We start from the raw sequence: 55,621 nt of genomic DNA, 5'->3' as shown, positions 1-55,621 counted from the left end.
GGCGGTGGCGTGGGTGTCCTGGAAGCCCTGGGGACCCGTGCAGGCGTTGGCGCCGCCGGAGTTCAGGACGACGGCCGAGACCTGGCCACTCTTGAGGACCTGCTCCGACCACAGCACCGGGGCGGCCTTCACCCGGTTGGCGGTGAAGACACCCGCGGCGGCACGACGGGGGCCGTCGTTGACCACGAGGGCCAGGTCGGGATTGCCGTTCTGCTTGATCCCGGCGGCGACCCCCGCCGCCCGGAATCCCTTGGCTGCCGTGACACTCACTGCGTCTCCTTGTTCGCTTCTCCGCCCGTGCAGCGCAGAGGTGCGGCCTTCGCCGTCGTCTGCGGCCCGGCGGCTGCACGTGCGTCGCTCACGGAGCGACTCCGATCATGGAAAGCCCGGTGGCCTCATCGAGCCCGAGGGCGAGGTTCATGCTCTGGACGGCACCGCCCGCGGTGCCCTTGGTCAGGTTGTCGATGGCGCTGATCGCGATGATGCGGCCGGCCGCCTCGTCGTACGCGACCTGCACCTGAACGGCGTTGGAACCGTAGACGGACGCCGTGGCGGGCCACTGGCCCTCGGGGAGCAGATGGACGAAGGGCTCGTCGGCGTAGGCCTTCTCGTACGCGGCGCGGACGGACTCGGCGGTGACGCCGTCCTTCGCCTTCGCGCTGCACGTGGCGAGGATGCCGCGGGGCATCGGCGCGAGGGTCGGCGTGAAGGAGACGGAGATCCGCTCCCCCGCGACCCCGCTGAGGTTCTGGATCATCTCGGGCGTGTGCCGGTGGCCGCCGCCGACGCCGTAGGGCGACATGGAGCCCATGACCTCGCTGCCCAGCAGGTTCGGCTTGGGCGCCTTGCCCGCGCCGGAGGTGCCGGAGGCGGCGACGATCACGGCCTCGGACTCGGCCAGGCCCGCCGTGTACGCCGGGAAGAGGGCGAGGGTGACGGCGGTGGGGTAGCAACCGGGCACCGCGATGCGCTTGGACCCCTCCAGCGCGGCGCGGGCGCCCGGAAGTTCGGGAAGGCCGTAGGGCCAGGTGCCGGCGTGCGGGGAGCCGTAGAACCGCTCCCAGTCGGCCGGGTCCTTGAGCCGGAAGTCGGCGCCCATGTCGATGACGAGGACGTCCGGGCCGAGTTGCTCGGCGACGGCGGCGGACTGCCCGTGCGGCAGCGCCAGGAAGACGACATCGTGCCCCGCCAGCGCCTCGGCCGTCGTCTCGGCCAGCACGCGGTCGGCCAGCGGCAGCAGGTGGGGCTGCAGCGCGCCGAGCCGCTGACCGGCGTTGGAGTTGCCGGTCAGGGTCCCGATCTCGACCTCGGGGTGCGCGAGGAGCAGGCGCAGGACCTCACCGCCCGCGTACCCGCTCGCTCCGGCCACTGCCGCTCGTACCGCCATGTCCACCCTCCTTCAGGATGGCATGACTATACGTAGTCATGCACGTTTATGCAACGGTCTCCCTCTGGGGAAGCTCCCTGCCGGGGAGCATGATCCGGCGTGAGACGACGAACGTGACCGGGATCGCCGCCGCCGAGGCGAGAAGGGGGGCGAAGCGGCTTCCGGCGTGCAGGACGTCGACGATCACATAGACCCCGGCGGTGGTGATCAGGAAATTGGTGACGTTGGTCAGCGGGAACAGCAGGAATTTCCGCCAGGTCGGACGCGTCCGGTAGGTGAAACGCGCGTTCAGGAAAAAGGACCCGATCATGCTGAGCAGGAATGCCAGAATATGCGCAGCGAGATACGGAAGCCAAGTGAGCAACAGCAGATAGAGGCCGTAGTAGGTCGCCGTGTTGACGACGCCGACCACGGCGAAGGTGACCATCTGTCTCGACATCAGGGGATGAGGTCTTTCGTCCGTTCCACGTTGGTCGCCTGCACCAGGAAGTGCGGACGCCCCTTCACCTCGTAATAGATGCGGCCGGTGTACTCCCCGATGACTCCCAGCATCACCATCTGCACGCCGGCGAGTGCGGTGACCGCGGTGATGATGGTGACATACCCCGGCGTCTGCACTCCGTTGACCATCGCGGCGCCCACGATCCACGCGGTGTACAGGCCCGCGCACAGCAGCAGGGCCATGCCGAGCCAGAGGGCGGCGCGCAGCGGCCGGTTGTTGAAGGAGAGCAGGCCGTCGAGGCCGTAGTTGAGCAGGCTCCGGAAGGACCAGGAGCTGCGGCCGGCCTCGCGGACTGCGTTCTCGTACTCGAAGGTCGTGCTGGGGAAGCCGACCCAGGCGAACAGGCCCTTGGAGAAGCGGTTGTACTCGGTGAGGTTCAGGACCGCGTCCACCACCCGGCGCGACAGCAGGCGGAAGTCGCCCACGCCGTCGACGAGTTCGATGTCGACCATGCGGTTGATGAGCCGGTAGTACAGGCGGGCGGTGAGGGTGCGGGCGAAGCGGTCGCCGGTGCGGGTGCGCCTGGCGATGACCTGGTCGTAGCCCTGGGTGCGCAGCTCGACCATCCGCTTGATCAGCTCCGGCGGGTGCTGGAGGTCGGCGTCCATGACGATCACGGCGTCGCCCGAGGCGTTCCTCAGGCCCGCGAGGAGGGCCGCCTCCTTGCCGAAGTTGCGGCTGAAGGACACGTACCGCACCCGTGCGTCGGTGTCGGCCAGGCGCTGGAGGATGGGGAGCGTGCGGTCGCGGCTGCCGTCGTCGACGTAGACGAACTCCATGTCGTGGCCGAGCGGCAGCAGCTCCTCGGCGACCTTCTGGATCTCCTCGTGGAAGCGGTCGAGGACGTCTTCCTCGTTGTAGCAGGGCGCGACGATCGATATCAGCATGGTGGGTTCTCCCAGGACGCGGTCAGAGTGCGGTGGTCACGCGCTCGCGCGCTGGTGTGGTCGTGGACGGGGACGGGGTGCGCCGGCGGCGCAGGGCGGTGAGGAGGCCGAGCAGGGCGAGCGCCAGCAGCGAGGCGCCGCCGACGGCCGTGCCCAGCCGCAGCCCGGGCGGGTGGAAAGTGCAGGTGAGGGCGGTCGAGCCGCCGTCGAGGGGTACGGCGATCAGCCCGTGGAACTCCCCGGCGGGGCGGGCCGGGCCGTCGCCGGTGGCGCACCGCCAGCCGGCGATGCGGGGGGCCGCGACGACGGCGGTCCCCCTGCTGCCGGCGGGCAGTTCGGCGCGGAGGGTGCCGTCGGAGACGGTCACCTCGGTGGCGCCGGTGGCCTTCAGACCGGCGGCGGCGGTGTGCAGCCGGGCGGTGTCGAGGCAGCCGACCGCGCCGACCGGGATGCGGCCGGGACGCTCCGGGGTCAGCTCGACGCGCAGCAGTCCGGACGCCGGGGCCGAGCCGAGCGGCTCCATCGCGGCGCGGTTGCGCGGGAACTCGAACCGGAACCGGGCGGCGGCCGGGGCGCCGGCGAGCCGCGCGGTGCCGGAGAAGTTCGGGGCCCACAGGAACACCTGGCGGCCGGCCGGGCAGCGGGCCGTGACGGTCGCCGCCTTCGTCGTGCTGCCGGACCCGACCCGGCCGTCCGGGACCGGCCGTCCGTCGGCGCCGAGGACGGTGACGCGGGGCACGGTGTAGACGCGGGTGCCGAGCAGCAGCTCCTGGTTGCGGTACGGCGACGGGCCGAACGCGGCCCGGTCGGGCGTGGGCCGGACGGTCACGAGGGGCGGTACGTCCTGCTGCCGGGACACGGTGGCCCGCCCGCCGTCCCTGGGCAGCCACTTCTGGTGCTGGTCCGGCGGGGAGTGCACCCGGGCGCCGACCGAGAACACGACGTCGGTGACGGGGTTGTCCAGGCTCTGCACGCTCCGGCCGCGCGAGGTCCAGCCGCCGCCCAGCGCGGTGAGCGTACGGCTGAGGACGTCCGAGGTCAGGCTGCTGTAGTACTGGGCGCCCTGGCCGCCGACCAGCATCGGGTCGTTGGCGACGGTCTGCTCGCGGCCGGGCTCGGTGCGGTACCGGGGCCAGCCGTCGGCCTCGGCGATGAGCGCCGCCTGCCGCTCCTGCCGCTCACCCCAGGGCGCGTAGTCGTCCAGGTGCCCGAGCCGCAGCCGGGTGGCCGCGGCGGAGGTGGCGGCGCTCTCGCCGAGCTGCGCCCCGATCAGCAGGACGACGGCCAGCACGGCCAGCCGGGAGCGCTCTCCGGCGCGGGCGAGCCGCAGCAGGGCCAGTCCGCCGAGCGCGCCGCCGACGGCGAGCAGCAGCACCGGCCACGTGTACGGCCGTACGAGTGCGCTGCGGCTCGCGACGGCGGTGATCAGGGCGAGCAGGGCGGCCGCGGCGCCGAGCGCGCGCCAGTCCGGCGGGCCGTACGACAGCGCGTGCCAGCCGGCGATCACCAGCAGCCCGCACAGCACGAAGGCCTGGCGGTAGGGGCTGCCCTGCGGGGTGGCGAAGGCGTGCCAGACGAGATGGGTGGGCGCCCACTGCAGCGACAGGGTCACCGCCAGCACGAGCACCGTCCAGCCCGCGCGCACCCGCCCGGGCACAGCCCGGTGGAAGGGCAGGGCGAGGGCGAGCAGCAGGGCGGTGATGCCCACGTAGAGGGCGGGCGAGCCGAAGCCGTACGTCGTCGGCAGCAGCCGGGCCAGCAGGTCCTGCTCGGGCACCGGGGCGAACTGCCGGACGCGGCCCGGGTAGGCGTGCTTGGTGCCGAAGTAGATGACCGTCACGAGCGGGGCGGCCAGACCCACGCCGAGGGCGACGGTGAGGACGCCGCGACCGGCCGCGGCGAGCGCCTGCCTGCGCGACAGCCCGGCCAGCAGCAGGCGGAGCAGCAGGACCAGGGCGGCGCCGAGCGTGGCCATGTAGGCGGTGTAGAAGTTGGCGGCCCAGGCGAGCGCGACGATCAGGACACCGAGGAAGCGGCGGCGCCCGGCGAGGGTCCATTCGCCGACCAGGCAGAGCAGCGGCAGGGCGATGAGGCCGTCGAGCCACATCGGGTTGTAGGAGGCGTCGGCGACGCTCCAGCCGCACAGCGCGTAGGAGGCGCCGAGCAGGCCCGCCACCCACCAGCGGCCGGGGCGCAGGGCGAGCAGCAGACAGGCCATGGCGGCCGCGGCGGAGGCGGTCTTCAGGATGGTGACGACATACACCGCGAGGTCGATCTCGTCCCGCGGGAAGAGGCCCACCAGGAGCGCGAAGGGGCTGCCGAGATAGGTGCCGAGATCGGGCAGAAAGCTGGAGCCGTACCCGGACTGCCAGTTGACGAGCAGTCCGCCGTCGGCCCTGCCGTGCAGCAGGTCCCACAGGTGCGCGTGGAAGGGCACGTACTGGTTGCCGAGGTCGTTGACACTGCGGGTGCGGGGGCCGAACGGGTAGCTGCGCGCGAGCAGGTCGGCGGCGCAGAAAGCGGTTGCGGCCACGACTGCGGCGAGCAGCGCGGCGGCACGCCCGGCCGTGCGGGGCACACCGGGCGGGGTTGAGCGGTTCATTTGTGGGCAGGCCCCCAGCGAATTCATTTCAACGATTCGCAGAGTCAGACGGAGCGACTTTGGGAATGGTTGTACTCCCATCGAAAAATAAACCCACCGATTCCAAATAAGGGAAACGGATAATGAATTTTTGGTCCGTTCAGGAAACGGTGGATTTCCAGAAGGTGATTTCAAGGTGAATCGGCCCGCCATCGGCTCCGCGTAAGCTCGGGACCATGGACGCGGTGACGGGTGCCGGGGCGGGCGAGTGCCGGCCGGTGGCGGACGTACTGGCCTATCTGTCCGGACGGTGGCTGGTGACCCGCGAGGTGCGGGACCTGGCGGGCGGCGACGAGGGGCGCTTCGAGGGCGTGACCGTCTTCGGCCCGCTTCCGGGCGGCGGGCTGCTGCACGAGGAGTCCGGCACGTTCACCTGGCAGGGCGTGGCGCGGCCCGCGACCCGGACGCTGCGGTTCCTGCCGGGGCGGGCGCCGGGCACGGCGGACGTGCGGTTCATGGACGGGCGGCCCTTCCACGACCTGGACCTGACCACGGGGCGGTACGTCGCCGGACATCCCTGCGCGGCCGACTTCTACCGCGGCGAGTTCACGGTCCGGGACGCCGACCACTGGCGTACGGTCTGGCGGGTCGGCGGACCGGCGAAGGACCTCGTGCTCACCACGGAGTACGTGCGCGAGGGCTGACGGCCGCGCGCTGCGGGCGCCGGGGTCTACGCGCGCGAGGGCTGGGTGGACACCCCGTCGAGGCGGAGGTTCCAGCGGCCCGAGCGACCCGTCACGGTGGTCGTCGACAACGGGCGCACGTCGATGTTCCAGTAGCTGCCGGGCGGCGCCTTCAGGGCGTACACCAGGGCGGCGCGGATCACGGAGGGCTCGGCGACGGCGACGATCCGGCCGCCGTCGTCCGCGGGCCGGGTGTCGAGCCAGCCGCCGACCCGGGAGATGAAGGACAGCAGGGACTCGCCGCCGTGCGGGGTGGAGCGCGGGTCGGCGAGCCAGGCGTCCACCGCGTCCGGCTCCCGGGCCATGGCCTCGCCCAGCGTCAGCCCGCGCCAGCGGCCCATGTCGCAGTCGCGCAGGGCGAGCTGGACCAGCGGGGCGTAGCCGAGGGCGTCACCGGTGGCGCGACTGCGCGGCGTGGGCGAGCAGTAGCGCAGGTCGGCGGCCGCCAGCGGCAGCAGGAATCCGGCCAGGCGCTGCACCTCGTCCCAGCCCTCCTGGTCCAGCGGCCGGTCGTCCTGGAAGCGCTCCGCGAGCAGCGGGGAACTGCGTGCGGCGGCGACGAACGTCACCCGAAGTGGCATGCGGTGATGGTGTGCCTCGGATGTACGCAGGTCAAGAGCTGTTGGCTGTGAGCTACCCGGGGTGAACAACCGCTTACTCGAAAGGGTGCACCATCCACTGATCGGGTCGGTCCAGCGGGCGGAAGCCCAGCCTCTCGTACACCCCGTGGGCGTCGTCCGTGGCCAGCAGGATGCGCCGCAGCCCGTAGGGCCGCAGGTGGTCGCGGATCCGGCCGACGAACGCGGTGCCGACGCCCTTGCCGCGCACCGAAGGGTCCACGTACACATCGGCGAGCCAGGCGAACAGCGCCCGGTCGGTCACCACGCGCGCGTACGCCACCTGCTCCCCCGAGGCCCTGTCGTAGACCCCGAAGTTGATCGAGGACTCCATCGCGCGTTCGTGCTTCTCCCGGGGCCGGTCCCTCGCCCAGTACGCGTCGGTCGACAGCCAGCGGTGGACGCGGTCGACGTCGACGCGGGCGGTGTCGGCGGAGAACTCGTAACCGTCGGGGAGGGCGGGTGCATCGCTCATGGCGGGATCCTCGCAGGACGGGGAGGCGACGGTCGACCCGATTCCGCTCCGAGCGCGGGTGTTGCGGGGCACGGGCGTTGCCGGTGCCGGTGTCAGTGCCGGCAACACCATGCGGCAGCCGGCTAGAGCACCTCGTCGCAGGCCACCCGCAGCCGCCGTACCCCCTCCGCGATCTCCCCCGTGCCGGCGACCGCCGCGAAGCTCAGCCGCAGGTGGGCCGCGGGGGGTTCGGCGCTGAAGTACGGGCGGCCGGGGGTGAGGGCGACGCCCGCGCGCAGGGCGGCCGCGGTCAGGGCCGACTCGTCGGTGCCGTCGGGGAGCCGGAGCCAGAGGTGGTAGCCGCCGGCCGGGACGTGGGGCAGGGCGAGCTCGGGCAAGTAGAGGGCGAGCGCGCCGGTCATGGCGTCGCGGCGGGCCTTCAGCTCGGTGGACAGCGCCCGCAGATGGCGGGGCCAGGCCGGGGAGCCGACGAGTTCGAGGGCGGCCTCCTGCAGCGGCCGGGAGACGAAGAAGCTGTCCACGACCTGGATGGCGCGCAGGCGCTCCAGCACCGGTCCGCGCGCGGCGAGCGCGCTCACCCGGAAGCTGGGCGAGGTCGCCTTGGTCAGCGAGCCGACGTGGACGACCACGCCGTCCGGGTCGTCGGCGGCCAGCGGGCGGGGCAGCGGGCCCGAGTCCGCGTGCACGAGTCGGCGGACGAAGTCGTCCTCGATCACGAACGCGCCCGAGGCCCGGGCGATGCGCAGCACCTCGGCGCGGCGCCCGGGGGCCAGCACGGCGCCGGTCGGGTTCTGGAACAGAGGCTGGCAGACGAACACCCGGGCGCCGCTGGCCCGGAAGGCGTCGGCGAGCAGGTCGGGGCGTACGCCGTCGGGGTCGACCGGCACCGGGACGGGGCGCAGTCCGGCCGCGCGGGCGAGGGCCAGCATGCCCGGGTAGGTGGGCGACTCGACCAGGACCGGCGCTCCGGGCTGGGCGAGCGCCCGCAGGGCGGTGGCGAGCGCGGACTGGCCGCCGGCCGCGACCAGCACCTCGGCCGCCGTGACGGCCCCGCCGATGCCGCGCGCGAACCACTCCCGCAGCTCGGGCACCCCCTCCAGCGGTGGCCTGCCCCAGGCTCCGGGCCGCCGCCCGCCGCGGGCGAGGGCCGCGGCCATGGCCCGCTCGGGCTGCAGGGAAGGGTGCAGATAGCCGCCGTTGAACTCGACCACGCCCGGGGGCGGCGTGGTGAGCGAGACGGTGACTCCGGAGGCGTCCACGGTGCGCGGTACGAGGTCGGAGGCGCCGTCGGCGCTCAGGGCGACCTCCTGCCAGGAGGTGTCCCCGGAGGGCGCGTCGGCGGTGTGCGGCCGTGCGCGGAAGGCACCGGCACCGGGCCGCGTGACCACCAGCCCTTCGGCGGCCAGCTGGCCCAGGGCCCGGGAGACGGTCACCGGGCTCACCCGGAACCGCTCGACGAGGGCCCTGCTCGACGGGAGCTTTCCACCGGGTGAGTAGCGGTCTAGTTCCCGTCGGAGCTGTTCTGCCAGTTCGCCGACACTGCTACGCTCATGCATGAGAACACAGAGTAGCGCTACTACCGCGACGGCGATAGCGGTCTCCGCTCCCCGGGAGCACCGGGGTCTCGGCACCGGGCTGGCCGCCCTCGGCGTGACCGCCTTCTCCCTCACCTTCCCGTCGACCGCGTGGGGCCTGCAGAGCTTCGGCCCCTGGTCCCTGGTGGCCCTGCGCAGCGTCCTCGCCGCGCTCGTCGCCGGCGGGTGTCTGCTGGTTCTCCGTGTTCCGCTGCCGGAGCGCCGGCATCTGCCCGGGCTGGCCGTCGTCGCGGCCGGGGTGGTGCTCGGATTCCCGCTGCTGACCACGCTCGCGCTGCAGACCTCCACCACCGCGCACGCCGCCGTCGTGGTGGGCCTGCTTCCACTGACCACCGCCGTCCTGTCCGCGCTGCGCATGGGCAACCGGCCCTCCCGCCGGTTCTGGCTGGCGGCGCTGGCGGGCGCGGCGGCCGTGCTCGCCTTCACCGTCGGCCAGAGCGGCGGCGCCCTCACCGCCGCCGACGGCTATCTGTTCGGCGCCCTGCTGGTGTGCGCGGCCGGATACACCGAGGGCGGCAGGCTGGCCCGGATCATGCCGGGCTGGCAGGTGATCGGCTGGGCGCTGGTGCTGTGTCTGCCGCTGAGCGTGCCGGCCGCCGCACTGGCGCTGGCGTACGAGCCGGTGCATCTCACCTGGCACGGGGTGACGGGCCTGGTGTGGGTCGCGCTGGTCTCGCAGTTCTTCGGGCTGGTCGTCTGGTACCGGGGCATGGCGGCCATCGGCATCCCGAAGGCCAGCCAGTTGCAGTTGGCTCAGCCGCTGCTCACACTGGTGTGGTCGGCACTGCTATTGGGCGAGCACCTCACGGCGGCCGCTCCGTTGACCGCCGTTGCCGTGCTCGTGTGCATCGCCGTCACCCAGAGGTCGTGACCGTGAGGAGGGCCTTGCAGATGCGCGCGTCCAAGGGCGACAAGTTTGTCCAGCACGGCCGGGTGGTCGGACAGCACGACAAGATCGGCGAGATCGTCGAAGTGATGGGCCAGGAAGGCAACCCGCCGTTCCGCGTCCGCTTCGAGGACGGGCACGAGGGCATCTGCTCCCCCGGCCCGGACACCGAGATCCGGCACAAGGAAACCCGTTCGTCGTAGCCGTCGTGGCCGTCGTAGCCGTCGTGGCTCAGAGCGGTGGCTTCGCCGGCCGCCGGTAGTGGTCCACCACCACCCGCCGCATCGCCCGGATGGGATCGCTCGCCACATCCCGGGAGGCGAAGAACACATGCCCGCGCACCTGCGGGTAGCGGGCGGCGAGCGTGAGGTGCCGGGACAGCTCGGCCGGGTCCCGCCAGGCCGACGGCTGCCCGGCAGCCCCCGCTTTCAGCGCCTCGCCGACTCGGATGCACTCCGGATCCGCTCCGTCACGGATCGTACCGCGCCGTGCAATACCCCACCCCGACGATCGATCATCGATTTTTGGCGGTAACGTGCACGATCGGAGCAGGAGCCGAAACCCGGACGTCCTGCCGGAGCCGGAGAACACCAGCGAAGGGAACGATGTGACCGACATCGAGCGCGTCGGAGTCGTGGGCTGCGGCCAGATGGGTGCGGGCATCGCCGAGGTGTGCGCCCGCGCGGGACTGGACGTGAAGGTCGCCGAGACCACCGGCGAGGCCCTGGAGATCGGCCGCACCCGGCTGTTCAACTCCCTGGCCAAGGCCGCCGAGCGCGGCAAGATCACCGAGGAGGAGCGCGACGCCACGCTGGCGCGCCTCAGCTTCACCACCGACCTCGGCGAGTTCGCCGACCGCGACCTGGTGATCGAGGCCGTCGTGGAGAACGAGCAGGTGAAGACCGAGATCTTCCAGGTGCTCGACCAGGTGGTGACCCGCGCGGACGCGATCCTGGCCTCCAACACCTCCTCCATCCCGCTGGTGAAGCTGGCGGTCGCCACCTCCCGCCCGGACCACGTGGTCGGCATCCACTTCTTCAACCCGGCCCCGGTGCAGAAGCTGGTCGAGCTGATCCCGGCGCTCACCACCTCCGAGGGCACACTGAGCCGCGCCCAGGTCTTCGCCGAGAAGCTGCTCGGCAAGCACGCCATCCGCGCCCAGGACCGCTCCGGCTTCGTCGTCAACGCGCTGCTGGTGCCCTACCTGCTGTCCGCGATCCGCATGTTCGAGTCGGGCATCGCGAGCCGCGAGGACATCGACAACGGCATGGAGATGGGCTGCGCCCACCCGATGGGCCCGCTGAAGCTGTCCGACCTGATCGGCCTGGACACCATCGTCTCCATCGCCAACTCGATGTACGCCGAGTACAAGGAGCCGCTCTACGCCGCTCCCCCGCTGCTCCAGCGCATGGTCGAGGCGGGCCGGCTCGGCCGGAAGACCGGCTCGGGGTTCTACACCTACGGCTGATCACGCAGAGCTACGCCTTACGGGCCCGGCACCTACCCCGGTGCCGGGCCCATCTGTTTCACACACTGTGTGCGCGCCAGGCACGCATATGCCCGTCGCGCACGCTACCCAGGCGTCCACCGGGCGAGTTCACTCTTTATGCGCATGCAAGGAATGCGGGGATCCACACGTTCGCCTACGAGAAGGAGTCGACACGTGACCACCGATCGGGAGCACCCCGTGGTCCATGGAGAGCTCGCGGAGTTACGGCGCCGCCTCGACGTGGCCTATGCCCGCGTCGAGGGCGGTCTGGCGCTGCTCAGTCACCGCACCGGGGAGAGCGCCCGGGAACTCGACGAGTTGAACACCCGCTTGACCTCGCTGGAACAGGCACGATGGCCGCTGCCGTCGCTCGCCGCGCTCACCTCACTGGCCGCGCTGTTCGTGACGATCTGGCAGGCCCTGGCCCACTAGCCGTCCGCGGGGCGGAGGTGGTGCAGCAGGAGTAACGCGGCCGCCATGTTGGCGGCCGGAACCTCCCCCCGGGCGATGAGATCGGGGACGACTTTGAGGGGGACCCATTCCCGGCGGTCCGACTCGAAGTCGTCCACAGGGTGCCCGACGTACTCACCCTGGTCGGACCAGTAGATGTGGTGCCGGGCGTCCGTGAGACCGTTGGACGGCTCCACGGTCATGAGGTGGCGCAGGGGCCCCGGCCGCCAGCCGGTCTCCTCCTCGAGTTCCCTGGCGGCCGCGCTCGCGATGTCCTCACCGTCCTCCACGACGCCCGCGGCCAGTTCCCAGCCCCAGCTGTCGGTGATGAAACGGTGCCGCCACAGCAGGAGGACCTCGTTGACCTCGTTGACGACCGTGGCCACGGCCACAGGCCGCAGCCGGATCAGGAAGTGGTCGAGGTGCCTGCCGTCTGGCAGCTCGACATCCGCCAGATTGACGCTGAACCAGCGGTTTTCATACACAGTTTGTTCGCTCTGTTTCGTCCACTGCACGGTTCTGCCACCTTCCGCCGCGTAAGTGGCAATATCGCAGCAGAGACTTGTCCAGGCCTACAGCACGGCCCACGGAGTCCTAAAACGGTACGCGCAGTGCCCCATCGATGAGTTCGGCGGCCTCGGCGGTGCCGGCCGAGCCACAGCGGGCCAGGTGTTCGCGTACCGCGCGGAGTCTGTCGCGCAGCCGTTGGGACTCCATCCCCCGTGCCTGCTCGGCCATCTGCACGGCGGTGGCGACCGCCTTGTCCGCATTGCCCTGACGCAGCTCGATGGTGCTGAGCATGGCGAGCCGGTGGACCCGGCCCCGGTCATGTGCCGGATTGTCCACGGCCGCCGCCGCATGCTCCCGGGCGGCGGCCAGCTCGCCGAGGCTGAGCAGTGCCTCGGCCACCTGCACATTGACCAGGCCCGGCTGAACATAGCCTGTCTCGTCGGGCTCGTACCCACGTCGGATCCGCTCTGCGGCCGCCTCCGCGCGCCGGATGCAGGAGAGGGCGCCCGCGGAGTCGCCGAGGTGGGCGTACGCCTTGGCCTGCATCGCGTACAGGTCCGAGGCGAGCGCCGGGGTGATGTGCTTGCCGGCGGCCCGCAGCGCGGCCTCGGCGAAGGCGACGGCCTGCCGGTGCTCCCGCATGAACAGCGACTGGTTGACCAGCAGGGCTATCACATACGCCCCAAGTCCCCGATCGCCGCTGGCCTTTGCCAGCCTGAGCGCCTGGTGGAAGTAGCGCTGGGCGAGGCCGTGGGCGTCGGAGTCGTACGCGCAGATGCCCGCGACCGCCACCAAACCCCCGGTGGCGCGGTGCAGTTGACGGCCTGTGGTGTCGGTGTAGCTGCCACGCAGCAGCGGCGCGGCCTCGGCGTTGAGGAAGCCGACGATCCGCGTCCGGGTCGCGATACCGCCGGCCTTTCGGTACATCTGCTCGTAGTGCGTCCGGGCCGCGCGCAGCATCTCGATGTCGGCCGCGCCCACCGGGTGCCGGCCGCCGCGCGACACGTCCACGTCCTCCGGCGGGTTCTCCCACTCCCACACCGGGATGACGGCGGGCGTGCCGGTGACCGCGGGGGCGCCGAGCACGTGCGGGCGCTGCTGTTCGTCGGAGCGCCACAGCGCGGTGGCCCGCTCCACGAAGCCGGACAGCGAACCGGCGTGCGGGGTGCTCGGCTCGCCGGGCACCCCGAGGCCGATGTCGTCCAGGGTGACCGGCCGCCGCAGCCGGGCGGCGAGCACCTCGCAGATCAGGTCGGGCACCTGGCCGCGTGGCCGCTGGCCCTTCAACCACCGTGCCACAGCGGTGTGTTCGTACCGGAGCGCGAGGCCCCGTCTCCGGCCCGCCTGGTTGACGTGGGCGGCGAGACCGGCGTGCGAGATCCCCGCCTCGTCCAGGATCGCGTCGAGCAGTGAGTTGGGCTGCATGGGTTGCCCCCCGAGTGGCCTGGTGCCGTCAGCGTAGTGGCTGCCCCTTCACACGGGGTGTGAACGGAGTACGCGCATCCGCACCGTGTGCACGCTGTTGCGGAGAGTGGTGTACCGATTGACTGAAGGTCCTCGCAAGAGACTGGCCAAGCCGCCGGCTCCCCCTCAGAAAGCGGTGGCTTGGCCGGGCGACTCCGGGCCCCGCACCCCTGAGAACGCGAACCCTTTGCGGTCGTTCCGCAGGACCAGCAGCGCCACGTCGTCGGTGGGGCGGCCGGCCGTGTGGTGCAGGAGGGCCGTGAAGATCGTACGGAGGACCGTCTGGGGAGTCACCAGGTGATCGCGTACGGCCGAGTGCAGGACGGCCGGCAGCGAGAAGAAGCGGCCGTGGGCGTCTCTCGCGTCCTCCGCTCCGTCCGTGAACAGGACCAGGGACTCCCCCGGGAGCAGGTGTCCGCACGAGGTGGCCTCCAGTTCGGCGGGGAGGGGGAACGGGCCGAGGGGTGGCAATGGATCGCCCCGGGTGAAGGGCTCCACGCGGGCACCGCTGAGGAGGTACGGCCAGGGGTGACCGCAGTTGAGCGCCCGCACCTCGCCGTCGCGGGCGATCTCCAGGAGCAGGAGGGTGACGAACTCCTCGGCGACCGGGGGTCCGGGATCCTGCCCGTTCGACGGATGGTCGGCGCGGGAGCGCTCGCGCAGGTGCCGGGCGTGGGTCCGCTCCAACCGCCTGAGCACACGGGCGAGTTCGGGCTCGTCGTGGGCGGCCTCGCGGAAGCTGCCGAGGACGGCGGCGACCGTGCCGAGGGCGGCGAGGCCGTGCCCGCGCACGTCGCCCATCACCACACGGACACCGTGCTCGGTGGCGACGGCCTCGTACAGGTCACCGCCGATGCTCGCGCCCCGCTCGGCGGACAGCTGCGCGGCCGCCACGTTCAGCCCCTCCAGCCGAGGCGGCAGGGGCCGCAGCAGCACGCTCTGCGCGGCACCGGCGACCTTGCGGGCCTGCCGGAGTTCACGCAGCAGGGCGCGGCGGATGTGGCACACGAGTCCCGTGCCGACCGCGAAGAACACGGCGCTGGTGACGATGCGCGCGCCGAGCCCGTGCTGCTGGGCGAGCGGACAGCCGAACTTGTAGCCGACCGCCACGGCTCCCCAGAGCATGGGCAGTACGGCTCCCCGCGCGGTGGGTGCCCGTGCCTTGATGCGGATCATGCCTGTGGTCCCCCATCCGGGCCCTGACAGAGCAGACGGACCGGCCCTGAAAGGCCGGTCCGATTCTGTCGACAGGCATGACCGGGTGGGTCAGATCGCCCCCGATTCCCACCCGAACGAGTGAGAACACCCAGGCCAACCCGCATTTATGCAGCAGACGGCATGATCGTCTACCCAGGGGCGCGGGGAACTGCGCGACCAGCCACAGACGACCCGCAGCCGGCCGACGCAGCAACCCCCACGGCGATCAGCCCCGAAGCACCGCACCGGTCCGCTCGCCCGCCAGGGCAACCGCCGCATCCCGAGCAGCCGAAGCCTCGTCCACGGTCAGCGTCCGGTCACCCGCGCGGAAGCGCAACGCGTACGCCAGCGACTTCTTGCCGTCGCCCAGCTGCTCCGCGTTCTCGTAGACGTCGAACAGCCGGATGGACTCCAGCAGCTCACCCGCCCCCTCGCGCAGCGCCGACTCGACCTCCGCGGCCGGGACCGGCCTGTCGACGACGAGGGCGACGTCCTGCGTGGCGACCGGGAACGAGGAGATGCCCGGCGCCTGCGGGACACCGTCGCCCACCGCCTCCAGGGCGTCCAGGTCGAGCTCCATCGCGCAGGTGCGCGCGGGCAGGCTCAGCGCCTTCAGGACACGCGGGTGCAGTTCGCCCGCGTGGCCCACGACCTTCTCGGCACCGTCGGCGACGATCACCAGCTCGGCGCAGCGGCCGGGGTGCCAGGGGCCGTACTGCCCCTTGCGCACGACCAGCTCGGCACCGGCCTCGCTCGCGACGACCCGCGCCGCCTCGACCGCGTCGGCCCAGCCGGCCGGGCGGCCCGCGCCCCACCAGCCGGCCTGCTCGCGGGCGCCCGCGAGGACGACGGCGACGTGGCGCGGCTGCTCGGGCAGCGCGGCGTTCAGCTCGGCGAGCTGCTCGTCGGAGGGACGCCGGTCGACGGGCAGGTGCCCGGCGACACGCCGCTCCTCGCCCGGCTGGAAGACCAGTCCGGTCTCGAACAGGGCCAGGTCGTGCGAGCCACGCCCGTCGTTGCGCCGCAGGGCGCCCAGCAGGCCGGGCAGCAGCGTCGTACGGAGCGCGGGCTCCTCGTCGTTGAGCGGGTTGGTCAGCTTGACGACGCGGCGGGCCGGGTCGTCGGCCTCCAGGCCCAGCTGGTCGAAGACGCCCTCGGCGACGAACGGGTAGTTCGGCGCCTCGACGTAGCCCGCGCCGGCCAGCGCCCGGCCGACCCGGCGGTGCAGCCGCTGGCGGTGGGTGAGGCCGCGGCCCGAGGGCAGCTTGGGCAGCGTGGAGGGCAGGTTCTCGTAGCCCTCCAGGCGGATGACCTCTTCGGCCAGGTCGTTCGCCTCGAGGAGGTCGGGCCGCCACGACGGGACGGTGACGATCAGCTCGTCCTGTCCGTAGACGTCGCAGCCGATCTCCTGCAGGCGGCGGACGACGGTCTCGCGGCCGTAGACCACGCCCGCGACCTTGTCCGGGTGGTTCGCCGGGGCGGTGATCGTGTGCGGGGCGGAGGGCGCGCTGATCTCCGTGACGCCGGCGTCGGCCGTGCCGCCCGCGAGCAGCACCAGCAGGTCCACGGTGCGCTGCGCGGCGGCAGCGGCGGCCTGCGGGTCGACGCCCCGCTCGAAGCGGCGGGAGGCCTCGGACGACAGCTTGTGCCGGCGGGCCGTACGGGCGATCGCGATCTCGTCGAAGTGAGCGGCCTCGATGACCACGTCGGACGTGGCGTTCTCGAGGTCGTCGTGGTCGGCGATCTCCGTGTTGGCGCCGCCCATGACACCGGCGAGGCCGATCGGGCCGCGCTCGTCGGTGATGACGAGGTCCTCGGCGTGCAGCTTGCGCTCGACGCCGTCGAGGGTGACGAGCTTCTCGCCCTCCTCGGCCCGGCGCACGCCGATGGTGCCCTGGACCAGGTTCCGGTCGTAGGCGTGCAGCGGCTGGCCGAGCTCCATCATCACGTAGTTGGTGATGTCGACGGCGAGCGAGATCGGGCGCATGCCGACCTTCTGCAGCCGGCGCTGCAGCCAGATCGGGGAGCGCGCCTCGGGGCTGAGGCCGGTGACCGTGCGGGCGGTGAAGCGGTCGCAGCCGACCGGGTCGGAGACCTGGACGGGGTAGCCGTAGGCGTTCGGGGCCGGCACGTCGATCAGGGCCGGGTCGCGCAGCGGCAGGCCGTAGGCGATGGCGGTCTCGCGGGCGACGCCGCGGATGGACAGGCAGTCGCCGCGGTTGGCGGTGACGGCGATGTCCAGGACCTCGTCGACCAGCTCCAGCAACTCGATGGCGTCCTTGCCGACCTCGGTCTCCGGCGGCAGCACGATGATGCCGTGGTTGCCGTCGTCGCCCATGCCCAGCTCTTCGGTGGAGCAGATCATGCCGTGGGACGTCTTGCCGTACGTCTTGCGGGCGGCGATGGAGAAGCCGCCGGGCAGCGTGGCGCCGGGGAGGACCACGACGACCTTGTCGCCGACCGCGAAGTTGCGGGCGCCGCAGACGATCTCCTGGGGCTCGCCGGTGCCGTTGGCCTGGCCGACGTCGACGGTGCAGAAGCGGATCGGCTTCTTGAAGCCCTCCAGCTCCTCGATGGTCAGCACCTGGCCGACGACCAGCGGACCCTTGAGGTCGGCGCCGAGCTGCTCGACGGTCTCGACCTCCAGACCTGCCGAAATGAGCTTGGCCTGGACGTCACGGCCGGTCTCCGTCGCCGGCAGGTCGACGTACTCCCGCAGCCAAGAAAGCGGGACCCGCATCAGATCTCCATCCCGAACGGCCGGGTGAACCGGACGTCACCCTCGACCATGTCTCGCATGTCTTCGACGTTGTGGCGGAACATCAGCATCCGCTCGATGCCGAACCCGAAGGCGAAGCCGCTGTACTTCTCCGGGTCGACGCCGCAGGCAGCCAGCACCTTGGGGTTGACCATGCCGCAGCCGCCGAGCTCGATCCAGCCCTCGCTGGAGCAGGTGCGGCAGGGCCGGTCGGGGTTGCCGACGGACTCGCCCTTGCAGACGTAGCAGAGCATGTCCATCTCGGCGCTCGGCTCGGTGAAGGGGAAGAAGTTCGGCCGCAGCCGGGTCTTCATGCCCTCGCCGAACAGGGACTGGACCATGTGGTCCAGGGTGCCCTTGAGGTCGGTCATGGTCAGGCCCTCGTCCACGGCGAGCAGCTCGACCTGGTGGAAGACCGGGGTGTGGGTGGCGTCCAGCTCGTCGGTGCGGTACACGCGGCCCGGACAGATCACGTAGACCGGCAGCTCGCGCTCCATCAGGGAGCGGATCTGGACCGGCGAGGTGTGGGTGCGCAGCACGACGCCGGACTCGCTGCCGCCGTCGGGGCCCGCCACGAAGAACGTGTCGGCCTCGCCGCGGGCCGGGTGGTCCGGGCCGATGTTGAGCGCGTCGAAGTTGAACCACTCGGCCTCGACCTGGGGGCCCTCGGCGACCTCGTAGCCCATGGCCACGAAGATGTCCTCGATGCGCTCCGAGAGCGTGGTCAGCGGGTGCCGGGCGCCGGCCGGGACGCGGTCGAACGGCAGCGTGACGTCCACGTCCTCCTCGACCAGCACGCGGGCGTCCCGCTCGGCCTCCAGCTCGGCCTGGCGGGCGGCGAGGCCCTTGTTCACTGCGCCGCGGGCCTGGCCGACGCGCTTGCCGGCCTCGGCCTTGGCGTGCGGGGGCAGGGCGCCGATCTCGCGGTTGGCGAGGGCCAGCGGGGAGGCGGGGCCGGTGTGGGCGACCTTGGCCTCGTGGAGCGCGTCGAGGGAGTCCGCGGCGGCGAAGGCGGCGAGCGCCTCGTCCCGCATGCGCTCGATCTCTTCCGGTTTCAACGCCTCGACCTCTACAGGGTCGTACGACTTATTGGGTGCCGACATCTCTTCCCGTGCTTCCGATTGGCTGGCTGAAGGTCCCCGTCAGCGACTCTTGGGACTCGCTGAGACTCTCCGCGGGCCGCGTGCAGGACACAAAGGTGCCAAAGGCCGAGTCTAACGGGGCGGAGGTAGACGAAGAGCCCGTGGGCCGTCAGGCGAGATACGCCGGGGCCGCCACGGGCAGGGTAAATCGGAACTCGGCGCCGCCGCCGGGGGCGCGGCCGACCGTGATGACGCCGCCGTGCGCCTCGACGATGCCCTTGACGATGTAGAGCCCGAGGCCCGTGCCGCCGCGCTTGCTGCCCCGCCAGAAGCGGGTGAAGACGCGGTTCATGGACTCCTCCGGGATGCCTGGCCCTTCGTCGCTCACCGTGACCGACGTGCCGGTTTCCTCGCCCTCGCGCGGGGACGCCGAGGGCGTGACGTCAATGGTGACGGTTCCCTCGCCGTGCCGCACGGCATTTTCCAGCAGGTTGCTGAGCACCTGGTCGACCTTGTCGGGGTCGGCCCACAGGGCGGGCAGCGGCTGCTCGATGCGCAGCAGGAAGCGGTCGGCGGGCTGCCCGGCGGCCACGTACGCCTGGATGTGCCGGCCGACGGCCGCGCCGATGTCGACGGGCTGGCGGCGCACCTCCAGCCGTCCGCTGTCGATCCGGGAGATGTCGAGCAGCTCGGCGATGAGCCGGGTGACGCGGTCGGCGTCTGCGTCGACGGTCTCGAGCATCAGCCGCTTCTGGTCGTCGGTGAAGCGTTCCCACTTGGCGAGGAGCGTGGCGGTGAAGCCCTTGACGGAGGTCAGCGGCGAGCGCAGCTCGTGGGCGACGGTGGCGATCAGCTCGGCGTGGCTGCGCTCGGTGCGGCGCCGGGCCTCGGTGTCGCGGAGGGTGACGACCACCCGGCTGACCGGTCCGAGGGGTTCGGCGCGCACGTACCGGGCGGCGACCATCACCTCTCGGCCGCCGGGCAGCAGCAGGTTGCGCTCGGGCTGTCGCACCCGGATGGCGAGTCCGCCGTAGGGGTCGGTGAGCTGCCACCAGCGCCGGCCCTCCAGGTCCTCCAGGGGCAGGGCCTTCTCCAGGGGCTCGCCGAGGGCGTCGGCGGCGGGGACGGCGGTGATGCGCGCGGCGGCTGCGTTGAAGCAGACGACCCGGCCGTGCTCGTCGGCGACGACGAGGCCGTCGGGCAGCTGGTCGGTGTCGATGCCGAGGCCGGAACCGGTGGCGTCACCGGGCCGCGGCGCGGGTGTGCGGCGCACGTCCCGCCCGTCCGGCGCAGTGCTCGCGGCGACCACACTCATCCCCGTACCCCACCTCTCAGCCGGCGCAGGGCCCCGAGCTCGTCACCCTACTAGCTCGCGGTGACGGAGCGGCACCCTCCGGAGGCGCGCTGTGCACGGGCCGACGCGTAGAGACATACGGCGGCGGCGGTGGCGAGGTTCAGGCTCTCGGCCTTCCCGTGGATGGGGACGCGTACGACGGCGTCGGCGAGGTCGCGGGTCTCTTCCGGGAGCCCCCAGGCCTCGTTCCCGAAGACCCAGGCGGTCGGCCCGCCCATCGCCCCCTTGTCCAGCTCCTCGTCCAGGTCGCGGTCACCGGCGCCGTCGGCGGCGAGGATGCGCACCCCGGCGTCCTTCAGCCCCTGCACGGCCCGCTCGACGGGCACGCCGACGGCGACCGGCAGATGGAACAGGGAGCCCACGGAGGCGCGTACGGCCTTGGGGTTGTACAGGTCGACGGAGGCGTCGGTGAGGATCACGGCCTCGGCGCCGGCGGCGTCGGCGCAGCGCAGCACGGTGCCGGCGTTGCCGGGGTCGCGGACGTGGGCGAGCACGGCGACCAACTGGGGGCGGGCGGCGAGGATGTCCTCGAACGGCGTGTCCAGGAACCGGCAGACCCCGACCAGCCCCTGCGGGGTCACGGTGGTGGAGATGTCGGCGATGACGTCCTCGGAGGCGAGGTGCACGCGGGCCCCCGCCTGCCGGGCCTCCCCGATGATGTCGGCGTACCGCTCCGCGGCCTCCACGGTCGCGAACAGCTCGACCAGCGTCGCCTGCCCGCCGGCCCGATGCCCGGCGGCCTCCCGCACGGCCTGCGGCCCCTCCGCGAGGAACAGCCGGTCCTTGCCCCGGAAGTTCCGCTTGGCAAGCCGCCGCGCGGCGGCGACACGGGCGGACCGAGGGGAGATCAGCTCGGGGCTGACGGGGGGCATCAGAAGTCACCTCAACTTTGTCCCGTCGCGACGGCGATCAACCACGACGGCGGATTTCGACGGTGCCGGACCAGCCTGCACCACACAACGCAACGGACCCGCAGGCAAACGCCCACGGGTCCGCTCAGTCACGTCGGCCTAAGCCCAGCGCAGCGTCACGCAGCCTTGGGCGCGTTGACGTCCGCCGGCAGCGCCTTCTGCGCGGCCTCGACCAGCGCCGCGAAGGCGCCTGCGTCGTTGACGGCCAGCTCGGCCAGGATCTTGCGGTCGACCTCGATGTTCGCGGCCTTCAGACCCTGGATGAAGCGGTTGTAGGTGATGCCGTTGGCGCGGGCAGCGGCATTGATGCGCTGGATCCACAGCTGACGGAAGTCGCCCTTGCGCTTCTTGCGGTCGTTGTAGTTGTAGACCAGCGAGTGGGTGACCTGCTCCTTGGCCTTGCGGTACAGGCGCGAACGCTGACCGCGGTAGCCGGAGGCCTGCTCGAGGATCGCCCGGCGCTTCTTGTGGGCGTTCACTGCCCGCTTGACGCGTGCCACTTTTTTAACTCCTTGTAGCGGGGCCGCGGAGTGGACTCAGACTCACACGACCCGGAAACGATTGGGTCCCGGTCCAGACGTACGGCGTTCGGTGCGAACGCCGCTCACGTCACTTGCCGAGAAGCTTCTTGATCTTCGCGGCGTCGCCCGGGGCCATCTCGGCGTTGCCGGTGAGGCGGCGCGTCACACGGGACGACTTGTGCTCGAGCAGGTGGCGCTTGCCGGCGCGCTCACGGAGCACCTTGCCGGAGCCGGTGACCTTGAAGCGCTTGCTGGCACCGCTGTGCGACTTGTTCTTCGGCATAGCGCCGTTATCTCCTCGTCGGTGGCGTTCCGGTGCCCGGTCGCGAAACCGGGCACGGTGGAACGTCGCTCTTGTATCGGTTACATCCTCGGGGACTCGCGTCCCCCGGGATCACGCCTCGGCGGAAGCCTCGGCCGGGGTCTCCTCAGGCTGAGCGTCGGCCGCGTTCTGCGAGCGGCCGGGGTTCGCCTTCGCCTCGGCCTTGCGGGCCTCCTGCGCCTGACGGGCCTCGGCCATCGCCTCGGTCTTCTTCTTGTGCGGACCGAGGACCATGATCATGTTGCGGCCGTCCTGCTTCGGGTTCGACTCGACGAAACCGAGGTCCTGGACGTCCTCCGCCAGCCGCTGCAGCAGTCGGTAGCCCAGCTCGGGCCGGGACTGCTCGCGACCACGGAACATGATCGTGATCTTGACCTTGTCGCCCTGCTTGAGGAACCGGACGACGTGACCCTTCTTGGTGTCATAGTCGTGCGGGTCGATCTTCGGCCGGAGCTTCATCTCCTTGATGACCGTGTGCGCCTGGTTCTTGCGCGCCTCACGGGCCTTCATGGCCGACTCGTACTTGAACTTCCCGTAGTCCATGAGCTTGCACACGGGCGGACGGGCGTTCGCCGCGACCTCGACCAGGTCCAGGTCGTACTCCTGCGCAAGCTCCAGTGCCTTGGCCAGGGGGACGATGCCCACCTGCTCGCCACTGGGACCGACAAGTCGCACCTCGGGAACGCGAATCCGGTCGTTGATGCGGGGCTCGGCGCTGATGGATCCTCCTCGGTAGCACCACACGGCGGTCTGGCGGACAGCCGCGTATGTCTCTTTTCGTTAGACCTAACCGCGCCGAAGCACAAAAAATGCCCCGGACGATCACAGGCGGGGCTCCATGACAACCGGAGCACCTTCGCGGTGACCGCGGGGCGCACATCGGCGACTCCATCGTCCGTACGGAACGATGGTGGCCGCCTGACCGGGTGACCCGCCGTCCCGGAGGACGGTCAGGTGGGAGATCGGAGCCTCCACTTGTGGGCTGGGCACAGACATGTCCAGCCGGTCGCCCACCAGATTAGCAGGATCGCTTGACAAGGGCTAATTGAGGCGGGGCGGGGCCGATCGAGGCGGGTGGGGCTGATGAAGGAGCCGGCCCGCCCTCGCCTATCGTGTGGGGCATGAGTGAGACCCCTCCTGAGAACACCGACTTCGACGCGATGACCCGGGACATCGCCGAGGTCCCCGCCGTCGAGGTGATCGTGACGGTCGCCGTCAACCTGATGAGCGCCGCCGCCGTGAAGCTCGGGCTGAGCGAGGAGGGCGAGAAGTACAAGGACCTGGACGAGGCCCGCAAGCTGATCACCGCGCTCGCCGGTCTGCTGGACGCGAGCACGACCGAGATCAGCTCCTTCCACGCGGCGCCGCTGCGCGACGGTCTGAAGTCGCTGCAGCTGGCGTTCCGCGAGGCGTCGATCGTCCCGGACGACCCGGGTCACGGGCCCGGCGAGAAGTACACGGGCCCGGTCTACGGCTAGTTCCTACGGCTCGTTCCGTTTCGACGGCTCGTTCCGTTTCGACGGCTCGTTCATCCGCGAACGTACAAGGGCTCGCCCGGAGGCGTGGTCCCGGCCGGCAGCAGTGCCAGGTCGAGGCCGCGCACCAGGCGGGCCCTGAGTGTTTCGTCGGCGGCCAGGCGCTCGGCGACCGCGCGGGCGGCCTCGGCGGGGGGCGCGGCCGGGTCGAGGACGAGCGCGAGAGTGCCGTCGGCCTGCCCGGGCCCCAGGTGGGCGCGGAGCACGGCCGGCTCGGCGGCCACCGCCGCGCGGACGGCGTCGACGACGGCCGGGTCGGCGAGCGGGTCGGTGCTCGTACGGCCCTCGGCGAGCGCGTACAGCGCCGGACCGGTCAGCTCGAAGGGCACCGGTCCGGCCAGGTCCAGCACCACGGTGTCCGCCTTCTCGTGCGCGGCGGCCTGCAGGGCCTGGTGCAGCGGTACGGCGACGGGCCGGGCCGCCGGGTCCCAGCGGGCCAGGGAGTCGGTGGAGGTGAAGGCGGGCAGGGCGGTGCGGCCGGCTGCCTTCAGCGTGGGTACGGCCATGTCGCTGGTCTTCTCGCGGCGCAGCCCGTTCTCGTCCTCCTCGACCTCGCCGAGCACGGCGACGACGGGGACGAGCAGGCGTGCGCCCTTCAGGGCCTCCAGGACGGGGCCCAGGGCGCTGCGGTCCTCGGCCCAGGCGGCGAGCGCGGCGCTCAACCGGGGGTCGGCGGAGCCGTCGTCGTCGGAGTAGCCGGGGTCGGGAATGTTCTTGTTCGCCACGGTCACCGACCCTATAGGGGGGAAGCTGCTGGGCTTGTGCGGGGCCCGAAACCCGGTCGTCATCACCTTCACGGCAATCTCAGGATTCCCTGACGTGGATCTCACCCGCGCCTAACAGAGCGCACAGTCGCCGCCCCGAGCATCCCGGGCATGGAGTCCTCCAGAGCCAGTCACCGCGTCCGCCGCTCCCGTCGTGCCCGCCGCTCCCGGGGCCGCCCGCTTCTCCTCAGTGCGCTGGCCGTGGTCGCCGTCGGCGGGGTCACGGCGGGCGGCACGGTCTATGTGAAGGCGCGGACGCATTCCGGTGCCGGGGCCGTATCGTCGGCGGGGTCGCCGTCGGCCTCCTCCTCGGCCACGGCGGGCGAGGAGGCGGCATCCGTGGAACCCTCGACCTCGCCTTCGGCTGTCGAGCGGAAGGCTGTCGACCGGAAGGCGTCGCTGGCCAAGGCCATGGCCGCGGTGAGCGTGCCGTCCGGGGCGGAGGTGTCGGTGGCGGTGCAGGGGCTGGAACCGGCCTCCGGGGAGAGTGCCGTGTACGGCGAGGCCGCCTTCGACACGGCGAGCATCGTCAAGGTCGACATCCTGGCCGCGCTGTTGCTCCAGGCGCAGGATGCGGGGCGCCGGCTGACGGCTTCGGACAAGGCATACGCCGCGAAGATGATCGAGAACAGCGACAACGACTCCGCGACGGCCCTGTGGCGGGCGATCGGGCGGGCGGACGGCTTGGACGCGGCCAACCGGCGGTTCGGGCTGACCGGGACCTCGGGCGGTTCGGGTGACCTGTGGGGGCTGACGCAGACCACGGCCGCGGATCAACTGGCCCTGCTCCGGCAGGTGTTCAGGGAGGAGCCGGAGTCGGAGCCGGGGTCGAAGCCGGTGCTGAGTGCGGCGTCTCGGGCGTACGTCCAGGGGCTGATGAAGAGGGTGGAGGCCGATCAGCAGTGGGGGGTCTCGGCTGCCGCCGCCGGGGGGTCCTGGGCGTTGAAGAACGGGTGGCTGCCGCGGAGTACGACCGGGCTGTGGGTGGTGAACAGCATCGGGCGGGTGACCGTGGACGGGGCAGAGTATCTGGTGGCTGTGCTGTCCCGGGGAACGGAGAGCCAGCGGGAGGGCATCGCGCTGGTGGAGGCGGCGGCGAAGGCGGCCGTGTCGTCCTTTTAGGGCGCTGTCCTGCTTTTAGGGCGCTGTCCTGCGGTTTCGCCAGAGGACCGCGGCCGCCACGAGCAGCACGCCGCCGATGCTGCCCGCCAGGGGGCCTGCCCAGTCGGACGTGCTGTCGGCGGCCTTGGGGGTGTCGGGGCCGGAACCGAAGTACTTCTTGGCGTACGACGCCGGGTGGAGGCTCCGGGGCTTGAGCTTGGCCGCCGCCCTGAGGGCCGCCGCCGGGTCGATCATGCCGAAGCCCCGGGAGTCGTCGCGGCCGCCCGCCGGGGCGTCGCGGGCCGTGGATTCGAGGAGCTTCTTGATCTGGGCCGGGGCCAGGCCGGGGTGGGCGGCCTTGATCAGGGCCGCCGCGCCGGAGACGAAGGCGGAGGCGGCCGAGGTGCCCCAGCCCTCGTAGTACTTGTGGTCGGGGTCGGCGATGACGACGTTCACGCCGGGTGCGCTGACCGCGGCGTACCAGCGGCGGGTGGAGAAGGCGGCGCGGGTCCCGAAGCGGTCGACGGCGGTGGCGGCGATGACGCCCGGGTAGGCGGCCGGGTAGGAGACATGGTCGCCCTTGTCGCCGCCGTTGCCCGCGGAGGCGACGACGACCACGCCCTTCTTGAGGGCGTACTGCACGGCCTCGTCCTCACTGGGCTCGGGGTGTGCGGAGTTGGAGTCGTCGCCGAGGGAGAGGTTGATGACGTCGGCGCCGTGGTCGGCGGCCCAGCGGATGCCGTCGGCCAGGGCGTTGCCCCGGCTGGTGCGGGCCTTGGCGCGGGCGGAGTCGCCGTCCTCGAGAATGACCCGGACGGGCAGGATCTTCGCCTCCGGGGCGACGCCCATGATCCCGGCGGTACGGCCCGGTCCGTGGCCGTGCCCGGCGATGATGCCGGCCATGGCGGTGCCGTGCCGGGCCCAGTCGCGGTCGCCGGGCCCGGCGCCGAAGCCGATCATGTCCTTCGCGGGAAGGACGTTGCCGGCCAGGTCCGGGTGGTCGCCCTCGACGCCGGTGTCCAGGACGGCGACGGTGACGCCCTGCCCCTTGGTGGTGCGCCAGGCCTCGTTCAGGTTGAGCGCGCTCAGGCCCCACTGCTGGGCGCGGATGCCGTCGGCGTGGGCGGCGGTGGCGGGCAGCAGGGCGAGGGAGCCGGCGAGGAGGAGGCTCGTCGCCGACCCGGTCACACGCATACGGCGGCGGCCGCTCGTCGGTCGGCTCATGAGGGCTTCTCCCGGTCCGGGCTGACGGTCTCGCGCAGCCGGCGTTCGATGCGGTCCGCCAGTCCCTGGGCCTCGTTGCCGAGGCCGGCCTGGGCGGGTGCCGAGGTGGCGCCGGAGCGGATGGCGTCGGCGGCGGGAAGGGGCGAGTCGACGGTGCGGCCGTCGGCCCAGCCGGAGACGGCGTAGGCGACGACGGGGGCGTCGGTGAGGACGGCGACGGTCCAGCTGGCGCGCTGTCTGTCGCCGAAGGCGGCCGCCGCGGTGCCCTTGGCGGCGTACGGGCGGGGCATGAGGTCGGCGCGGCGGTCCAGGTGCTCGTCCCGGAAGCGGGCGGCGAGGGCGGACATGCCGGCGGCGTCGGCCTTGGTGAACAGCAGGCCGACGGTGGTGACGTAGGTCTGGGTGGCGTCGGTGTAGGTGGCGCGCAGGAGACGCTGGCAGCCGACGGGGGCGAGGGCCTTGCGCAGCAGCGGGTCGAGGGCGTCGGCGCAGCCGCTGTCCGGGGCGACGGCGATCCGGGTCCAGGTGCGGTCGGCTCCGCCGGGTCCGGCGCCGGTGCCCCGCACGGTGGGCGGGAACAGCTGGTCGACGGGGACGCTGTGCCACAGCGAGCCGGCCGCGCTGAACCCCGTTCCGGCCGTGCCGTCCCCGCCGTCCCCGGTGAGCCAACTCCCGGTCACGGCACCGCCGATGAGCCCGAGGCCGAGCACGAGACAGGCGGCGGCAGCGGTGGTACGACTGCGCACCCGCGCCCCCAGCGGCCACGCCCGGCCCCGCTCGTCGTACCCCTCCGGCTCCCCGAACGACACCACGGGCCGGACGGCCGCGTCGGCGCTCCAGGAGAGCGAGGGATCCGGCCCGGCCGACGCGGGTCCGGCGGGCCGGGCAGCCTCGGCCGGACTCCACCCCACCCTCACAGCGGCCGCGGCGCCCCGGGGCGGCGGCAGCAGGCCGGAACCCGCCGCCGGGCCCGCGGACTCAGGTGCCGACGAGACGCTCCGCTCGCCACCGGCATCCCCTGCCCGGGTGCCCTCCTGCGCCTCGGACCCCGACGGGATCGTGCGGAGGCGGGCAGTCGTCTCCGCCGTGGATTCGGCAGGGACACCGGGACGCCGGAACGGCGCCGCCGGCACACCAGACTGCGGCTTGGACATCGACGGAGCCGGCCGCGCCGGAGCCACCGACCCCGACGGGGCATCCGCAGGCACCCCGGGGCGACGGGACGGCATCGCCGGAACACCAGCCCCCGGCTCGGACACAGGCGGGACCGGCCAGGCCTGGCCTGTCGTCTCCGACGTGGCACCGCCAGGGGCACCAGGATGGCGCGACGGCATCGCCGGGACGCCCGGCTGCGGCTTGGGCATCGGCGGCCTCGGCCGAGCCCCGGCCACCGACCCCGACGGGGCATCCGCAGGCACCCCGGGGCGACGGGTCGGCATCGCCGGAACACCAGCCCCCGGCTTGGACGCAGGCGGGAGCGGCCAGGCCTGGGCTGTCGTCTCCGACGTGGCACCGGCAGGGGCGCCAGGGCGACGGGCGGGCGCTGCCGGGACGTTCTCGCGCGGCTCGGACGTCGGCGGGCGCGGGCTGAAGCGGGCCGACGTCTCCGAGGGGGTCTGCGACGGGGCTGCCGGGCCGGGGTTGTCGCGGTGCGGGGTGCGGCCCGCGCTCGGCGGGGTGTCGGGGAAGCGGGCGGAGGCGGGGGGCGGGGGCGGGGTCATGGGAGCCCCGGCGCCGGGGACGGCGGAGGGGCGGGACGCGGTCACGCCGGAGCGGCCCCGTGTCGTCGCGGCCTCGGGGCGCTCGGTCCGGAGCGGTCCGGCTGCCCCGGCTGCCCTGGCTCCCCCGACGCCCCCGGCTCCACCGGCCTGCCCGTTCGTGCCGCGTGGGGTGCGGGGTGCGAAGACGGAGGGCTCGTCGTCGAGATCGGCTTCCCCCTGGACGGGCGCGGTGTGGCCCGGTGGTGGTGTGGAGGGGCGGGGAGGAGTGGTGGGGCGCGGGGGGACCGGGGCGCGGCGCGCTTCCGTGCTCATGCACCCCCCGTTTCCTCGTGCCCGGGCCGTCTCCTCGTACGCGGGCCTTCGCTGCGTCGACCGCGCCCGGTGCGAAAGACTCGGTCCGGGCACGCATACCCGTACGGCTGGACCGGCATCCCGGTTCAGGCGATGCGGCCGGAAGCGTTCCGCGTACGTGCGCGTCACTCTACGGGTTGTCGGGGAGAGAAACAGAACCAGTCCACGGGCCCGGGGCATCTGCCCGGAACGTCCCCCTACCCTGCGGTAATCGCGTCTGGCAGGCTTCCGTCATGACTGCGCGCGCCGCTGACCGGGCCCGTTACGACCGGGCCACCGCCCATCTCGACGCCCCTCTCGCGATCGTGGACCTGGACGCCTTCGACGCCAACGCGGCCGATCTGGTCCGCCGCGCCGCCGGGAAGCCCGTCCGGGTCGCGAGCAAGTCGGTCCGCTGCCGGGCCCTGCTGGAACGCGTCCTGGCCCGGGAGGGCTTCCAGGGGATCATGTCGTTCACCCTGGCCGAGTCGCTGTGGCTCGCGCGCTCCGGGTTCGACGACATCCTGCTCGCCTATCCCTCCGCAGACCGGTCGGGGTTCGCCGAGCTGGCCGCCGATCCGAAGCTCGCCGGTGCCGTCACCGTGATGATCGACGACGCCGCCCAGCTCGACCTCATCGACGCGTCCCGCGACGGCGGGCGCGAACTCGTCCGCGTATGCCTGGAGTTGGACACCTCGCTGAAGCTGCTGGGCGGCCGGGTGCGGGTGGGGGCGCGGCGTTCGCCGCTGCACTCCCCCGCCCAAGTGGCCGACCTGGCACGGGCGGTGGCCCGGCGGCCCGGTTTCCGGCTGGTGGGGATCATGGCGTACGAGGGTCATGTCGCCGGGGTCGGGGACGACCTGGCCGGGCGGCCGCTGCGGTCGCGGGCGATCCGCCTCATGCAGGCCGCCGCCCGCCGCGAACTGGCCGAGCGGCGCGGCGCGGTGGTGCGCGCCGTCCGGGGCGTCGCCCCCGACCTGGAGTTCGTCAACGGCGGCGGCACGGGCAGTGTGCAGCACACCGCCGCCGAGGACGCGGTGACCGAGATCGCGGCCGGCTCGGGGCTGTACGTGCCCCGGCTCTTCGACAACTACACGTCCTTCAGCGGGCGTCCGGCCGCGCTGTTCGCCCAGCCCGTCGTACGGCGGCCCGGCGTGGGTGTGGTGACCGTGCTGGGCGGCGGCTATCCGGCCTCCGGCGCGGCCGGCCGCGACCGGCTGCCGGTGCCGTACCTGCCGAAGGGGCTGTCGTACGACCCCCAGGAGGGGCCCGGCGAGGTGCAGACCCCGCTGCTCGGCTCGCCCGCCGACGACCTGCTGATCGGCGACAAGGTGTGGTTCCGGCACGCCAAGGCGGGCGAACTGTGCGAGCGGTTCGACACGCTGCACCTCATCGAGGGGGACACGGTCACGGCGACCGTGCCCACCTACCGCGGCGAGGGACAGACGTTCCTCTGAACCTCTGAACCTCCCCCTGACCGGCCCGTCTAGAGGGGCGTGACGTACGCGCCCGCGATGCCGCCGTCCACCAGGAAGTCGGTGGCGTTGACGAAGGAGGAGTCGTCGCTGGCCAGGAAGGCGACGGCGGCGGCGATCTCCTCCGCCTCGGCGAACCGGCCGAGCGGGATGTGCACGAGCCGGCGGGCGGCCCGCTCCGGGTCCTTGGCGAACAGCTCCTGCAGCAGCGGGGTGTTGACCGGGCCCGGGCACAGGGCGTTCACGCGGATGCCCTCGCGGGCGAACTGCACGCCCAGCTCACGGGACATGGCGAGCACGCCGCCCTTGGAGGCCGTGTACGAGATCTGGGAGGTGGCCGCGCCCATCCGCGCCACGAAGGACGCCGTGTTGATGATGGAGCCCTTGCCCTGGCGGCGCATGTAGGGGATGGCGGCCTTGCAGCACAGGTAGACGGAGGTGAGGTTGACCTCCTGGACGCGCTTCCAGGCCTCCAGGCCCGTCTCCAGGATGGAGTCGTCGTCGGGCGGGGAGATGCCGGCGTTGTTGAAGGCGATGTCGACGCTGCCGTAGGTGTCGTAGGCCGTCTTGAACAGCGCCTCGACCTGCTCGGGGTCGGTGACGTCGACCTTGACGAAGGTCCCGCCGATCTCGTCGGCGGCGGCCTTGCCGCGGGCTTCGTCGACGTCGCCGCAGACCACCTTGGCGCCCTCGGAGGCGAGCCGGCGGGCGGTGGCGAGGCCGATGCCGCTGCCGGCTCCGGTGACGACGGCGGTACGGCCGACCAGGCGGCGGCAAACGATGGAGTCGGTCACTGTGCGGGGCCCTCCGTGCTGATGAAGACGTTCTTGGTCTCGGTGAAGGCGGTCAGGGCGTCGGGGCCGAGTTCGCGGCCGAGGCCGGACTGCTTGAAGCCGCCGAACGGGGTCCAGTAGCGGACGCTGGAGTGGGAGTTGACGGACAGGTTGCCCGCGCGGACGGCCTGGGAGACGCGCAGGGCGCGGCCGATGTCCCGGGTCCAGATGGAGCCGGAGAGGCCGTAGGGAGTGTCGTTGGCGAGGCGGATCGCGTCCGCCTCGTCGGTGAAGGGGAGGAGGACGGCGACGGGGCCGAAGATCTCCTCGCGGGCCGCCGCGCTGTCGTGCGCCTCCCCGGTGAGGACGGTCGGCGGGAACCAGAAGCCGGGTCCCTCGGGGGCGCTGCCGCGCAGGGCGGGGGCGTCGTCGGGGACGTACGACCGTACGCGGTCCAGCTGCTGACGGGAGATCAGCGGGCCCATCTGGGTCTTCTCGTCGGACGGGTCGCCCACGACCACGGCGGCCAGCGCGTCGGCGAGGACGTCGCGGGCCTCGTCGTACACCGACTCATGGACGAGGATGCGGGTGCGGGCGCAGCAGTCCTGGCCGGAGTTGTCCAGGAAGGAGAACGGGTCGAGGGCGGCCTTGAGGTCGGCGTCGGCGAAGACGATGTTGGGGCTCTTGCCGCCGAGTTCGAGGGTCAGGCGCTTCGTCCGGTCCGCGCAGAGCCCCATGATGCGCTTGCCGACCCGGGTGGAGCCGGTGAACACGATCTTGGAGACGCGTGGGCTCCGGACGAGGGAGTCCCCGGCGATGTCACCACGGCCCGGGAGCACCTGGAACAGGTGCTCGGGCAGGCCCGCCTCCAGGGCGAGTTCGGCGAGCCGCAGGGCGGTGAGCGGTGTGGTCTCGGCGGGCTTCAGCAGGACCGCGTTGCCCGCCGCGAGCGCCGGGGCCGTGCCCCAGGCGGCGATCGGCATCGGGAAGTTCCAGGGGGCGATGACCCCGACCACGCCGAGCGGTTCGAGCAGGGTGACGTCCAGCCCGCCGGCGACCGGGATCTGCCGTCCGGTGAGCCGCTCCACGCCGCCGGCCGCGTAGTCCAGCAGATCGCGGACGTTGCCCGCCTCCCAGCGGGCGTTGCCGATGGTGTGGCCGGCCTCGCGCACCTCCAGCCGGGCGAGTTCCTCGATGTGGTCGTCGACGACGGCGGCGAAGCGGCGCAGCAGCCGGGCCCGGTCGCCGGGCGCGAGGGCCGCCCACACCCGCTGGGCTCGTTCGGCCCGGTGCGCGGCGGCGTCGACGTCCTGCTCGACGGCGCCCGGCACGGTGGCGATCACCTCTTCCGTGGCGGGGTTCAGGACGTCGAGTTCGTACCGGTGCGACACGTCTTGCCTCACAAGCGTTCGAAGGAGCGGCGCAGCTCCCAGTCGGTGACCGCGGCGTCGAAGGCGTCCAGTTCGACGCGTGCCATGTTGCGGTAGTGGGCGACGACCTCGTCGCCGAAGGCGGCTTTCGCGATCGGGCTGGTCTCCCAGAGTTCGGCGGCCTCGCGCAGGGTGGTCGGGACGTGCTCGAAGTCGGCGGCGTAGGCGTTGCCGGGGCAGGGCTCCGGGAGTTCCAGCCGCTGCTCGATCCCGTACAGGCCGGCCGCGACCAGCCCGGCGACGGCGAGGTACGGGTTGACGTCGCCGCCTGGGAGGCGGTTCTCGAAGCGCAGGGAGCGGCCGTGGCCGACCACGCGCAGGGCGCAGGTGCGGTTGTCGTGGCCCCAGGCGACGGCGGTGGGCGCGAAGGAGCCGGGCTGGAACCGCTTGTAGGAGTTGATGTTGGGGGCGTAGAGGAGGGAGAAGTCGCGCAGGGCGGCGAGCTGTCCGGCGAGGAAGTGCCGCATGACGTCGGACATCCCGCCGCCGCCGTCCCCGGCCATGGCGTTGTGGCCGTCAGCGTCCGCGAGCGAGAGGTGGATGTGGCAGGAGTTGCCCTCGCGCTCGTTGTACTTGGCCATGAAGGTGATCGAGCAGCCCTCCTGGGCGGCGATCTCCTTGGCGCCGGTCTTGTAGAGGGCGTGCTGGTCGCAGGTGGTGAGGGCTTCGTCGTAGCGGAAGGCGATCTCGTGCTGGCCGGGGTTGCACTCGCCCTTGGCGGACTCGACGGTGAGGCCGGCGCCGGCCATGTCGTTGCGCAGGCGGCGCAGCAGGGGCTCGATGCGGCCGGTGCCGAGGATGGAGTAGTCGATGTTGTACTGGTTGGCCGGGGTCAGACCGCGGTAGTTCGCGTCCCAGGCCTGTTCGTAGCTGTCCTTGAAGACGATGAACTCCAGCTCGGTGCCGACCTGGGCGGCGTAGCCGAGTTCGGCGAGCCGGTCGAGCTGGCGGCGCAGGATCTGGCGCGGGGCGGCGACGACCGGGGTGCCGTCGTTCCAGGCGAGGTCCCCGACGAGCAGGGCGGTACCGGGGTGCCAGGGGATGCGGCGCAGGGTGGCCGGGTCGGGGTGCAGGGCGAAGTCGCCGTAGCCGCGGTCCCAGGAGGACATCGCGTAGCCGTCGACGGTGTTCATCTCGGTGTCGACGGCGAGCAGGTAGTTGCAGCCCTCGGTGCCGTGCCGCAGGACCTCGTCGAGGAAGAAGCGGGCGGCGAACCGCTTGCCCTGCAGCCGCCCTTGCATGTCGGGGAAGGCCAGGACGACAGTGTCGATCTCACCGCCGGCGACGAGGGTGTGCAGCTCCTCGACGCTCAGCGGGGCTGTGCGGTCTGCCACGGGAGAGCCTCCTTCGGCTTCTTCGGCATCTTCGGCTTTGTCGACGTCTTCGACGTCTTCGACTTTTTGCGGCCGGACCGAGAGCCATAAGGTATTGCCGAGGACCATTGCCTGGGAAGGGGGTGCGCCGGGATGTCGCGGGAGATGAGTCGGGGTGGGCCGGCCGACCGGCTCACTCCGGTGCTGCGGCCGGTACGGGCCGGCAACGGCTTCGAGGAGGCGCTGGAGCAGATCCTGCAGGTCGTACGGCTCGGTCTGGTGCCGGCGGGCGAGCGGCTGCCCGCCGAGCGGGAGCTGGCGGAGCGGCTCGGGATCAGCCGGGTGACGCTGCGCGAGGTGCTGAAGGTGCTGCAGGACCAGGGCCTGGTGGAGGCGCGGCGCGGGCGGTACGGCGGCACGTTCGTCCTGCCGCGCACGGACGCGGGCGGCGAGGACGAGCTGCGGCGGCGGATCGCCGAGGTCGACCTCGAGGACGTGCTGCGGTTCCGCGAGGTGCTGGAGGTCGGGGCGGCCGGGCTGTGCGCGGCGCACGGGCTGACGGACGAGCAGGCCGGCCGACTGCGGGCGGCACTGGACCGCACCCACGAGGCCCCGCTCGCGGACTACCGGCGCCTGGACACGCTGCTGCACCTGACCCTGGCCGAGCTGTGCGGTTCGCCCTCGCTGGCCGCGCAGTACGCGGCGGTACGGGCGACCGTCAACGACCTGCTGGACGGCATCCCGCTGCTGGTGCGCAACCTGGAGCACTCGCAGCGGCAGCACACCGCGCTGGTGGAGGCGGTGCTGGACGGGGACGCGGACGGCGCGCGGGAGATGACGCGGGAGCACTGCGCGGGCACGGCGGCTCTGCTGCGGGGCTTCCTGGCGTGAGCCGGCCCCGCAAAGGTATAAACATGAACCTTTGATTTGCCGGGAGGGTGGCATGAGCGGACGACCGCTGATCGGTGTGAGCACGTATCTGGAGTCCGGCGTGCGCTGGGGCGTGTGGGAGCTGGACGCCGTGCTGCTGCCGGCCGGGTATCCGCGGCTGGTGCAGCGGGCCGGAGGGCTCGCGTTCCTGCTGCCGCCGGACGCGCCCGAGCGGGCCGCCGCCGCGGTGGAGCGGCTGGACGGGCTGGTGATCGCGGGCGGACCGGACGTCGAGCCCTCGCGGTACGGCGCCCAGCGCTCGCCGCGTACAGGGCCGCCCGCGAGGGAGCGGGACGCGTGGGAACTGGCGCTGATCGAGGCGGCGTTGGCGGCCAGGGTGCCGCTGCTGGGCGTCTGCCGGGGGATGCAGCTGCTGAACGTCGCGCTGGGCGGGACCCTCGTACAGCATCTGGACGGGCACGCGGAGGTGGTCGGCGTGTTCGGACGGCATGCGGTCAAGCCGGTCCCGGGGACGCTGTACGGCGGGATCGTCCCGGAGGAGACCTCCGTACCGACCTACCACCACCAGGCGGTGGAGCGGCTCGGGGAGGGACTCGTGCCCTCGGCTCACGCGGAGGACGGAACCGTTGAGGCCATCGAGCTGCCGTCGGCCGAGGCGTGGGTGCTGGGGGTGCAGTGGCATCCGGAGATGGGCGAGGACCTGCGGGTCATGCGGGCGCTGGTGCGGGCCGCGTCCTGAGGCCTTGCTGATGCGCACCGCATCTTGAAAGTCGCCGCCCGCGCTCGCCGCGTCCTGAGGTCACCCTCTCGTCAGCGACAGCAACTCCCGTGCCGGGCCCGTCGGCCGGTGCCCCGTGGGCCAGACCGCGCGCAGATCCCGGCGCAGGGACACACCCTCGACCGGGATGCTCACCAGGCGGCGCATCGCCAGCTCCTCCCCCACCGCCAGTTCGCTCAGGACCGACGGGCCGGCGCCGCTGACCGCCGAGGCCTTCACCGCGGTCGTGGAGGAGAGTTCGATGAGGGGGCGGGCGAGGCCGCCCAGGGCCCGGTCCAGGACCTGGCGGGTACCGGAGCCGCGCTCGCGGAGGATCAGGGGGGTGGTCGCCAGCTCGTCCGCGGTCAGCGGGCGCCGACGGCGGGCCCAGGGGTGGGCGGGGGCCGTGACGACGATCAGGCGGTCGTGGGCGATGACGGCCGAGTCCAGACCCGCCGGGACGGTGAGGCCCTCCACGAAGCCGAGGTCGGCCTCGTCGGCCAGCAGGAGTTCCGCCACCTTCGCCGAGTTGCCGGCCAGCAGCGAGACCGCCGTGTCGGGGCGCTCGGCACGCAGCGCGAGGAGCCAGCCGGGCAGCAGGTACTCGGCGATCGTCATGCTCGCCGCGACCCGCAACCGGGAGTCCCGCCGATCGCGCAGCGCCTGCGCGCCCGCGTCGAAGGCCTGCGCCGCCTCCACCACCCGGCGGGCCCAGTCGGTCACCAGGGCGCCCGCGTCCGTGAGCCGGGAGCCGCGCGGCGAGCGGTCGACCAGGGCCACGCCCAGCTGCCGTTCCATGGAGCGGATGCGGCTGCTGGCGGCAGGCTGGGTGATGCCGACCTCCCGCGCGGCCGCCCCGAGGCTCCCCAGCCGCGCCACCGCCAGCAGCAGTTCCAGCGCGCCGAGGTCGGGCACCCGGTGCGCCAGCGAGCCGCCGGAGCGGCCGTCGTCCGTCACGTACTCCTCGCTCATAAGACCAGCTTATGCCCTGATAGAGAGGAACCCCCTGGTCAGCGGGGACGGGCGCCCCGAGGGTGGGCCCATGGTCACAGTCGCCCATCCCCTGCCCGCCGCACGCGCCGTCCGCGTCCGGCACCTCGGTCCCAACTGGTACGCCTCCGTCATGGGGACGTCGGTCGTCGGCACGGCCGGCGCCGCTCTCCCCGTGCACCTCGGCGGTCTGCGCGAGGTCTGCACGGCCGTCTGGGCGCTGGCCCTCGTCCTGCTGACGGCCCTGCTGACCGCCCGCGCCCTGCACTGGGTCCACCACCGCGACCAGGCCCGCGCCCATCTCCTCGACCCGGCCATGGCTCCCTTCTACGGCTGCCTGTCCATGGCCCTGCTGGCGGTCGGCGGCGGTGCCGTGACCGTCGGCCGGGACTGGATCGGCACCGGTCCGGCCGTGGCCCTCGACGCGGTGCTGTTCACCGCCGGCACGGTGGTCGGGCTCGCGGCCGCGGTGGCCATGCCGTACCTGATGGCCGTACGCCATCAGGTCAGGGCCTCCGACGCCACCCCGGCCTGGCTGCTGCCGTTCGTCGCGCCGATGGTCTCCGCCGCGCTCGGTCCGCTGCTCGTGCCGTACCTGCCGCCGGGGCAGCCCCGGGAGACCCTGCTGCTGGGGTGCTTCGCGCTGTTCGGGCTGAGCCTGCTGATCACGCTGCTGATGCTGTCGCTGGTCTTCGCCCGGCTGATCGCCGCCGGCCCGCTGCCGCTCGCGCTCACCCCGACCTGGTTCCTGGTCCTGGGCCCGCTCGGGCAGTCCACCACCGCCGTCGGCCTGATCGCGGACCGGGCTCCCGGGGTGGTACCGGCCCCGTACGACCGCGGTCTCGCCCTGTTCGCCGTGCTGTACGGGGTGCCGGTCATGGGGTTCGCGCTGCTGTGGCTGGGGCTCGCGCTCGCGCACGTCGTCCGGGCCCGGCGGCAGGGCATGGGGTTCGCCATGACCTGGTGGGCGTTCACCTTCCCGCTGGGCACCTGCGTCACCGGCGCCCTCGCCCTCGCCCGGCACACGGGGCTCGCCTTCTACGACACCCTGGCCGTCGGCCTGTACGGCTTGCTGGTGGCGGGGTGGCTCGCGGCCGTGTCCGGCACGGTCCGGGGCCTGGTCAGCGGCGAGCTGCTCGCAGGGCCTCGGCCAGCACCCGGGGCGCCTCGGCCAGCGACGGACCGTACCAGGTCAGGTGCCGTCCGCTGACGAGTGCGCAGTTCAGCCCGGGAAAGGCTTCGGGGCCGTCGGCGGCGGTGAAACGGTAGGGCTCGTCGGGCAGGACGACCAGGTCCGGGCCCGCCGCCCGCAGCTCGTCCAGGGGCACGCGGGGGTAGCGGTCGGGGTGGCCGGCGTACAGGTGGTGGACGCCGAGCCGGGCCAGCACGTCGCCGGCGAAGGTGTCCCGGCCCAGCACCATCCAGGGGCGGCGCCAGATCGGTACGACGGCCGTGGCGGGCTCGGTGGGCTCCGGGAGCGCGGCCCAGGCCTCCTCCGCCTCGTCCAGCCAGCGGGGCCGGGCCGGCGCGCCGCACGCGGTCAGCACCCGGGCCAGCTCCCGGAAGGCCCCTGGCAGCGTCCGCACCTCGGTGACCAGCACCTCCAGGCCCGCCGCGCGCAGGGCGTCCAGGTCGGGGGCGCGGTTCTCCTCCTCGTTGGCGATCACCAGGTCCGGGGCGAGGGCGAGGATCCGCTCGGTGTCCGGGTTCTTGGTGCCACCGACGCGGATGGCGTCCAGGCCCGCCGGATGGCTGCACCAGTCGGTGACCCCCACCAGGGTGCCCGGCAGCGTCACGGCCACCGCCTCCGTCAGGGACGGCACGAGCGAGACGACTCTCACGGGACTCACAGGACGACGCTCACTGGACGGCCCTCACCGGGCGAACCCTCACTGGACGGCCTTCACCGGACGACGCTCACTACCGGGACCGGTCCTTGACCGCCTCGATGTGTTCGGCGACCGCCACCACGATCACCCGGGTGTCCGGGACGGTGGCCCGCCAGCGGTGGCGGACCCCGCCGGTCAGGTAGAGGGTGTCACCGCGGCCGAGGCGGTACGCACGGCCCTCGGCCTCGATCTCGACGGCACCGTCGGCGACGTACATCAGCTCGTCGTTGCGGTGCTGGAACTCGCGGCCGGCGTCGTGGTCGCCGGTGAACTCGGACGCGTGCAGCTGGTGGTGGCCGCGCACCAGGGAGCGGGTGCGCGGGTCGAAGTCGTCCTCGGCGAGAGGCTCGGCGCGTACGACGTCCACACTGGCCGCCGGGTCGGCGGCGGCGAGCAGCTCCACAGCCGTGGTGCGCAGGGCGTCGGCGAGCTTCTCCAGGGAGCTGCGGCTCGGGCGGGCCTTGTCGTTCTCGACCTGGGAGAGGAAGGGCACGGAGAGGCCGGTGCGCTCGGCCACCACGGCGAGGGTGAGTTCCAGCGCGCGACGGCGCCGCCGGACGGCCGCGCCCACCCGCACGGGCTGCTGCTCTTTGTGGTCGCCCATCGCTCCGGCTCCCTCCTTCACGCGTCGTCCGGCTGACCGGGTGCCCCTTCTCGGGCGCACCTCTCCTGATGAGTTCTCTGCACCCTACGCATGTTCGGCAAACCGTTGCACGCGCCTGTCACATCCCCGTCACGCCGGCGGGCCCCCGACCCTCACGGTTCGCGCCAGGGCGCCGGCCTCCCCCGAGCGGACGGCACTCGCTTGTTTCAAGGTCCGAACGGGCGCTGGTGTTCCCGGCGGGCGGCTTCGTAGCGCTCCGTGGTTGGCCGGATCCTTCCCGTGTGCAGCACACACGTAAGAAGTGATCGGCTACCGCGGCGTCTCGGGCCGCGACGGGTTGTGCGACACGTCGTCGCTGTCAGTGCCGTGCGGCATGATGCGAGCGTGACCGGACGACTCATGCTTCTCGACACCGCCTCGCTGTACTTCCGCGCCTACTTCGGCGTCCCGGACTCCGTGCGGGCGCCGGACGGCACGCCGGTGAACGCCGTGCGCGGGCTGCTGGACTTCATCGACCGCCTGGTCAAGGACCACCGCCCGGACCGGCTGGTGGCCTGCATGGACGCCGACTGGCGGCCGCGGTGGCGAGTGGACCTCATCCCCTCCTACAAGGCGCACCGGGTCGCCGAGGAGCACGAGGTGGGACCGGACGAGGAGGAGGTGCCGGACACCCTGGCCCCGCAGGTGCCGGTCATCGAGCAGGTGCTCGACGCGGTCGGCATCGCCCGGGTCGGGGTCGAGGGGTACGAGGCCGACGACGTGATCGGCACGTTCACCGCGCGCGCCGACGGCCCGGTGGACATCGTCACCGGCGACCGTGACCTGTACCAACTGGTCGACGACAAGCGCGGGATCCGCGTCCTGTACCCGCTCAAGGGCGTCGGCACGCTGCAGACGACCGACGAGGCGGTGCTGCGCGAGAAGTATGGAGTCGACGGACGCGGGTACGCGGATCTGGCACTGCTGCGCGGCGATCCGAGCGACGGCCTGCCAGGCGTGCCCGGCATCGGCGAGAAGACGGCCGCCAAGCTGCTGGCCGAGTTCGGCGACCTGGCCGGGATCATGGCGGCGGCCGACGACCCGGCGTCGAAGCTCACCCCGGCGCAGCGCAAGCGGCTGACCGAGGCGCGGCCGTATCTCGCGGTGGCGCCGACCGTGGTGCGGGTGGCCGGCGACGTTCCGCTGCCGGACGTGGACACCGCCCTGCCGCGCGCACCGCGCGACCCGGCCGGGCTGGACGCGCTGGCGGCCCGCTGGGGGCTGGGCGGCTCCCTGCAGCGGCTGCTGATCACCCTTGAGGAGTGACCCGTGATCCCCGAGATGCTAGCTTAGGTAAACCTAACCAATGCATCTGGAGTGCAGCAGGAGGCCGCCATGGCGGAGCGTCCGGGGCGAAAGCCGCGTAAGGCCCATATCGCGCACGTGGTGCGCACCGAGCGGCTGACCCCGCACATGCAGCGCGTGGTGCTCGGCGGCGACGGCCTCGCCGGATTCGCGGCGGACACCTGCACCGACCACTATGTGAAGCTGCTGTTCGGGCCCGCGGGCGTCACCTACCCGGAACCCTTCGACCTGGAGCGGATCCGCGCCGAGTTCCCCCGCGAACAGTGGCCGGTGACCCGGACGTACACCGTGCGCGGCTGGGATCCCGAACACCGCGAACTGACCCTGGACTTCGTGATCCACGGCGACGAGGGCCTGGCCGGCCCCTGGGCCACCCGGGTACGGCCGGGCGAGACCGTGCGCTTCATGGGCCCCGGTGGCGCGTACGCCCCCGACCCGGACGCCGACTGGCATCTACTCGCCGGGGACGAGAGCGCGCTGCCCGCGATCGCCCGCGCCCTGGAGACGCTGCCCCCCGGCGCCCGCGCGCACGCCTTCGTGGAGGTGTCCGGCCCCGAGGAGGAGCAGAAGATCGACTCCGAGGTGGAGGTCGTCTGGCTGCACCGCGGGGACCGTCCGGTGGGCGAGGCCCTGCTGGAGGCCGTACGGGCGCTGGAGTTCCCGGAGGGCCGGATGCACGCGTTCGTGCACGGCGAGGCGGCCTTCGTGAAGGAGCTGCGCCGGATGCTGCGGGTCGACCTGCGGATCCCGCGCGAGGACCTGTCCATCTCGGGGTACTGGCGACTGGGCCACAACGAGGACGGCTGGCAGGCCTCCAAGCGGGACTGGAACGCCCGCATCGAGGCCGAGCAGGAGAGCGGCGCGGCGGCCGCCTGAACACCTGGAGAGCGGCGGCACCCCGACGGGGTGCCGCCGCTTTCTTGTGCTCGCACCGATGCCCGCCGGCCTCGCACCGATGCCCTCCCACCTCGCACCGATGTACTCCCGCAAGGAGGTGAGAACTTGGGCCCGCCACGGACACGCCCGCGTGACACGGGGGAAACAGCGCGTCCCTAATTTCTGTCGCCCGACAGGAACTCACTTCGCGCTCCGAGGCAGGTGCCGCCGTGACGACGACCGACGACCGCTCCCTGGAGGAGTTCGGCTACCGGCAGGAGCTGCACCGCAGCCTCGGCCGTTACGCCTCCTTCGCCGCCGGGTTCTCCTTCATCTCCGTCCTGACGACCGTCTTCCAGTTCTTCGCCTTCGGCTTCTCCTTCGGCGGGGCCGCCTTCTTCTGGGCCTGGCCGGCGGTGCTGGTCGGCCAGTTGCTCGTCGCCGCCTGCTTCGCCGAGCTGGCCGCGCGCTATCCGATCTCCGGCGCGATCTACCAGTGGTCGTCGCGGCTCGCGACCCCGGCCTTCGGCTGGTTCGCCGGCTGGATCATGGTGATCGGGCAGATCGTGGTGGTCGCGGCGGCCGCGCTGGCCCTGCAGATGGTGCTGCCCGCGCTCTGGTCCGGGTTCCAGCTGATCGGCACCGACCCCTCCCCCGCCTCCGCCGACGGCGCCGCCAACGCGGCCGTGCTGGGGGTGGTGCTGCTGACCCTGACCACGCTGGTCAACGTCCTCGACAACCGGGTGATGTCCGTGGTGAACCGGGTCGGCGTGACCGCCGAGATCATCGGCGCGGTCCTGATCGTCGCGCTGCTGCTGACCCACTCCCGGCGCTCGCCCGGCATCACCTTCCACACCACCGGCGGCGCCGGGACCGGCCTGTTCGGCGCGCTGCTGGTCGGCTCGTTCACGGCGGCGTACGTGATGATCGGCTTCGACAGCGCGGGCGAGATGAGCGAGGAGACGCACCGGCCGCGCCGCACGGCACCGCGCACGATCCTCACCGCGCTCGGCGCGGCGGGCCTGCTCGGCGGACTCGTCGTCCTCGGCGGGCTGCTGGCCGCGCCCAGCCTCACCGACGGCAGGCTCGCGGTGGACGGGCTGAGTTACGTCCTCACCAGCAGCCTGGGCGACGGGGTGGGCCGCGTCCTGCTGGCCGACGTGGTGGTGGCGATCGCCGTGGCCACACTCGCCATCCAGACCGCGGCCGGCCGGATGCTGTTCTCCATGGCCCGGGACGGACAGCTGCCGTTCTCCCGCAGGCTCGCCCGGGTCGACCCGCGCACGGGCATGCCGGGCGCGCCCGCCGTGCTCGTCGGCGTCCTGGCCGCCGCCCTGCTGCTGCTCGACTTCGCCTCGCCGGAGGCGTTCCTCGCCATCGGCACCACCTGCATCGTGATGCTGTACCTGGCGTACGCCATGGTGACCGGACCGCTGCTGGTGCGCCGGCTGCGCGGGGAGGCCGGCCCCCGGGGCACGGACGAGACGGGCGCCCCGCTCTTCTCCCTCGGCCGCTGGGGCGTCCCGGTCAACGCCCTGGCCCTCCTCTACGGCCTCGCGATGACCGTCAACCTCGCCTGGCCGCGCGCCGCGGTGTACGACCCGGCGGGCGGCCACTGGTACTTCCGCTGGTTCACGGTGCTCTTCCTGGCGGCGACGATCGCGGCGGGCGCCGGCTACCGGGGCTACCGGGCCTACCGCAGCCGCCGTGCGACGGTCACGGCCGCCGTGCCGGAGACGGCGGCCGCCTGAGCCCGGGCCGGGCCCATGCCGCCCGGTGAACCGGGCCCGGTGAACGGAGTCAGTCGCCCCGCACCCGCGCGTGGAGGTGCATGTCGTGCCAACCGTCGGCGTGCAGGAGGGCACGCCGCTTGGTGCCCTCCAGGGCGAAGCCGGTCTTCACGGCCACGCGGCAGGAAGCCTGGTTGGCGGTGGAGTGCAGGAGTTCGAGGCGCTGGAAGCCGATCTCCTCGAAGGCCCAGCGGGTCACGGTGTGGGTGGCGCGGGCGGCGACGCCCCGGCCCCGGGCCCGGGCCACCGTCCAGTACGCGACCTCGGCCACGCCGTCGGCGAGCATGATCTGCCGCACCGCGACCCGGCCGAGCAGTTCGTCCGTGTCCGCGTCGGCCACGGCCCACTGGGCGTTGTCCTCGCCCTGCCAGGTCTTCCGCCACTCCTCGATCCAGCCGGCGACCTCCTCCTCGGAGTCGGACGAGCGCAGATGCCACTGGTTCAGGACGGGGTCCTGGAAGGCGGCGTGGACGGCGGGCGCGTCCTCGGGCCGCCAGGGGCGCAGGACGAGACCGTCACCGGTCGGGAGGACGGGCTGCGGGATGCGGGCGAGGGTTCCGGGGGGCAGCACCGGGCGGGTGAGAAACGGCATGGTCGGCATCCTGCCAAGCGGGTGGCCCGCCCCCCAGCCGTTTTCCGCGCGCCTCGCCTGATCGGCCGTGCCCTCGCGGCACCCCCGTACCCTTGGTCCTGATGAGACGCCGTACGCCGCCCCCGCCCGCCCCGCTCCCCCAGCGCGACGGTGTCGACCCGGTGCGGGTGCGGCTGCCGTTCGGCGGCGCGTGGGCCACGGTGCGGGAGCATCTCGTGGAGCGGCTGACGGGCGCCGGGCCCGGCGTGATCGAGGCGATGTTCGACGCGGGGCTGATCGTGGGCGCCGACGGGCGGGCGGTGCCGCCGGACGCGCCGTACGAGCCGGGGGTGTTCGTGTGGTTCCACCGGGAGCGTGCCCCTGAGGTGCCGGTGCCGTTCCCGGTCGAGGTGGTGTACCGGGACGCGCACATCGTCGTGGCCGACAAGCCGCACTTCCTGGCCACCACCCCGCGCGGCGCCCATGTCGCCGAGACCGCGCTGGCCCGGCTGCGCCGCGAGCTGGACCTGCCGACGCTGAGCGCCGCGCACCGCCTGGACCGGCTCACCGCCGGGCTGGTGCTGTTCACGGTGCGGCCCGAGGAACGGGGCGCGTACCAGACGCTGTTCCGGGACCGCCTGGTGCGCAAGGAGTACGAGGCGGTCGCCCCGTACGACCCGGCGCTCGCCCTGCCCCGGACCGTGCGCAGCCGGATCGTGAAGGAGCGCGGGGTGCACGCCGCGCGGGAGGTCGAGGGCGAGCCGAACGCGGTGACCCACGTGGAGCTGGCCGAGCGGCGCGCGGATCTGGGCCGGTACCGGCTGGTCCCGGAGACCGGTCAGACCCATCAGCTGCGGGTGCATCTGAACGCGCTCGGCATCCCGATCCTGGACGACCCGCTGTACCCGGAGGTGACCGCCCCCGGGCCGGCCGACGACTTCCGGCATCCGCTGCAACTGCTCGCGCGGAGGCTGGAGTTCACCGATCCGGTCACGGGGACGGAACACCGGTTCGTCAGCGGACGCACACTCCGCGCGTGGAGCCACCCGGCAGAGCGGCCCGACCTGGCGGAGTAGCCCGACCCTGCGGAGTAGCCCGACCCTGCGGAGTAGCCCGACCCGGCAGAGCGGCCCGACCCTGCGGAGTAGCCCGACCCGGCAGAGCGGCCCGACCCGGCAGAGCGGCCCGACCCGGCAGAGCGGCCCGACCCGGCAGAGCGGCCCGACCCGGCAGAGCGGCCCGACCCGGCGGAGTGGCCGGCCCGGCAGAGTGGGCCGGCGGGGAGCCGTAGCACTCCCCGCCTCGACCCGGCCATCTCGACCTCGACCCGACGGCCGCGGCCCGACCGTGTCGGCCCGGACTCACTCCCCGCGCCACCACCGCAGCATCCGCTGCCACACGCTCAGGCGGCGACCCGGCTGCTCGGCGGCGGGGGCGGGCTCGGGCACGGACCACTCGGGGGCCGGCCGGGGCGCGCTGACCGCGGGTGCCGGGCGGGGCGGCTCGGGCGCCGGTGCCGGGTCCGTGCTCAGGGTGCCGACCTGCCAGGTGGCGCGCTGCGGCGGGATGTGGGAGAGGCTGGGCGCGTGCCCGGTGTCCTGCTGGGGCTTGGGCTCGAAGCGCACCGGCAGGGCCACCAGATGCCGGGAGGCGATCGAGGAGCGCCAGGTGAGGTCCTCCTCGGCGCAGTCCAGCCGGACGTCCGGCAGCCGGGTCAGCAGGGCGTCCACGCCGACGTCGGCGACGGCACGGCCGATGTCCTGGCCGGGGCACTCGTGCGGTCCGCCGCCGAAGGCGAGGTGGGAGCGGTTGCCCATCATGTGGGCCTTGGGCTCCGGACGCACGCGCGGGTCGACGTTGCCCGGGGCTGGCGCGAACAGCAGCCCGTCGCCCTTGCGGATGCGCTGGCCGCCCAGCTCGGTGTCCTGCTTGGCGTAGTAGCCGAGGACGGTGCTGAACGGCGGCTCGTCCCACAGGGACTGCTCGATCGCCTCCGGCACGGTCATCTGGCCGCCGTTGAGCTGGGCGCGGAAGCCCGGCTCGGTGAGGACCATGCGCAGCGCGTTGGCGAGCGCGTTGGCGGTGGCCTCGTAGGCGGCGAAGAGGACGAGCCTGAGGTGTTCGCGGACCTCGTCGTCGGTCAGGCCCGCCGGGTGGGTGACGAGGTGGCTGGTGAAGTCCTCCTCGGGGCGGGCGCGTCGGCGGGTGGTGAGCCGGTTCAGCGCGTCCATGACGTAGGCGTGGCTCTGGATGGCGGTCTCGGTGCCCTTGAGCGCGTCGCGGGCGGCCTGCACCATCCGGTCGTTGTACTCCTCGGGCATGCCGAGGACCTCGCACATGACGGCCATCGGCAGGTGCTCGGCGAACTGGGAGACGAGGTCGGCCCGGCCGCTCTCGCAGAAGCCGTTGACCAGTTCCTGGGTGTAGCGGCCGATGTGGCGGCGCAGGGCGCGCTGGTCGATGGTCGCGATGGCGGCGGTGACGGCGTCGCGCAGCCGCTGGTGCTCGTCGCCCTCGGCGTGCGAGCAGATGGGCTGCCAGGCGATGTGCGGCATGAGCGGGTGGTCGGGCTTGACCATGCCCTCCAGCAGCGGCGTCCAGATGCGGCTGTCGCGGGTGTACTGCGAGGGGCTGCGCACCAGGTGGAGGTTCTCGGCGTGCCCGAGGACCACCCACATCGGTACGTCGTCGTGCAGCAGTACGGGTGCCACGGGGCCGTGCTCCTCGCGCAGCCGCTCGTAGAGTTCGCCGAGGTCCTCCGCGTCGGGGCCGTAGAGCCGGTGGAGTCCCCCGGGGCCGAGGCCGTGCGCCGGGCAGCCCGGCGGCGGGCCGGGCTTGGGGTCGTGGGTTCCGGTCAGGGATTGGGGTTCTGGCGTCACAGTGGTCGCTCCGGAACGGATGGGGTGGGGCTGAGGGGTGGGCAGGGGTGGCCGGGTCCGGGTGCCGGTCAGGTGAGGGCGCCGGACACGGCGAGGGAGTGCAGGAAGTGCATGAGGGTCATCAGCACCTCCTTGCTGGAGGCGCGCCTGCGCACGTCGCACTCGACGATCGGGATCTCGTCGGTCAGGTCCAGCGCGGTGCGCAGTTCGTCGAGGGGGTAACGGGGGGCGTCGGGGAAGGAGTTGACGGCGACGATGAAGGGGACGCCGCGTTCCTCCAGGCGCCCCATGACGTCGAAGCTGACCTCCAGGCGCCGGGTGTCCACCAGGACGACCGCGCCGAGCGCGCCTTCGAACAGACCGTTCCACAGGAACCAGAAGCGTTCCTGGCCGGGGGTGCCGAACAGGTAGAGCACCAGCCGCTCGGTGATGCTGATGCGTCCGAAGTCCATCGCCACGGTGGTGGCCGTCTTGGTCTCGGACCCGTAGTTGTCGTCGACCCCGATACCGGCCTGGGTCATGGTCTCCTCGGTGGTCAGCGGCCGGATGTCGCTGACCGAGCCGACCATCGTCGTCTTGCCGACACCGAAGCCGCCCACGATCACGATCTTCACGGCGGCCTGGGCCGTGTGCGGGAGCTGGTCCTCGGTGCGTGGGCCGGGGAGGGTGTCAGAGCCGTTGAAGTCCATGCATCACCGCTTCGAGAATGGAACGGTCGGCGACCGCCTGGCGGACGATCGGGGCGCGCGCCTGCACCAGTTCGGCCGTGATCAGCTCGGTGATCAGTACGGTCATCGCGCTGAACGGCAGGTTCAGATAGGCCGACAGCTCGGCCACGGACAGGGGGGCGGTGCAGAGCCGGAGCACTGCCGCCTGCTCGGGTGTGGCGGACGGCGGCGCCCCCTCACGCGCCACGATCAGGGTCACCAGGTCGAGTTCCGCCCGTGCGCCGTCGGCGAGGCCGGTGACGGCGTAGAGCCGTTCGGGGTTCTTCGGCGCCGGCGCGCCGTCCGGTTGGGGGGGTGGGGGTGGAGGGGCCGGGAGTTCGTTCGGCCGGCGCCGTTTGCGTCGCGGAACAGTCATACGGTCTGCCCGTTCCGCCGGGGCGGACTGGTCAGATGGGCGCCGATCCGGACGACGAGGTCGCGCATCATGCCGCTCATCCGGCCGGGTTCGCAGGTGACATCGGCGAGCACGGCGAGAAAGGCGTTGGCTCCGGCGTTCATCAGGTAGAAGTAGCCGCCCTCGATCTCGATGACGACGAGCTTCATGTCGCCGGTGCCGTGGATCTCCTGGATGATGGCGCCGGCCAGGCTCTGCACGCCCGCACAGGCGGCGGCCACCCGGTCGGCGGCATCGGGGTCACCGCCGTAGCGGGCGATGCGCAGTCCGTCGGCGGAGAGGACCACGATCATCTGGATGCCCGGCACGCCGTCGTTGAGCTGCTTGAGCATCCAGTCGATGTTGCCTCGCTGCTGGATCACTTGAGGTCCCCCTCGTCGTCGGCGCCGGTGGCGGCCTCGGGTGCGATGTCCGAATCGTTGAGCAGGTGGACGTACTTCTCCGGGTGCCGCGTGAAGTCGGTGAGTTCGGGCGCGGTGGCGTCCTCGGGCATGCCCTTGCGCAGGCCGTCCCAGAACGCGTCGACCCACATGCCGGGCGGGCGCTCCATCAGCTTCTTGCGCTCGGGGTCGATCTCGGGCTCGGGTTCGGGTTCGGGCTTGGGCTGGGACCAGATGGTGGGCTTGCCCTCGCGTTCGGCGCGCTCGATCTCGGCCTGTTCGCGCAGCCGTTGGCTGAGCGGGGTCTTCACCCGGCTGCGGCGCTGCGGCAGGCCCCCGGCCGTCCACTCGGTGACGACGGGGACGTCGTCCTCCATGGAGATCCCGGCGGGGATGCTCGGGCTGGTGGGGCGGCGCTTCTTCGGCGGGCGCTTCGGGCCTTCCACGGCGCCGAGTTCGGCCATGGGGATACCGGTGGCGCCGATGCCGTGCGCGGCGCCGACACCGGGCTCGGTGGTCGTCATGACGCGCGGCACGACGAGGATGGCGCGGACGCCGCCGTAGGCGGAGGCGCGCAGGGAGACCTCCATGTCGAACTGCCGGCAGAGCCGGCCGACGACGGCGAGGCCGAGGCGCGGGTTGTCACCGAGGTTCTGGGCGTCGTCGAGCCTCTTGGCGTCCTCGATCATCTTCTCGATGCGGACGCGGGACTCTTCGTTGAGGCTGACGCCGGCGTCCTCGATCTCGATGGCGATGCCGGTCTGCACCTCGACGGCGGTGACGTGCACCTTGGTCGTCGGCGGGGAGTAGCGGGTGGCGTTGTCGAACAGTTCGGCGGCGGCGTGGATGACCGGCTCGACGGAGGTGCCCTTGATGTTGATGTTGACGATCGAGGTGAGGTCGATGCGCCGGTACTCCAGGATCCGGGACATGGCGCCGCGCAGCACGCTGTAGAGCGAGACGGGCAGGGGCCACTGGCGGCCGGGGCGGCCGCCGCCGAGGACGGAGATGGAGTCGGCGAGGCGGCCGATCAGCGAGGTGCCGTGGTCGAGCCGCAGCAGGTCGTCGAAGACCTCGGGGTTGCGGCCGTGGTCCTCCTCCATCTCGCGGAGTTCTTTGGCCTGCTGGTGGACGATGGCCTGGACGCGCCGGGCGGTGGCGACGAAGGCGCGCTCGGTCGCGTCGCGCATCGAGATCTCGTCGTCCGCGCCCTTGAGGGCGGTGCGCAGCAACTGGCGCTGGGAGTCCGGCAGGTCGCGCAGCTCGGGATTCTTGTCGACGACGTTGATCAGCACCTCGCGCATCGACTCTCCGGCGCGCAGCCGGTACAGCGCGGTGGGCAGGATCTCGGAGCCGAGCCGGACGATCTCCGCGTCGTGGACCGCGAGGCGGTGCTCCAGATACGCGGTGTGACGGGCGTGCTCGGCCTGGGCCTCCCGGAGCTTGCGGCCGCGGCGGACGACCTCCGTCGCGGTGGCGAGGACCAGCAGCGTGGCCACGGCTCCGCTGCAGCCGACGGCGACCCTGGCCGGGGCCCCCACCAGGGCGACGGCGGCAGCGGTCGCCGCGGTCATCAGGACGGCGGGCGGCAACAGCACGCGCGCATAGGGACGTTCACGGCCACCGGGAGGCTTCTGAACACTCACCATGGATGCCTTCTGAGACGGTTCGGCTGGGTGTCGGGGGAGCTTGTGCGGGGAAGGTTCATGGAACTGTCGGGATCTTCCGCATGTTTGGGAACAAGCGCACGAATAACCTCAACTCGGTGCGCCGCGGGCGAGCTTAGTCCGACCGGATCATCGCCGTGTCATATTCGGCAAGCACCTGAAATCGCCTTCGCGGCAGGAGTACGCTCGTCCCCATTTGCACGCGGCGCATTCATTCGAACGCGCCGCGTGACGGCGTACGGACGTACGAAAATCACTCACCGTGAGGGGTGGAAATGACTCACCGTGAGGCGCGGAGGAGCCTCAGACGCCGGCGACCCGCAGGGCCGCGTCGGCCGTGGCGCGGGCGAACTCGGAGACGGGGCGCGCGGGTTCGGAGCGGCGCACCAGGATGACGCCCTCGATCAGCCCGAAGACCAGATCCGTGCGCAGCTCCAGCTCGCTCTCGGCGAGCCCGCGTCCCGCCGCGGTGGCGGCCAGCAACTGCCGGTAGGCGTCCTTGAGTTCGGCCCGTACGACGTGGAAGCCGGCGAACCGCTCGGTGCGCACCTCGGGCAGCAGGTAGAGCCCGCCGAGGTTATGCGGACCGCCGCACAGCAGCGCGACGTCGGTGCGGCACAGCTCCCACAGCCGGTCCTCGGCCGGAGCCGCGTCGTCGGCGAGCAGCTCACGGGCCCGGGCCAGCGAGGGCGTGACGGTGGACTCCAGCAGCGCGGCGAGCAGTTCCTCCTTGCCGGAGACGTAGTGGTACATGGACGCCTGCCGCATGCCGGCCCGCTCGGCGACGGCCCGCGTGGTGGTAGCGGCGTACCCGAGGGTGGTGAACAGCTCCGCGGCGGCGGCGAGCAGTTCGGCGCGCGGCTCGAGACCGCTGTCCGGCCGCTGCGCGGCCCGCGGCCGGCCCACCCGTCGCGTGCTGCCCGTTCCCATGCGGTCGATCCTCGCACAGGCCCCCGCCCGGCGATCTCGGTGAGGGCTCACCAGCGTCTCGGTGAGGGCTCACCAGCATCCCGCTGAGGGCCTCACCAGCGATCTCGGTGAGGGCTCGGTAACCGCTCGGCAACGCCCGCGCAATGCCGGTGACCCGGCCCGCGCCTAATTTCTGTCGGGCGACAGAAATCCCGTTCCACTCCTTCAGGCGGAGGTCCCGCGATGGCGACAGCCACCACCCACGGAGCCCGTGCGCACGCCCGCGCCCAGGAGGGCACCCACACCGAGGCCATGCCCGTCGTACCGGCCCAGGACTGGCCCGCGCCGCCCTGCGCGGCCGGGCACCTGGTGTGGGCCGAGACCGTGGCGGGCGGCAACTACACCCACCGGGTGCTGGCCCGGGGCACCGAGCTGCGGCTGACCGACCTGCGCGGCGACGCCTGCGCGCACCTGCTGCTGTACGCGGACGGCCGGCCGTGGGAGCGGCTGAACGTGGCCGACACGGTGAAGGTGCAGTGGAACGCCTATCTCGGCGAGGGCCGGCTGCTGCTGTCGGACCAGGGCCGGGTGCTGGCCTCGGTGGTGGCCGACGCCTCCGGCCGGCACGACGCGCTGTGCGGCACCTCCACCCTCGTCCGCAACACCGCGCGGTACGGCGACGGAACCCCGCAGGGCCCCGCCCCGGCAGGCCGCGAACTGCTGAAGCTGGCCGCCGCCAAGAACGGTCTGGAGCCCCGCGACCTGCCTCCCTCCCTCTCCTTCTTCCAGGGCGTCGAGGTGCGCGGCGACGGCTCGCTGGAGTTCACCGGCTCGGCCGGACCCGGCGGAAGCGTCACACTCCGCGCCGAACAGGACCTGACCGTACTGATCGCGAACGTGCCGCACCCGATGGACCCGCGCCCCGAGTACGTCAGCACGCCCCTGGAGGTCCTGGCCTGGCGGGCCGCGCCGACCGCGCCCGGCGACCCCCTGTGGGAGGCCACCCCCGAGGGCCGTCGCGCCTTCCTGAACACCACCGGATTCCTCGCCGCGAGGGGGCTCGCATGAAGACCGTCGTCCCGGCCCGCGCCGCCTGGTCCGCCGTCGTCCGCACCGGCCGCACGCTGACCATCACCGACCTGCACGGCAACCAGGCCGTCGACTTCCTGGTGTACGACGCCCACGACACCGCCGTGCGCTACAGCGCCCCCGACACCCTCCAGGCCCAGGGCTCCCTCTTCCTCACCACCGGAAGTGTGCTGCTCTCCAACGAGCACACCCCGCTGATGACCGTCGTCGCCGACGACGTCGGCCGGCACGACACGGTCGGCGGCGCCTGTTCCAAGGAGTCCAACACCCTGCGCTACGGCCACCACACCTGGGCCCAGCATGCCTGCGTGGACAACTTCCTCGCGGAGGGCGCCAAGTACGGCCTGGGCAAACGGGACCTGGTGTCCAACATCAACTGGCACATGAACGTGCCGGTCGAGAAGGACGGCACCCTTGGCATCGTCGACGGCATCTCCGCCCCGGGACTCTCCCTGACCCTGCGCGCCGAGCGGGACGTCCTGGTCCTCGTCTCCAACTGCCCCCAGATCAACAACCCCTGCAACGGCTTCGACCCGACGGCGGTCGAGATGACGATCAGCGAGGCGGCCGGCGCATGACCTTCGACACGTTGCTGGTCGCCAACCGGGGCGAGATAGCCGCCCGGATCGTCCGCACGGCCCGGACACTCGGCCTGCGCACGGTCGCCGTGTACGCCGACCCCGACCGCTCGGCCCCGCACGTCCGGCTCGCCGACGAGGCGGTACGGCTCGGACCGGCGCCCGCGAAGGAGTCGTACCTCGACGCCGACCTCGTCCTGAAGGCGGCCAAGGACACGGGCGCGGGCGCGATCCACCCCGGGTACGGCTTCCTGTCCGAGGACGCGGCCTTCGCGCGGCGCTGCGAGGACGCCGGGATCGTGTTCGTCGGGCCGACGCCGGAGCAGCTGGAGCTGTTCGGTGCCAAGCACACCGCGCGCGCGGCCGCCGAGGCGGCCGGGGTGCCGCTGGCACCGGGGACGGGACTGCTCGCGGGGCCGGCCGAGGCGCTGCGCGCGGCCTCGGCGATCGGCTACCCGGTCATGCTGAAGGCGACCGGCGGGGGCGGCGGTATCGGTATGTCGGCCTGTCGCTCCGCCGACGAACTGACCGAGGCCTGGGAGCGGGTGCAGCGGGTGGCAGCCGCCTCCTTCTCCTCCGCCGGCGTGTTCCTGGAGCGGCTCGTGGAGCACGCCCGCCATGTCGAGGTGCAGGTCTTCGGCGACGGCAGGGGAAAGGTCGTCACCCTCGGCGACCGGGACTGCTCGCTCCAGCGCCGCAACCAGAAGGTCGTCGAGGAGGCCCCCGCCCCCGGCATCCCCGAGCACGTCCGCACCCGGCTGACGGCCGCGGCCCGCGACCTGTGCGCGTCCGTCGGCTACCGCTCCGCCGGCACGGTCGAGTTCGTCTACGACACCGCCCGCGAGGAGGCCTACTTCCTGGAGGTCAACACCCGCCTCCAGGTGGAGCATCCGGTCACCGAGGAGGTCCACGGCGTCGATCTGGTCGCCTGGATGCTGCGCCTCGCGCGCGGTGAGACGGACGTCGTCCGCGACCCGGGCGCCCCGCGCGGCCACGCCGTCGAGGCCCGCCTGTACGCCGAGGACCCCTCCCGCGGACACCGGCCCAGCGCGGGCCTGCTGACGCGGGTGGAGTTCCCGCCGGGGGTGCGCGTCGACGGCTGGGTGGAGACCGGCACCGAGGTGACGACGTCGTACGACCCCATGCTCGCGAAGGTGATCGCCTACGGCGTCGACCGGGAGCAGGCGCTGCGCCGGCTGGACGAGGCCCTGGCCCGCACCCGCGTCGACGGCATCGAGACGAACCTGGGCCTGGTGCGGGCGGCGCTCGCCCACCCGGAGTTCCGGGCCGCCGGCCATTCGACGGCGACCCTCGCGTCCGTGACCGACCCGACCCCGCGCATCGAGGTCGTCTCCGGCGGCACGCTGACCACCGTCCAGGACTGGCCCGGCCGTACCGGCCACTGGCAGGTCGGGGTGCCCCCGTGCGGGCCCATGGACGACCTATCCTTCCGCCTCGGCAACCGGGCCCTCGGCAATCCGGAGGGCGCGCCGGGCCTGGAATGCACCCTGCAGGGGCCGTCGCTGCGGTTCACCCACCCCACGACCGTGTGTGTGACCGGCGCGCCGGCACCCGTCACCGTGGACGGGGGCCCGGTCGCGCTGTGGGAGCCGGTGACCGTCCCGGCGGGCGCGGTCCTGGAGATCGGCGCACCCGCCGAGCACGGCCTGCGCACGTACGTGCTCTTCGCGGGCGGCGGCCTCGACGTGCCCGCCTTCCTGGGCAGCGCGAGCACCTTCACGCTGGGCCGCTTCGGGGGACACGGCGGCAGGGCACTGCGCACCGGCGACGTCCTGCACGGAGGAGCGCTCGCCGAGGGCACCCCCGTACCGGACGGCGACCGCCCTGCGCTCACCACCGCATGGCGGATCAAGGCCGTCGAAGGCCCGCACGCCGCACCGGAGTTCTTCACCGAGGACGACATCCGCGACTTCTACGCCGCCGACTGGAAGGTCCACTTCAACTCCGCGCGCACCGGCGTCCGCCTGATCGGACCCAAGCCGCGCTGGGCCCGCACCGACGGGGGCGAGGCGGGCCTGCACCCGTCCAACATCCACGACACCCCGTACTCGGTCGGCGCCGTCGACTACACCGGCGACATGCCGGTGCTGCTCGGCCCGGACGGACCCTCGCTCGGCGGCTTCGTGTGCCCGGCCACGGTCCTGAGCACCGAACGCTGGAAGCTGGGGCAGCTGCGCCCGGGCGACACGGTGCGCTTCGTGCCGGCGGACGTGACGGGGGCGCCCCGGCCGGAGCTCGTCGACGGCGGGGTGCTGGCGCGGGACGGGGACGTCACGTACCGCCGCAGCGGTGACGACAACCTGCTCGTCGAGTTCGGCCCGATGCAGCTGGACCTGGCGCTGCGCATGCGCGTCCACGCACTGATGGAGGCGGTGGCGGAGGCCGGTCCGGCCGGGGTCACCGACCTCACCCCGGGCATCCGCTCCCTCCAGATCCGGACCGACCCACGTGTCCTGTCCCAGCACGAACTCCTCGCCGCGGTACGGGAGATCACCGCGGGGCTCCCGCCCACCGACGCCCTGGTCGTCCCCTCCCGCACGGTGCACCTCCCCCTTTCCTGGGACGACCCGGCCACCCGTGAGGCGATCGCCCGCTACATGGCCGGCGTCCGCGACGACGCCCCCTGGTGCCCTTGGAACATCGAGTTCATCCGCCGCGTCAACGGCCTGGAGTCCGTCGCGGACGTGTACCGCACCGTCTTCGACGCGGAGTACCTGGTCCTGGGCCTGGGCGACGTCTACCTGGGCGCCCCCGTCGCCACCCCACTGGACCCGCGCCACCGGCTGGTCACCACCAAGTACAACCCGGCCCGCACCTGGACCGCCGAGAACTCCGTCGGCATCGGCGGCGCCTACCTGTGCGTGTACGGCATGGAGGGCCCCGGCGGCTACCAGTTCGTCGGCCGTACGACCCAGGTGTGGTCGGCGTGGCGGCAGCGCGGCGCTTTCGAGCCGGGCGCGCCCTGGCTGCTGCGCTTCTTCGACCGCATCAAGTGGTACCCGGTGGACGCGGACGAACTGCTGGAGCTGCGCGCCGACATCGTCTCCGGCCGGTTCGTGCCGCGCATCGAGGAGGGGACCTTCTCGCTCGCCGAGCACCAGGCCTTCCTCATGGAACACGCGGAGTCCATCGCGGAGTTCAGGGCCCGGCAGCGGGCCGCGTTCGCCGTGGAGCGGGACGCGTGGGAGGCGGCGGGCGAGTTCGCGCGGGCGCAGGCGGCGACGGCGCCCGCGGCCGCACCGGCCGAGCCGGCGGTGCCACCGGGCGGACGGCTGGTCGAAGCCGAGTTCGCCGCGTCCGTGTGGCAGCTGAACGTCCGCCCCGGCGACACGGTGACGGCCGGGCAGCCGCTGCTGGCCCTGGAGGCGATGAAGATGGAGTCACGGGTGCACGCGCCGGTGGACGGCGTGGTCACCGAGATCCTGGCCGAGCCCGGCGACCAGGTCGAAGCAGGCTCGCCCCTGATCGTCCTGGCCCCGGCGGCGAGCTGAGAGCCGGACGCGCCCGGAAGGCCGGACGCACCCTGAGAGGCCGACCCACCTTGAAGCCCGACCCCGCGCTGAGGGCCCGACGGCACCCTGCAAAGCCCGACGCGCCCTGAAGGCCTGACGCGCGCTGAAAGCCCGACCCACCCTGCGAGCCCGACCCACCTTGAAGCCCGACCCCGCTCTGAGGGCCCGACGGCACCCTGTAAGGCCCGGCGCACCATGAGGGCCTGACCCGCTCTGAGTGCCTGACGCGCCCTGTAGAGCCCGACCCACCCTGAAAGCCCGACCCACCTTGAAGCCCGACCCCGCTCTGAGGGCCCGACGGCACCCTGTAAGGCCCGGCGCACCATGAGGGCCTGACCCGCTCTGAGTGCCGGAC

At 72.7% G+C, this 55,621-nt stretch carries 52 protein-coding genes and 1 pseudogene (1 of these 53 cut by a window edge); 18 read left to right on the top strand and 35 right to left on the bottom strand.

Annotated elements, in window-relative coordinates; all coding sequences use genetic code 11:
- The 5 genes from argJ to ABZ865_RS30910 all read right to left on the bottom strand — a co-directional run.
- On the bottom strand, window positions 1-270 hold the beginning of the coding sequence (gene argJ / locus ABZ865_RS30930) for a bifunctional glutamate N-acetyltransferase/amino-acid acetyltransferase ArgJ (protein ID WP_361237520.1). 882 nt of this gene lie to the left of the window's left edge; only the first 270 of its 1,152 coding nucleotides appear in the window; it begins with the start codon at window positions 268-270; the stop codon falls past the left edge of the window.
- Between the two features lie 88 nt (window positions 271-358).
- Window positions 359-1,387, bottom strand: a complete 1,029-nt coding sequence (gene argC / locus ABZ865_RS30925; protein ID WP_361237517.1) for an N-acetyl-gamma-glutamyl-phosphate reductase — start codon at window positions 1,385-1,387, stop codon at window positions 359-361.
- A 46-nt stretch (window positions 1,388-1,433) separates the two neighbouring features.
- On the bottom strand, window positions 1,434-1,814 hold the full coding sequence (locus tag ABZ865_RS30920; RefSeq protein ID WP_361237514.1) for a GtrA family protein: 381 nt from the start codon (window positions 1,812-1,814) through the stop codon (window positions 1,434-1,436).
- An 11-nt stretch (window positions 1,815-1,825) separates the two neighbouring features.
- Window positions 1,826-2,776, bottom strand: a complete 951-nt coding sequence (locus ABZ865_RS30915; RefSeq protein WP_361237511.1) for a glycosyltransferase family 2 protein — start codon at window positions 2,774-2,776, stop codon at window positions 1,826-1,828.
- A gap of 22 nt (window positions 2,777-2,798) precedes the next feature.
- Window positions 2,799-5,378, bottom strand: coding sequence for a YfhO family protein (locus ABZ865_RS30910; protein ID WP_361237508.1), 2,580 nt, complete (start codon window positions 5,376-5,378; stop codon window positions 2,799-2,801).
- A gap of 215 nt (window positions 5,379-5,593) precedes the next feature.
- Here ABZ865_RS30910 and ABZ865_RS30905 point away from each other — a divergent pair, with 215 nt between their 5' ends.
- Window positions 5,594-6,061, top strand: coding sequence for a DUF6314 family protein (locus ABZ865_RS30905; RefSeq protein WP_361237505.1), 468 nt, complete (start codon window positions 5,594-5,596; stop codon window positions 6,059-6,061).
- Window positions 6,062-6,087: 26 nt separating this feature from the next.
- On the opposite strand, the gene ABZ865_RS30900 is transcribed toward ABZ865_RS30905, so the two are convergent.
- The 3 genes from ABZ865_RS30900 to ABZ865_RS30890 form a co-directional block, all read right to left on the bottom strand.
- Entirely contained in the window at window positions 6,088-6,681 is a 594-nt protein-coding gene (locus tag ABZ865_RS30900) for a histidine phosphatase family protein (protein ID WP_361237502.1), read from the bottom strand.
- A 73-nt stretch (window positions 6,682-6,754) separates the two neighbouring features.
- Window positions 6,755-7,192, bottom strand: a complete 438-nt coding sequence (locus ABZ865_RS30895; RefSeq protein WP_361237500.1) for a GNAT family N-acetyltransferase — start codon at window positions 7,190-7,192, stop codon at window positions 6,755-6,757.
- Between the two features lie 122 nt (window positions 7,193-7,314).
- Window positions 7,315-8,748: a PLP-dependent aminotransferase family protein gene (locus ABZ865_RS30890; protein ID WP_361237497.1), complete on the bottom strand. Its 1,434-nt coding sequence runs from the start codon at window positions 8,746-8,748 to the stop codon at window positions 7,315-7,317.
- On the opposite strand from ABZ865_RS30890, the gene ABZ865_RS30885 reads away from it, so the two are divergent.
- Both ABZ865_RS30885 and ABZ865_RS30880 read left to right on the top strand, forming a co-directional pair.
- Entirely contained in the window at window positions 8,747-9,658 is a 912-nt protein-coding gene (locus ABZ865_RS30885; protein ID WP_361237494.1) for a DMT family transporter, read from the top strand. The two genes, ABZ865_RS30890 and ABZ865_RS30885, sit on opposite strands and share 2 nt — an antisense overlap.
- Window positions 9,659-9,678: 20 nt before the next feature.
- Window positions 9,679-9,876: a DUF1918 domain-containing protein gene (locus ABZ865_RS30880; RefSeq protein WP_361237491.1), complete on the top strand. Its 198-nt coding sequence runs from the start codon at window positions 9,679-9,681 to the stop codon at window positions 9,874-9,876.
- Window positions 9,877-9,904: 28 nt separating this feature from the next.
- Here ABZ865_RS30880 and ABZ865_RS30875 read toward each other — a convergent pair.
- Window positions 9,905-10,117: pseudogene (locus tag ABZ865_RS30875) on the bottom strand (hypothetical protein); the annotation flags it as partial.
- Window positions 10,118-10,280: 163 nt separating this feature from the next.
- Here ABZ865_RS30875 and ABZ865_RS30870 point away from each other — a divergent pair.
- Window positions 10,281-11,141 carry a 3-hydroxybutyryl-CoA dehydrogenase gene (locus ABZ865_RS30870; RefSeq protein ID WP_361237488.1) on the top strand — a complete coding sequence of 287 codons (861 nt, stop codon included), beginning with the start codon at window positions 10,281-10,283 and terminating at the stop codon, window positions 11,139-11,141.
- Window positions 11,142-11,336: 195 nt separating this feature from the next.
- Window positions 11,337-11,594, top strand: coding sequence for a hypothetical protein (locus ABZ865_RS30865; RefSeq protein ID WP_361237485.1), 258 nt, complete (start codon window positions 11,337-11,339; stop codon window positions 11,592-11,594).
- Here ABZ865_RS30865 and ABZ865_RS30860 read toward each other — a convergent pair.
- The 10 genes from ABZ865_RS30860 to infC form a co-directional block, all read right to left on the bottom strand.
- The gene (locus ABZ865_RS30860) at window positions 11,591-12,127 is read right to left on the bottom strand and encodes an NUDIX hydrolase (protein ID WP_361237483.1); all 537 of its coding nucleotides are present in this window, start codon (window positions 12,125-12,127) and stop codon (window positions 11,591-11,593) included. The two genes, ABZ865_RS30865 and ABZ865_RS30860, sit on opposite strands and share 4 nt — an antisense overlap.
- 79 nt (window positions 12,128-12,206) lie before the next feature.
- Window positions 12,207-13,547: a transcriptional regulator gene (locus ABZ865_RS30855; protein ID WP_361237480.1), complete on the bottom strand. Its 1,341-nt coding sequence runs from the start codon at window positions 13,545-13,547 to the stop codon at window positions 12,207-12,209.
- Between the two features lie 165 nt (window positions 13,548-13,712).
- Window positions 13,713-14,762, bottom strand: a complete 1,050-nt coding sequence (locus tag ABZ865_RS30850; protein ID WP_361237477.1) for a PP2C family protein-serine/threonine phosphatase — start codon at window positions 14,760-14,762, stop codon at window positions 13,713-13,715.
- A 247-nt stretch (window positions 14,763-15,009) separates the two neighbouring features.
- Entirely contained in the window at window positions 15,010-17,523 is a 2,514-nt protein-coding gene (pheT, locus tag ABZ865_RS30845; RefSeq protein WP_361237474.1) for a phenylalanine--tRNA ligase subunit beta, read from the bottom strand.
- Entirely contained in the window at window positions 17,523-18,644 is a 1,122-nt protein-coding gene (gene pheS / locus ABZ865_RS30840) for a phenylalanine--tRNA ligase subunit alpha (RefSeq protein WP_361237471.1), read from the bottom strand. The genes pheT and pheS overlap by 1 nt, the downstream gene beginning before the upstream one ends.
- A gap of 148 nt (window positions 18,645-18,792) precedes the next feature.
- Window positions 18,793-19,938 carry an ATP-binding protein gene (locus ABZ865_RS30835; protein WP_361237468.1) on the bottom strand — a complete coding sequence of 382 codons (1,146 nt, stop codon included), beginning with the start codon at window positions 19,936-19,938 and terminating at the stop codon, window positions 18,793-18,795.
- A gap of 50 nt (window positions 19,939-19,988) precedes the next feature.
- The gene (locus ABZ865_RS30830; protein ID WP_361237465.1) at window positions 19,989-20,849 is read right to left on the bottom strand and encodes an RNA methyltransferase; all 861 of its coding nucleotides are present in this window, start codon (window positions 20,847-20,849) and stop codon (window positions 19,989-19,991) included.
- A gap of 155 nt (window positions 20,850-21,004) precedes the next feature.
- Entirely contained in the window at window positions 21,005-21,388 is a 384-nt protein-coding gene (gene rplT, locus ABZ865_RS30825; RefSeq protein WP_100825257.1) for a 50S ribosomal protein L20, read from the bottom strand.
- Window positions 21,389-21,497: 109 nt separating this feature from the next.
- Window positions 21,498-21,692: a 50S ribosomal protein L35 gene (gene rpmI, locus ABZ865_RS30820; protein ID WP_004933563.1), complete on the bottom strand. Its 195-nt coding sequence runs from the start codon at window positions 21,690-21,692 to the stop codon at window positions 21,498-21,500.
- A 111-nt stretch (window positions 21,693-21,803) separates the two neighbouring features.
- The gene (infC, locus tag ABZ865_RS30815; RefSeq protein ID WP_199842745.1) at window positions 21,804-22,475 is read right to left on the bottom strand and encodes a translation initiation factor IF-3; all 672 of its coding nucleotides are present in this window, start codon (window positions 22,473-22,475) and stop codon (window positions 21,804-21,806) included.
- A gap of 377 nt (window positions 22,476-22,852) precedes the next feature.
- On the opposite strand from infC, the gene ABZ865_RS30810 reads away from it, so the two are divergent.
- Complete coding sequence (locus tag ABZ865_RS30810) at window positions 22,853-23,209, top strand: DUF1844 domain-containing protein (RefSeq protein WP_361237460.1); 357 nt, start codon at window positions 22,853-22,855, stop codon at window positions 23,207-23,209.
- A 50-nt stretch (window positions 23,210-23,259) separates the two neighbouring features.
- Here ABZ865_RS30810 and ABZ865_RS30805 read toward each other — a convergent pair whose 3' ends face one another.
- On the bottom strand, window positions 23,260-23,991 hold the full coding sequence (locus ABZ865_RS30805; RefSeq protein ID WP_361237457.1) for an SseB family protein: 732 nt from the start codon (window positions 23,989-23,991) through the stop codon (window positions 23,260-23,262).
- Between the two features lie 150 nt (window positions 23,992-24,141).
- Here ABZ865_RS30805 and ABZ865_RS30800 point away from each other — a divergent pair, with 150 nt between their 5' ends.
- A complete protein-coding gene (locus ABZ865_RS30800; RefSeq protein ID WP_361237454.1) occupies window positions 24,142-25,152 on the top strand; it encodes a serine hydrolase in 1,011 nt (336 codons plus the stop codon).
- 15 nt (window positions 25,153-25,167) lie between these two features.
- Here ABZ865_RS30800 and mycP read toward each other — a convergent pair whose 3' ends face one another.
- The gene (gene mycP, locus ABZ865_RS30795) at window positions 25,168-26,355 is read right to left on the bottom strand and encodes a type VII secretion-associated serine protease mycosin (protein WP_361237451.1); all 1,188 of its coding nucleotides are present in this window, start codon (window positions 26,353-26,355) and stop codon (window positions 25,168-25,170) included.
- The gene (locus ABZ865_RS30790; protein ID WP_361238068.1) at window positions 26,352-27,164 is read right to left on the bottom strand and encodes a hypothetical protein; all 813 of its coding nucleotides are present in this window, start codon (window positions 27,162-27,164) and stop codon (window positions 26,352-26,354) included. The genes mycP and ABZ865_RS30790 overlap by 4 nt, the downstream gene beginning before the upstream one ends.
- 1,496 nt (window positions 27,165-28,660) lie before the next feature.
- On the opposite strand from ABZ865_RS30790, the gene ABZ865_RS30785 reads away from it, so the two are divergent.
- Window positions 28,661-29,863: an amino acid deaminase/aldolase gene (locus ABZ865_RS30785; RefSeq protein ID WP_361237448.1), complete on the top strand. Its 1,203-nt coding sequence runs from the start codon at window positions 28,661-28,663 to the stop codon at window positions 29,861-29,863.
- 29 nt (window positions 29,864-29,892) lie between these two features.
- Here ABZ865_RS30785 and ABZ865_RS30780 read toward each other — a convergent pair whose 3' ends face one another.
- The 3 genes from ABZ865_RS30780 to ABZ865_RS30770 are packed head-to-tail and all read right to left on the bottom strand — an operon-like array spanning window position 29,893 to window position 33,418.
- The gene (locus tag ABZ865_RS30780) at window positions 29,893-30,675 is read right to left on the bottom strand and encodes a 3-oxoacyl-ACP reductase (protein WP_361237445.1); all 783 of its coding nucleotides are present in this window, start codon (window positions 30,673-30,675) and stop codon (window positions 29,893-29,895) included.
- Window positions 30,672-32,045, bottom strand: a complete 1,374-nt coding sequence (locus ABZ865_RS30775; RefSeq protein ID WP_361237442.1) for an aldehyde dehydrogenase family protein — start codon at window positions 32,043-32,045, stop codon at window positions 30,672-30,674. Before ABZ865_RS30775 ends, ABZ865_RS30780 begins: the two co-directional genes overlap by 4 nt.
- 8 nt (window positions 32,046-32,053) lie before the next feature.
- A complete protein-coding gene (locus ABZ865_RS30770; protein WP_361237439.1) occupies window positions 32,054-33,418 on the bottom strand; it encodes a glutamine synthetase family protein in 1,365 nt (454 codons plus the stop codon).
- Window positions 33,419-33,550: 132 nt separating this feature from the next.
- Between ABZ865_RS30770 and ABZ865_RS30765 the strand changes: the two genes are divergently transcribed.
- Together ABZ865_RS30765 and ABZ865_RS30760 are read left to right on the top strand one after the other, a co-directional pair.
- Window positions 33,551-34,288, top strand: coding sequence for an FCD domain-containing protein (locus ABZ865_RS30765; protein WP_361237436.1), 738 nt, complete (start codon window positions 33,551-33,553; stop codon window positions 34,286-34,288).
- 52 nt (window positions 34,289-34,340) lie between these two features.
- Complete coding sequence (locus ABZ865_RS30760; protein ID WP_361237434.1) at window positions 34,341-35,027, top strand: gamma-glutamyl-gamma-aminobutyrate hydrolase family protein; 687 nt, start codon at window positions 34,341-34,343, stop codon at window positions 35,025-35,027.
- Window positions 35,028-35,087: 60 nt separating this feature from the next.
- Here ABZ865_RS30760 and ABZ865_RS30755 read toward each other — a convergent pair whose 3' ends face one another.
- Window positions 35,088-36,017, bottom strand: coding sequence for a LysR family transcriptional regulator (locus ABZ865_RS30755; protein WP_361237431.1), 930 nt, complete (start codon window positions 36,015-36,017; stop codon window positions 35,088-35,090).
- A 70-nt stretch (window positions 36,018-36,087) separates the two neighbouring features.
- On the opposite strand from ABZ865_RS30755, the gene ABZ865_RS30750 reads away from it, so the two are divergent.
- Complete coding sequence (locus ABZ865_RS30750) at window positions 36,088-37,245, top strand: TDT family transporter (RefSeq protein ID WP_361237428.1); 1,158 nt, start codon at window positions 36,088-36,090, stop codon at window positions 37,243-37,245.
- Here the strand turns inward: ABZ865_RS30750 and ABZ865_RS30745 are convergent.
- Both ABZ865_RS30745 and ABZ865_RS30740 read right to left on the bottom strand, forming a co-directional pair.
- Window positions 37,157-37,876 carry a helical backbone metal receptor gene (locus tag ABZ865_RS30745; RefSeq protein WP_361238065.1) on the bottom strand — a complete coding sequence of 240 codons (720 nt, stop codon included), beginning with the start codon at window positions 37,874-37,876 and terminating at the stop codon, window positions 37,157-37,159. The genes ABZ865_RS30750 and ABZ865_RS30745 overlap by 89 nt on opposite strands.
- A 79-nt stretch (window positions 37,877-37,955) precedes the next feature.
- A complete protein-coding gene (locus ABZ865_RS30740) occupies window positions 37,956-38,528 on the bottom strand; it encodes a helix-turn-helix domain-containing protein (RefSeq protein WP_361237426.1) in 573 nt (190 codons plus the stop codon).
- A 384-nt stretch (window positions 38,529-38,912) separates the two neighbouring features.
- Between ABZ865_RS30740 and ABZ865_RS30735 the strand changes: the two genes are divergently transcribed.
- From ABZ865_RS30735 to ABZ865_RS30725, 3 genes are all read left to right on the top strand, one after another.
- Window positions 38,913-39,833 carry a 5'-3' exonuclease gene (locus tag ABZ865_RS30735; RefSeq protein WP_361237423.1) on the top strand — a complete coding sequence of 307 codons (921 nt, stop codon included), beginning with the start codon at window positions 38,913-38,915 and terminating at the stop codon, window positions 39,831-39,833.
- 69 nt (window positions 39,834-39,902) lie between these two features.
- Window positions 39,903-40,748 (top strand): siderophore-interacting protein, encoded by an 846-nt coding sequence (locus ABZ865_RS30730; protein WP_361237420.1) that lies wholly within the window; start codon window positions 39,903-39,905, stop codon window positions 40,746-40,748.
- 230 nt (window positions 40,749-40,978) lie between these two features.
- A complete protein-coding gene (locus ABZ865_RS30725) occupies window positions 40,979-42,499 on the top strand; it encodes an amino acid permease (RefSeq protein WP_361237417.1) in 1,521 nt (506 codons plus the stop codon).
- A 49-nt stretch (window positions 42,500-42,548) separates the two neighbouring features.
- Here ABZ865_RS30725 and ABZ865_RS30720 read toward each other — a convergent pair whose 3' ends face one another.
- Window positions 42,549-43,130 (bottom strand): GNAT family N-acetyltransferase, encoded by a 582-nt coding sequence (locus ABZ865_RS30720; RefSeq protein ID WP_361237414.1) that lies wholly within the window; start codon window positions 43,128-43,130, stop codon window positions 42,549-42,551.
- 101 nt (window positions 43,131-43,231) lie between these two features.
- On the opposite strand from ABZ865_RS30720, the gene ABZ865_RS30715 reads away from it, so the two are divergent.
- Complete coding sequence (locus ABZ865_RS30715; RefSeq protein WP_361237411.1) at window positions 43,232-44,185, top strand: pseudouridine synthase; 954 nt, start codon at window positions 43,232-43,234, stop codon at window positions 44,183-44,185.
- A 285-nt stretch (window positions 44,186-44,470) separates the two neighbouring features.
- Here the strand turns inward: ABZ865_RS30715 and ABZ865_RS30710 are convergent, their stop codons facing one another.
- The 6 genes from ABZ865_RS30710 to ABZ865_RS30685 all read right to left on the bottom strand — a co-directional run bounded on the left by ABZ865_RS30710 (window position 44,471) and on the right by ABZ865_RS30685 (window position 50,087).
- The gene (locus ABZ865_RS30710; RefSeq protein WP_361237408.1) at window positions 44,471-45,988 is read right to left on the bottom strand and encodes a cytochrome P450; all 1,518 of its coding nucleotides are present in this window, start codon (window positions 45,986-45,988) and stop codon (window positions 44,471-44,473) included.
- A 68-nt stretch (window positions 45,989-46,056) separates the two neighbouring features.
- Window positions 46,057-46,677, bottom strand: coding sequence for an ATP/GTP-binding protein (locus ABZ865_RS30705; RefSeq protein WP_361237405.1), 621 nt, complete (start codon window positions 46,675-46,677; stop codon window positions 46,057-46,059).
- The gene (locus ABZ865_RS30700; RefSeq protein WP_361237402.1) at window positions 46,658-47,071 is read right to left on the bottom strand and encodes a DUF742 domain-containing protein; all 414 of its coding nucleotides are present in this window, start codon (window positions 47,069-47,071) and stop codon (window positions 46,658-46,660) included. Before ABZ865_RS30700 ends, ABZ865_RS30705 begins: the two co-directional genes overlap by 20 nt.
- Window positions 47,068-47,472, bottom strand: coding sequence for a roadblock/LC7 domain-containing protein (locus tag ABZ865_RS30695; RefSeq protein ID WP_361237399.1), 405 nt, complete (start codon window positions 47,470-47,472; stop codon window positions 47,068-47,070). Before ABZ865_RS30695 ends, ABZ865_RS30700 begins: the two co-directional genes overlap by 4 nt.
- The gene (locus tag ABZ865_RS30690; RefSeq protein WP_361237396.1) at window positions 47,469-49,139 is read right to left on the bottom strand and encodes an ATP-binding protein; all 1,671 of its coding nucleotides are present in this window, start codon (window positions 49,137-49,139) and stop codon (window positions 47,469-47,471) included. The genes ABZ865_RS30695 and ABZ865_RS30690 overlap by 4 nt, the downstream gene beginning before the upstream one ends.
- A gap of 321 nt (window positions 49,140-49,460) precedes the next feature.
- The gene (locus ABZ865_RS30685) at window positions 49,461-50,087 is read right to left on the bottom strand and encodes a TetR/AcrR family transcriptional regulator (RefSeq protein WP_361237393.1); all 627 of its coding nucleotides are present in this window, start codon (window positions 50,085-50,087) and stop codon (window positions 49,461-49,463) included.
- A gap of 222 nt (window positions 50,088-50,309) precedes the next feature.
- On the opposite strand from ABZ865_RS30685, the gene ABZ865_RS30680 reads away from it, so the two are divergent.
- The 3 genes from ABZ865_RS30680 to ABZ865_RS30670 are packed head-to-tail and all read left to right on the top strand — an operon-like array spanning window position 50,310 to window position 55,245.
- Complete coding sequence (locus tag ABZ865_RS30680; protein ID WP_361237390.1) at window positions 50,310-51,134, top strand: urea amidolyase associated protein UAAP1; 825 nt, start codon at window positions 50,310-50,312, stop codon at window positions 51,132-51,134.
- The gene (locus ABZ865_RS30675; RefSeq protein ID WP_361237387.1) at window positions 51,131-51,733 is read left to right on the top strand and encodes an urea amidolyase associated protein UAAP2; all 603 of its coding nucleotides are present in this window, start codon (window positions 51,131-51,133) and stop codon (window positions 51,731-51,733) included. Before ABZ865_RS30680 ends, ABZ865_RS30675 begins: the two co-directional genes overlap by 4 nt.
- Window positions 51,730-55,245 (top strand): 5-oxoprolinase/urea amidolyase family protein, encoded by a 3,516-nt coding sequence (locus ABZ865_RS30670; protein WP_361237384.1) that lies wholly within the window; start codon window positions 51,730-51,732, stop codon window positions 55,243-55,245. The genes ABZ865_RS30675 and ABZ865_RS30670 overlap by 4 nt, the downstream gene beginning before the upstream one ends.
- Window positions 55,246-55,621: the final 376 nt, after the last annotated feature.

The sequence above is a fragment of the Streptomyces sp. NPDC047085 genome, assembly GCF_040643735.1.
Classification (GTDB): domain Bacteria; phylum Actinomycetota; class Actinomycetes; order Streptomycetales; family Streptomycetaceae; genus Streptomyces.
Note: the sequence above shows the minus strand (reverse complement) of the source record. Positions and strands in the feature narration are given on the sequence as shown.

Coding starts and splice junctions, on each gene's coding strand:
- pheT (WP_361237474.1), bottom strand. CDS start 17,523: ATGCGGGTCCCGCTTTCTTGGCTGCGGGAGTACGTCGACCTGCCGGCG.
- ABZ865_RS30835 (WP_361237468.1), bottom strand. CDS start 19,938: ATGAGTGTGGTCGCCGCGAGCACTGCGCCGGACGGGCGGGACGTGCGC.
- ABZ865_RS30905 (WP_361237505.1), top strand. CDS start 5,594: ATGGACGCGGTGACGGGTGCCGGGGCGGGCGAGTGCCGGCCGGTGGCG.
- ABZ865_RS30895 (WP_361237500.1), bottom strand. CDS start 7,192: ATGAGCGATGCACCCGCCCTCCCCGACGGTTACGAGTTCTCCGCCGAC.
- pheS (WP_361237471.1), bottom strand. CDS start 18,644: ATGTCGGCACCCAATAAGTCGTACGACCCTGTAGAGGTCGAGGCGTTG.
- ABZ865_RS30855 (WP_361237480.1), bottom strand. CDS start 13,547: ATGCAGCCCAACTCACTGCTCGACGCGATCCTGGACGAGGCGGGGATC.
- argC (WP_361237517.1), bottom strand. CDS start 1,387: ATGGCGGTACGAGCGGCAGTGGCCGGAGCGAGCGGGTACGCGGGCGGT.
- ABZ865_RS30880 (WP_361237491.1), top strand. CDS start 9,679: ATGCGCGCGTCCAAGGGCGACAAGTTTGTCCAGCACGGCCGGGTGGTC.
- ABZ865_RS30885 (WP_361237494.1), top strand. CDS start 8,747: ATGAGAACACAGAGTAGCGCTACTACCGCGACGGCGATAGCGGTCTCC.
- ABZ865_RS30705 (WP_361237405.1), bottom strand. CDS start 46,677: ATGGACTTCAACGGCTCTGACACCCTCCCCGGCCCACGCACCGAGGAC.
- ABZ865_RS30910 (WP_361237508.1), bottom strand. CDS start 5,378: ATGAACCGCTCAACCCCGCCCGGTGTGCCCCGCACGGCCGGGCGTGCC.
- ABZ865_RS30740 (WP_361237426.1), bottom strand. CDS start 38,528: ATGGGCGACCACAAAGAGCAGCAGCCCGTGCGGGTGGGCGCGGCCGTC.
- ABZ865_RS30785 (WP_361237448.1), top strand. CDS start 28,661: ATGACTGCGCGCGCCGCTGACCGGGCCCGTTACGACCGGGCCACCGCC.
- rpmI (WP_004933563.1), bottom strand. CDS start 21,692: ATGCCGAAGAACAAGTCGCACAGCGGTGCCAGCAAGCGCTTCAAGGTC.
- ABZ865_RS30760 (WP_361237434.1), top strand. CDS start 34,341: ATGAGCGGACGACCGCTGATCGGTGTGAGCACGTATCTGGAGTCCGGC.
- ABZ865_RS30810 (WP_361237460.1), top strand. CDS start 22,853: ATGAGTGAGACCCCTCCTGAGAACACCGACTTCGACGCGATGACCCGG.
- ABZ865_RS30700 (WP_361237402.1), bottom strand. CDS start 47,071: ATGACTGTTCCGCGACGCAAACGGCGCCGGCCGAACGAACTCCCGGCC.
- ABZ865_RS30755 (WP_361237431.1), bottom strand. CDS start 36,017: ATGAGCGAGGAGTACGTGACGGACGACGGCCGCTCCGGCGGCTCGCTG.
- ABZ865_RS30890 (WP_361237497.1), bottom strand. CDS start 8,748: ATGCATGAGCGTAGCAGTGTCGGCGAACTGGCAGAACAGCTCCGACGG.
- ABZ865_RS30715 (WP_361237411.1), top strand. CDS start 43,232: ATGAGACGCCGTACGCCGCCCCCGCCCGCCCCGCTCCCCCAGCGCGAC.
- ABZ865_RS30800 (WP_361237454.1), top strand. CDS start 24,142: ATGGAGTCCTCCAGAGCCAGTCACCGCGTCCGCCGCTCCCGTCGTGCC.
- ABZ865_RS30675 (WP_361237387.1), top strand. CDS start 51,131: ATGAAGACCGTCGTCCCGGCCCGCGCCGCCTGGTCCGCCGTCGTCCGC.
- ABZ865_RS30685 (WP_361237393.1), bottom strand. CDS start 50,087: ATGGGAACGGGCAGCACGCGACGGGTGGGCCGGCCGCGGGCCGCGCAG.
- ABZ865_RS30720 (WP_361237414.1), bottom strand. CDS start 43,130: ATGCCGTTTCTCACCCGCCCGGTGCTGCCCCCCGGAACCCTCGCCCGC.
- ABZ865_RS30730 (WP_361237420.1), top strand. CDS start 39,903: ATGGCGGAGCGTCCGGGGCGAAAGCCGCGTAAGGCCCATATCGCGCAC.
- mycP (WP_361237451.1), bottom strand. CDS start 26,355: ATGAGCCGACCGACGAGCGGCCGCCGCCGTATGCGTGTGACCGGGTCG.
- ABZ865_RS30680 (WP_361237390.1), top strand. CDS start 50,310: ATGGCGACAGCCACCACCCACGGAGCCCGTGCGCACGCCCGCGCCCAG.
- ABZ865_RS30750 (WP_361237428.1), top strand. CDS start 36,088: ATGGTCACAGTCGCCCATCCCCTGCCCGCCGCACGCGCCGTCCGCGTC.
- ABZ865_RS30850 (WP_361237477.1), bottom strand. CDS start 14,762: ATGATCCGCATCAAGGCACGGGCACCCACCGCGCGGGGAGCCGTACTG.
- ABZ865_RS30915 (WP_361237511.1), bottom strand. CDS start 2,776: ATGCTGATATCGATCGTCGCGCCCTGCTACAACGAGGAAGACGTCCTC.
- ABZ865_RS30900 (WP_361237502.1), bottom strand. CDS start 6,681: ATGCCACTTCGGGTGACGTTCGTCGCCGCCGCACGCAGTTCCCCGCTG.
- ABZ865_RS30765 (WP_361237436.1), top strand. CDS start 33,551: ATGTCGCGGGAGATGAGTCGGGGTGGGCCGGCCGACCGGCTCACTCCG.
- ABZ865_RS30920 (WP_361237514.1), bottom strand. CDS start 1,814: ATGGTCACCTTCGCCGTGGTCGGCGTCGTCAACACGGCGACCTACTAC.
- ABZ865_RS30830 (WP_361237465.1), bottom strand. CDS start 20,849: ATGCCCCCCGTCAGCCCCGAGCTGATCTCCCCTCGGTCCGCCCGTGTC.
- ABZ865_RS30690 (WP_361237396.1), bottom strand. CDS start 49,139: ATGGTGAGTGTTCAGAAGCCTCCCGGTGGCCGTGAACGTCCCTATGCG.
- ABZ865_RS30670 (WP_361237384.1), top strand. CDS start 51,730: ATGACCTTCGACACGTTGCTGGTCGCCAACCGGGGCGAGATAGCCGCC.